Raw genomic sequence first — 57,671 nt, 5'->3', positions numbered from 1 at the left:
GCACTTGAAAAGGCGACCATGAACGCCGAACGTGCTAACGAAGCCAAAACGACCTTCTTAGCGACTATGAGTCATGAGATCAGAACACCGATGAATGGTGTTATTGGTACAATTGATTTATTACGCCAAACAGACTTAGATGGTGCACAACACCGCCTCAGTACCATCATTCGTGACTCAGCTTTCTCCTTGCTGGGTATTTTGGACGATATTCTGGACTTCTCTAAAATTGAAGCCGGCAAGCTACAAATAGATAACACAGCTTTCTCTGTTACCGATACCATTGAAGAAGTGGCACGCGTTTTATCTTCTGTGGCTAAAAAACGTAAACTCGATTTACAGCTGGCAATCGCCCCAGATATTCCTAAAAACCTAATTGGCGACAATATTCGTGTTCGTCAGGTTTTATATAACCTGTGTAGTAATGCCATAAAGTTCACAACCACAGACGAAAACCGACAAGGCTTTGTAAAAGTCGCAGTAGAAGTTGCACAAAATACCTCTGAGCATTACACATTACGGTTCTCTGTGACAGATAACGGTAAAGGCATGACGCAACTGCAGTTGCGTGAGATTTTTAATCCGTTTATTCAAGCTGAAAACTCGATCACCCGTGAATATGGTGGCACGGGCTTAGGCCTTTCAATTTGTAAGAGCCTAATTGAGCTCATGCTGGGTTCAATTAATGTCACCAGTGATCTGGGAATGGGCAGTGAATTCGTGGTCGAATTACCATTTAGTACCGACGGCAAAGTTGAATATGCTAACAAAGCCGTGCTAGCGCAAAAACCAGTTGTTGTGCTCACTGATAACCCAGCTCGTAAAGCAATTCTGTGTCGTTACCTTTCATTTATGGGTGCGAATACTTATGCCATTGACTCAATTGATGAAGCTGAAGAATTCCAGCACACACCAAATTTAATTTGGGTGCTTGATGGCTTAGATGGTATGGCACCAGTGAATGACCAGTTACGCTCTCTGCTTTATTCTCTAGAACAAAATAAACAGCAAGTTATTGTATTAAGCACCATGGACGAGTCTGCGCTTAATCACGCCAATATTTTCTATTTGAATGCGGCACCATTATGTAAGAGCAGCTTTATGACGTCTGTAATGGTTGCAGCTGGTTTACATAAACCGAAGCAATTAAAGAAAGCGACCTCTTTCAATAACTTCTTAAATGTCGATAAAGCACGCGCAGAGAATAAGCTTGTACTATTAGCTGAAGATAATGTGTTAAATCAACAAGTATTGACTGACCAACTTCACTTACTTGGCTATGGCGTTGAAGTCGCTGAAAATGGGGAAGAAGGGTTAGCAATGTGGAAGAAAAACCATTATCCGATCATTCTGACCGATCTACATATGCCTAAAATGTCAGGCTATGACATGGTTAAAGCAATACGCGAAGAGGCAGAGAAGTGCGATGATATCAAAGCTCAACCTTATATTATTGCGGTAACGGCCAACGCTTTGAAGGGTGAAAAAGAGCGTTGTATTGCAACAGGGATGAATGACTACATTACCAAGCCGATTGAATTAAATGTATTAGAGGCGACACTTGCAAAATGGCAGCCTGAAAAACATATTCAAATGTCAGTGTCGCAAGAAAGTCGCGATGATGACTCAACTTTATCTGTTGAGAATAAAGAAACATCAAGCGAACTTTCTACTTCTAGCACTCAACAAGCAAAGAATGAAACCACGCAAGTTGAAAACGTAGTTGATCATGAGCCAAAAGCTGAGATATCTAAAACAGATACACCTGATACAGGTACGGCCTTTGACTCTGATTTAAACTGGTCTGAAGAACAAACTAAACAATCACAGGCTGCAATAGAAGATGATGTGCATACTATAGATATTGATGCTTTAACCGAAACTGATAATGATCATTTGTCGTGGCAAGCGCCTGAGGTAGAAGAGACAAAATCTACAACTTCTTATGAAGATAGCTATGATCTTGATTTATCATTACAGTCTCACGAAGCCGATAATCTAGACTGGCAAGAAGAAACATCATCTACACACTCTCCATCTGAAGAGACTTTAGACCTGAGCCAATTTACTGAGACTGACAGTGATTTAGAGTGGAAAGGTGATGCCAGCAATGCACAAGCAGATGAGTTTGAGCATGAAATCAATATTGATAATATTGAAGTGGACAGCCAAGACAATATTGATTGGCAAAACCTCAATGATATTGATGAAACTGCTTCAATCTCTTCTGAAGATAAAACAGAAACTGCGATAACAGATACTTTAACTGAACAAGTTGAAGAAACTGAAGAATTTGGATCTGTAGCTCCTTCTCAGGCAAGCGCTTTAACCGGCTCTCTAAGTGCTATTTCTTTAGAATCTACTTGGGAAGCAACACCTGCAGCCCAGGCTTCAGATAATACTATTCCAACACCAAGCTTTGGTTTAGCACCGGAAGGGACTTCGCAAGATGCACTTAACCCAGCAAGCACTCAAGAAAATGTTACGCCTGAAATAAAAGTGCTAGTTGAAGACCCTATTGAAGTTGATACTCCTAATGAAGTAAAAGCTATAGAGCCAGAATCTAGCGAAGTTGAGACTATGATTGAGGTTACTACCGAAAGTGATTTACCTGCTGAAGAAAGTATTGAAGAGCCGCTAGTCGATATTTCAACACTCGCTGTAGTCGATATTGATATGTTTGATAAATACGTCAATCACGACGAAGCGAAAAAACTGCGTTTCTTCAGAATGTACCTAGAACAAAGTAGTGAGTTGATCCGTGATATTTTTGCCAATGTCATGACTCGCGAACAAGACAAGATCATCTCAGACTGCCACCAGCTCAAATCGATTTCAAAGACCGTCGGTGCAATGCAAGTGGCCGAAATCGCGATTCAATTCGAACAAGCATGTAAAGACCGCGAATTAACCAGTGATGAGCTAATTAATTTCAGAGACAAATTAGACGATTACTACACCGATGCGATGATGTTCATGCAAGACTTCATCAAGCAACGCTCAGAGTAAGTCGCCAGGTATAAAAAAGCCCGCTAGTTTTAAACTGCGGGCTTTTTTTGTGGCTGTTTTATTGTGATTAGCTTTAACTAAGCAAAGTTCAGGTTAACTTCCATGCCAAAGCATATAAATCAATTTGATCACCAAAGACACCATCACTAAAGGTAAAATATACTTACTATATTTTTGCATCTTGTGTAGCCCTAAGCTCTCCTGATAACGCTCTAACAGTGGGATCAAAATCAATAAGCTGATAACTAAACTGCCAATTATAATCAGTACATTCATAAAAACTCCTGTTTTACTAAGCCAGAAAGCTAGGCTATCTTCTTCTGCGTTGGCGTTGCCCAAGTACACGTTTTTTATCTCTGTCTTTACGTGCTTTATTGGTATTCTTACGGTTATCTTTGACCTCTCGGGTCAAGTCAGGTTCAAAACCACTTAGCCATTGCGGGGTTAATCGCTCATCTAATAACACTTCAAGTTCTTCAAGTAGCCACTGCTCATCTTGGCTGACTAAGCTAATAGCCTTACCCGAGCGCCCTGCTCGACCTGTACGACCAATTCGGTGAATATAATCTTCTGCCACATAAGGTAGCTGAGCGTTAATCACGTAATCTAATGTGCTGATGTCTATACCACGCGCTGCAACATCAGTGGCCACAAGCACACGTACCTTACCCTCTTTAAACTGAGTTAACCCTTTATCTCGAGCGCCTTGTGATTTATCGCCATGAATTGCACTGCTCGGCAAACCATCTTTAATTAGTTCTTTAACAAGGCTATCAGCTTGCGCTTTAGTGCGAGTAAACACCAACACTTGCTGCCAATTATTCTTACCAATTAAATAGGCAATGACAGCAGCTTTCTTCTCTTCATCAATGGCATAAAAAGTTTGCTCAATCGCCTCAACTGTGGTGTTTTGCTGCTCTATACCTACACGCTTAGGATCTGACAACCAACGGCTAGCCAGCTTCTCAACACTTTCATCTAAAGTTGCAGAAAAAAGCATGGTTTGTCTTGAGTCTGGCACATGACGCATAATGCGTTTTATCTCACCAATAAAGCCCATATCTAACATTCTATCGGCTTCATCAAAAACCAAATGCTCAAGTTGACTGAGTGACAAAGTACCTTTAATTAAGTGATCGAGTAAACGCCCAGGGGTTGCAATAACAATATCAACGCCAGCCTTCAATCGTTTCTCTTGAGGGCCAATATTTGCACCACCATACAGGCACACCACTTTTAAATCAGTATTGGCTGCATATTGCTGAGTATTCTCAGCGACTTGTTGCGCAAGCTCTCGCGTTGGCGCCAAAACCAGTGCCCTAACTTGACCAAGCTGTGTGTCATCGCGCAACAGATTGTTCAGTATCGGTAACATAAACGCCGCCGTTTTACCTGTACCAGTCTGTGCAGTCGCGATGATGTCTTTGCCTGTGAGAGCTAGTGGAATAGTCTGCGATTGAATATCAGTTGGGCTTTCGAATCCGAGTGTTTCAAGAGCAGAATAAATGGCCGGTGCCAAAGAAAAAGAAGAGAAAGACATAGAAACCACTGCGATAAATTAAATTGAACGCAGTATAACAAAAACGCGCCTGAGGCGCGCTTTGTGCTAATATTGTTTATTATATTATTACTTTAAAGCGTTGCTTTACGCTCATTGTAATAAGCAATCAAGTCATCAATTGCCTGTTGGTCATAAGCTTTAATGCCAGATACTAGCATGTGCTTTTCACCACGACCGACTTTTTTACCTTCACTGATGAAGTTAAATTTAAGAATGATTTTGCCACGCTTTCCTTCGTATTCGAACTCTGGCGTATCCGTTTCTAATTCAACTGACTTTACATTGATATCATCAAAATGGATCGCCATTGACTCGTAAATTACCATAGGGCGAGCAGGATTGATCATCACCTCTTTTTCACCCATCACAGGCACTATCATATGCGGGAAAGTTGTGCCTGAGAAAGCCACGTAATTTTTCGTTAAGCTTTCAATTAAAGTTGGGCATTGGCTTGTTTCACCATCTCGCTTTACTGATAACATCACTTTGCCGTTTGATGTTACTGCAAACTCATCTGCCACTTCAGGGAATTGAAGTTGTGACGTTTCGTCAACCATGCCTTCAAATTTGAAGTACATGTTCTCACTTACACCATAGCGCGATAATACCAATGAAAATAATAAATCACCTGGCACACAAAACTTCTTCGCATCAGCATCATGTAATGGGTTAAAGTCATCTGCTACTTTCTTAGCGAATTGGCTACCCTGCTCACGTGTGATCGTGACAAATTCAGCATCTTGTTGGTAGTAAGGCGTTAACATACATCTAGTTCCACAACTTTAAGGACGGGCTATAGTAGCAGAATAAAATGTTATAGAGGTCGTATCTGTTGTGAAATTGACAAAAAAGCACCAATAAAAAAGCCACTTTGAAACAAAGTGGCTTTTAAATAGCTTAAAATCAATATATTAGCCTACGCTTTTGGGTAGTCGCGATATGCTTTTTCTAACTTTTTAGCTTGCTTCTTAGACACACCAATGTGCTCAAGTGCCACACGTAAACGTGCACGAGACAGGTCTGAACCTAAGATCTCCATTGCATCTACAACTGACGTTGAAGACGTTTTACCTGTGATAGCAACAAAGATTGGCTCTAAGAAGTCTTTGATCTTTAATTCATGATGCGTTGCTACTGCTTTTGCAATCGCGAAGATCTCATCTTTTGTCCAGCTACGAAGCGTTTCTAATTCCCAAATAAAGAATTGAAGTGCCTGACGTACAACCTCTTCATCTGCTTTACCCGCAGTTAATAGCGCAGGGTCGTATTCTGGAATACCACCCACAAAGTGACCAGCTAGGTCAACTAAGTCTGACAGCTTGTTAATACGCGTTTTAGCTTGAGGTAAAATACGAGATAACGTCTCACCATTGAACTTCCAATCAACAAAGCGCTGAATCAGTTCTTCGTCAGATAAATTTTCGCGGATCCAAAGACCGTTTAACCAGTTTAGTTTGTCGATGTCGAAAATTGGACCACCAAGCGATACACGCTTCATGTCGAAGTGTTCGATCATTTCAGCAAGGGTGAACTTTTCACGTTCATCAGGCATTGACCAACCCATACGACCTAAATAATTAAGCAGTGCTTCTGGTAAGAAGCCCATTTCTTTGTAGTAGTTAATCGACGTCGGGTTCTTACGCTTAGACAGCTTAGATTTATCTGGGTTACGAAGCAGTGGTAGGTGACCAAGTACAGGCGCTTCCCAACCAAAATCTTCATACAGCTTTAATAGCTTAGGTGCTGAGTTGATCCACTCTTCGCCACGGAAAATGTGACTGATCTGCATGTGGTGATCATCAACAACGTTCGCTAAGAAATACGTTGGGAAACCATCTGCTTTTAAAAGCACTTGCATATCTACGTTTTCCCACGGGATCTCAATTTCACCACGTAGGTAATCATTAAACTTGAAGCTACCTTCAGTTGGGATCTTCATACGAATAACGTAAGGTTTACCCGCTTCAAGGTTTGCTTTGATTTCATCTTCGCTTAACAACAGACCACGACCGTCGTACTTAGGACGAAGACCTTCTGCCATTTGCTGTTCGCGCATTTCGTCTAGCTCTTCGGCTGTTGCGAAACAATAAAACGCTTTACCTTCGTCAACTAGCTGCTGCGCAAATTGCTTGTATAAATCGCTGCGCTCAGACTGGCGGTATGGACCGAACTCACCGCCCACATCAGGACCGTGATCCCAGTTAAGGCCTAACCAACGCAGGCTATCCATGATCGCTTGCTCTGATTCAGGCGTGCTACGCACTTGGTCTGTATCTTCAATACGAAGAACAAACTCACCGCCTTGTTGCTTAGCAAAACAGTAATTGAAAAGGGCAATATAAGCTGTGCCTAAGTGCGGATCACCTGTTGGTGATGGAGCTACACGAGTACGGATAGTCATGTGATTTCTCTTAATTGATCAGACAATAAAATAATGGCGGGTATGCTAGCACACCCGCCATTATTCGACAAAAAATTACCTAGTATTTTGAGTTTTTTAAGCGGCTTTATCTAAGCCTTGCAAAAACGCAACTATGTCACTTGATTCATACATCCAAGTCACCTTGCCTTGCTCTTCGATACGCAAACATGGCACTTTAACTTTACCACCCTGCTCAGCAAGCTCTTGGCGATAAGTTTCGTTATTTTTTGCATCGCGAGTTTCAACTTTTAAACCTTCGCGTTTAATGGCACGGCGTACTTTTACGCAGAATGGGCATGCCTCAAATTGATAAAGCTTAAAATTCTGTGTTTTTGCATCAAGCTGTTGCTGCGCCTGTGCTTCACGTTTTTTACTTCTAGGCGTGAAAATAAAGTTTAAAAGAAGAATGATACGGCCTAAAAACCAACGAACAAATTTCATAATAACTCCAACGCTTAAAAATCCCGCGGAGTGTATCACAAATTAAAATAATTCAATATCACTGCCCGACACGGCTTGCTGTACAATATTGAGTTGCTGGTAATCACTGACTTGATTACGGCCGTTATCTTTTGAATGATATAGCGCCATATCAGCCTTATTCACTAATTCAGCTAACTGATATTCGTCTCCAACTTGAATAAAACCAATACTCATAGTCACATTTGCTACTTGCGGGAAACGGGTGTTTGCAACTAACTCCCTCGCCCTATCTAAAACTTTCCATGCTTGATCAGCATTATCTGTCATAAATAAGATGGCAAACTCTTCACCGCCATAACGGAACAATAAGTCATCAAAACGAAAATGAGATTTCAAAAGTTGCGATACGAGTACTATCACTTCATCACCGATTACATGACCAAAGGTATCGTTGACTTGCTTAAAATGGTCAATATCAAGAATGGCCAAAAACCAATGCTGCTCTTGATCTATTTTTTTTTGCTGATAACGACCCTCACTATGCATTATTTCTGTAAGTTTTTGCTCAAAGCTCTGTCTATTCAAAAGTTGGGATAAGGGATCTATGGCGCTATTGTGCAGTAACTGCATCTGTAAGAAATAGACGTCAAGCAAATGTAGGATAAGCCCTTCTTCTTTGTCAGTCAGTAGTACTTTACCCTCTTTATGTGCTTTATTGGTGATGATTAAACCACCCAAAGGATGAATATCTGTTTTTGCAAAAAACAGTGTGCGAGTCGGCTGTTTTAATAACTTAATATGATCAGGTAAATCATGAATGGCATTTTTAAACAACTTTAAATACGCATCATACTCTTCTTGGTACATTACCCCTGAAGCATGTACAGTAAATTGAAACTCTATTTGCGCTTTTATGTGGCAGCATTTTTTACTGAAAAAATAAGCATCAAAGCGGTCGCTTAAAAGGTCTTGTAAAATTAGACTAAAGCACTGTTTAAGGTCATTCTCTTTTTTTTGAGAAACCAGCTGTTTAACTAACCCATAACCACAGTTTGATGTTTGCATAGATACATAGGCTAAATTGACTTTATTAAAGTGTAGATGGCATCACACTAAATGCCCAAACTTTCAAGATAGCTTAAAATGCACTTGTTGAAAAAGAGCTTGATAAGGAATTAACAAGCTCAACAAGCATATAAGACAGATTTGCTTTAATACCAGCTCTATTAATTAAGTCTGCTAAGTAGTGACTCAATAAAACACGCTAGCTTAAGAAGTGAGTAGCACTAAGTCATCTCGATGAATAACGACGTTAGAAAGCCCAAAGCCAAGCTGTTTAGCTATATCTTGACTGTGTAACCCTTTAATTTGCTCCAACTCTTGGTTATCAAAAGCACTTAAGCCTTTTGCAAACACCTTGCCTTCACTGTCACTTAACGTGACTAAATCACCACGAGTAAACACGCCATTCACCCCGACAATTCCTTTTGCTAATAAACTCGCACCTTGGCAAGTTAAAGCCTCTACCGCCCCTAGATCACAAATAATAGTACCTGTGGATTTTGGACCACTGAGTAGCCATTTTTTGCGACCTTCAAGTGGTGCATCAAACTTTAATACTCGCGTGCTGGGCGCTTCGCCATTTAACACATCGACTAAGATATTCGCTTCCGAGCCTTTTGCAATAATGGTCTCAATACCTGCACGCTGCGCAATTTGCGCAGCTTGTAATTTTGTCGCCATACCACCGGTACCTAGTGAGGTACCAGAATCACCCGCTAAAGATTTTACGCTATCGTCAATTTCACTGATTTGTGTGATCAACTCAGCGTCTGGGTTTGAGCGCGGATCGGCGGTAAACAACCCAACTTGGTCGGTGAGTAAAATAAGCTTTTCCGCATTGGCTAATATCGCCACCAGCGCTGATAGATTATCGTTATCGCCGACTTTAATTTCTGCCGTTGCCACCGCATCGTTCTCATTAAAAATAGGAACGACATCATGCTTTAAAATCTGCGTTAAAGTATCTTTTGCGGTCAGATATCGTTCTCTGTGTTCTACATCGGCGCGCGTCAACAGCATTTGTGCAACGGGCACATCATAAAGGGCAAACAGCGACTGCCACTGATGAATAAGTTGGCCTTGACCAATTGCAGCGAGCATTTGCTTTTCACTGACTGAGTTACCTATGGGTGTGGGAAGTTGGCTGCGCCCAGCGGCAACGGCACCGCTCGATACGATAACCACTTTATAGCCGTTTTCTCTTAGCTCAACACACTGACGCACAATATCAACCATTCTTGGCTTATTTAGGTGCAACTTGCCTGCTGTTAACACACTTGTTCCCAGCTTTACCACAACCAATTTTTTGTTCATAACTCCCCCAATGAATACCTCTTTGGTTATATCAGAGCCAGTTTTTTGCACAAGTTAAATTTATTCATTTCAGAGTCAATGCTAATATGCGCACAGCTTAAATACTGCGGGTAATTCCGCTTTTTATTTAACCTGAGCTTTGGTTAAGAGATTTACTAATGCATTGATATTTAAATGATAAGTGATTTTTTTCAAATCTGCAGCCGGAGACTTTTAGCGATAACACCGCTCACGCGTCCTGCTATCGCCAAGGTACCTACATCCATATAGGCAAGGCGAACTTACGCGTCAATAGCTGGTCTATTGCAAGTAAATTCAACGCAGTTAACGTTGAAAGTAGCCGCTGGAGATAGATTTATTATCCAAAGCTCAGGTTATTTAATCTTTATGTTTAAGATCAAAGCAACTTTTTTAAGTGCTTACACAATAGCCAAACAGCGCAAAGCAATAGAATTCAAATGAAAGAGTAGATATGAAGAAACATTCCAAGAAAAAAGAACTAATGATGCTGCCACTGCTTTTTATCAGCATTTTGCTTTGTGTTGGCGGTCATTTTATTTTGCAACCCAACTATCAAGATAGCCACCTCATTGAATACAGTTTAGCGGCACTGCCCTTTGTGATGTTTGCGGTTGTGCTCATAGCCATCAAAATGGCCTTTAAAGCTGAAGAAAAAGAGCAAGACGAATAAAGTAGAGTTTACTTGCTCTTCTTTCGTTATCTATAAAACATGAGCTATAAAACGTGATAGCCAAACCAATCAGGCACGAGCTGTTGCGTTTTCTCGCTTGGGATAAGATGAATATTGTAACCCGTATCGAATAAATCAACTGCAAAGCAATCATCAACATCGTACAAGTCATCTTTATGTCGGTGCGACATGCCCTGTAATAGTTTAGATTTCGCTTTTTGTTTTGCCTCTTCAGGACTTAATGCCACACACAACATAAACTCATGTTGCTCAGCTAAACTATCTGCTCGATAAGCGCCCATATTTACAAAGAAAAGCTTTTCCCTTTGTAATGAAGGCGTTTCACTGAGTGTAACTTCATAGCCATCGACATATTTTACTGCCACATAGCTGTCCATATGCACTTTGCTTTTGTCACCCACCCACTGTGATTTTAACTTATCAAAACACGCTTCTATATTTTCGCCTATCACAAAGCGTATATCGTGCATTTCAATATGACAGCCCACTATTCGGCCACCCAAATAAACCATAAATAGATGCATTGCATTCCTTAAAACTAGACTAAAGCAGCTTAAAAACTATGTATATATAGGTATAGTGACAAGAGAAACCGCTCACCGCAATAATGAGGCAAGACTTTAATACGCTTGATATAAAGAACACGATGGAATTAAATATTCTTCGCGATTACTCAAAAACTGAATCAACAGATAAGAAGAAAGATAATGATAAAACCTCTCACGCTCATCATAGGTATGTGCTTTAGTGCTGTCAGCACAGCACATACAACCTTAATTCATAACGTTAACGGCTACACACCGACACTTGATGGTAAAATTGAACGCTTTTCTACCCTCGTTTTTAAAGATGGCAAAGTCGTTAAATACAGTGACAAAGACACAATCAAGCAATTTCCTCAAGCTGAGAACATTGACGGAAAAGGCAAAACCTTATTACCAGGGTTGATTGATGCTCATGGCCATATAATAGGTCTAGGTAACAATCTTCAAAGGCTCGATTTACGGGGCGTTTCTTCTGCAGAAGCGGCAGGCAAAAAACTGCAAGCTTATGCTAAAATCAATCCAGATAAGTGGTTAGTTGGCCGAGGCTGGGATCAAACTTTATGGGAAAACAAAGCCTTTCCAACCGCTGCCGATTTAGACAAGTTCGTAAGCGATAGGCCCGTTGTGCTCACTCGCGTTGATGGCCATGCTATTTGGGTCAACAGTAAAGCCATGCAACTAGCAGGCATTACCCAAGCAACGCAATCACCAGATGGCGGTGAAATAATTCAAGTGGCAGGCAAGCCTTCAGGTATTTTCATCGATAAAGCAGAAAACTTAGTTTTAAAACATATCCCAAAACAATCGATTGAACAAAAGCAGCGCGCACTATTTGCAGCATCAAAGCATCTGCTTAGCTTAGGTATTACTTCAGCACACGATGCAGGCATTGACTACGATACCTGGCGCTTATATCAAGATTTAGCAGAGCAAAACAAACTGCCATTTCGCATTTATGCCATGCTTTCGGCAAGTAGCCCAAAACTTGATGACATGCTAGATGCGGGTGTCATCAAAAAACAAAATGACTTTTTAAGTATTCGCAGCGTAAAAATTTACGCGGATGGTGCTCTAGGTAGTCGCGGTGCTGCGCTCATCAAAGACTATAAAGACAGAAAAAACCACAAAGGCCTTATGCTTGAAAATAAACCTGCACTCGAAGCCTTAATGAGCAAAACCTTTAAACATGGTTATAGCGCGCACACCCATGCGATTGGGGACAGAGCAAACCGCATCGTTTTAGACAGCTATGAAAGTCAATTTAAAACTGTCGGTGGCAAATTGCTACGAAACCGTATTGAGCATGCCCAAATTGTACACCCGGATGATATACCCCGCTTTAAGCAACTCGATATTATTCCATCGATGCAACCGGTGCATGCCACCTCTGATATGCATATGGCAGAAAAGCGTCTGAGCGACGAGCAATTACAAGGTGCTTACGCGTGGCAAACTTTTCTAAAACAAGGTAGTAAAGTAGCGTCTGGTTCTGACTTCCCGGTTGAGCTTGCAAACCCGTTCGACGGGCTTTATTCAGCTGTAACTCGGATGTCGAAGCAACAAACACCTGAAAATGGCTGGCGCAATGATGAAAAACTATCACGAGAGCAAGCATTAACTTCGTTCACGCTGGATGCTGCTTATGCTGCATTTCAAGAATATAAGCTTGGCAGTTTAGAAAAAGGCAAATGGGCGGATTTTATTTTAATCGACAGAGATTATTTTACAGTGCCTGAAGATGAAATATTCAAGATTGGCGTAGAGCAGACTTGGATAGCAGGTGAAAAACGTTTTGAGAAAAAGTAATTAGCGCTGTATTTTTATAATCTTACCAATAGCCTTAGCATGCTTTGCTGACGCTAAGGCTACTTAGTATTGTAATAAGGGTTATTGCTTACGCCCTTTTACTAACTTAATTAAGTGATAAATATTCACTAACGCTAATAAAGCATTGGTAAACGCCACAGGCCACGCTTGGATCATCACGCCATAAATGGTGAAGCAAATACACCCAGTTAAATTTAACCAACGTAATTTAGTTACATTAGTCATCATTAAAGATAAGACTAAAAAAACCGACGCCAAATACCCTAAATATTCCCAACTCATCGTTCACTCCAACAAATTTCATTCTTAATCAAAAAGTGCCACATCAAATTTTATTGAAATGCCTCGGCTGCAAAAATTAAGGTAAAAACTCAATAACCACTTAGCATAAGGCATAAGTCATGCTATCTTCGCAACATGTGATTAACTAGGACAATTGTCCTAAGAGCCTTTTAGATGTTCCAATACCACTTTTCTGCCAATCTCGTTGAACAATTACTGCAATTTGCGGGTAATACTTTTGTACATACAAAGAAAGATGTACTGATTCACCAAGATGAACCATTAAGCAAATTAATTCTGGTCAGAAGCGGCACCGTCTCTTTTAGTTACGATGTAGGTAATGGTAGACGATTATTACTCGGTCAGCTTGACTGTAATAACACCTTAATTGGCGAAATTGAAGCGCTCAACAATCACCCTTGTACATATACAGTTACCTGTTTAAATGAAGTGCAGTACAACCTCATTGAGCTTAAGCATTGGCGACAACTATTGCTCGACCAGCCAGAGCTTAGCTTATATACCGCACAAACCATCGCGGCAAAGTTCATCGAAAACCAAAAAGTGAACTTAGATAAGCTATTATTGCCGCTTAGCTACAACATTGCTAAAGACTGTTTAATGCGCGCAGAAAACAGCAACCCAACCCTTCTAAGGGCGTATAGCACAGTAAACGCCGAAGCAGAACGATTCGCAACCACAGAGCGAGCTTATCGCCGAGTTGTTACCGAGTTAGTAGATAAGGGCTTAATTGTCAGAACCCCGGATGGCTTAAAGCCAGTAGACATTGATGCATTAGACGACTTTGTTGACAGTTTTGCCTGCTAAAGAACGCTTAAGAGCGTCAAATTCACTTAGTAAATTAATTGTTATATCGCTTTATGCTAGCCCTAAAAAAAGGGACTGATTTTAATAAAAAAATTAAGCTTCTAAATTTGTATATGAACTTTTAATAAAGTATCATTCAGCAGCTTGACGAATAAATAATGAGCTATTATTCTCTAGTTACTAATTTGCATTGCGGGGCAAGGTGATCTTATATCTGCAACATAATTAGTGCACTCTCAGTTTACTTGAAATTAAAGGAAAAGGTAAAAATCATGGGAAACAAAAAGTTTAATTTAACCAAACTTGCCCTAGCAATGGGTGTTACTCTAGGCCTAGCAGGCTGTTTCAGTGACAATGACAACAACATTGACATCAAGCCACCAGTACCAGAAGAGCCAGATACGGTTGTAGTTGGTGAACTTCCAGACGGCGCGGTTGCTCAAAAACAAGCTGCCGCTTTCACTGTATCAGTAGAAGATTTAAGCGGTGCTGCACTTGGTACGGCTGATGCCCCTGTAACAGTAAGAATCACCAAAGGTGCTGATAAAGTAGTATCTTTAGATGGTAGCGAGCTCGCTGCTGAAGAGCTAACACTTAATGCCGGTACTGGTATTTTTTCTGCAGCGGTAGCTGACGTTTCAGAAGAAGTTACAGTCACTGTTAATTTCACTGCGGATGGCTTCATAAACAACAGTACAACGTTCACACTTTCATCAGACAATACTGATGAATCTGCTACGGTTAGACTTGTTCCTAGAACTTCTTCTGCAGACACTCCAGTGAAAGTAGCAGCAGAATCAAAAGCAGTTGCAGAGCTGGTAAAAGAAGGTGAGACACTAGCATTTGATGAAGAGACTGGTGCAATCACAGTAACTGATGAAAACGGTGACCCTCAACCAATTACACTGGCAAAAGAAATCGAAGCTGCTACGGAAAAAGACGATAAAGGTGGCGTTGAAGTTGTAATTCCTAGCGGTCGTCAAATGCTTTACCGTGATTCAGAAGGTGAACTGAAGCCACTAACTAGTGCGCCTGAATTAACAGTTGCTTACTTTAACAATGAAGCAAGTACAGCAACAGAAGCAAACAACAATGGTGATGCAGCTTCTCAAGCTCGCGAAAGCTCAACGCTTGACGTTTTCCCAGGTGGTTTAGACCTAGAAGTACCAGTACCTGCTAGCGATGCAACTGACGCAGCTGAAGCGCCTCAAGCAGGTGCATTCACTACAGCAGGCTTCGTTGCTATCGAATTAACAGATGCTGAAGGTAATAAAGTAAAAGAATTTGGTGAAACTGACGGTAAGAAAAACAGCATTGAAGTAAAAATGACTGTAGACGCAAACACTGCGAATGCATGTCCAATGAACTATGGTACAACTGACCTTGACCAAGAGACAGTTGCAGCTTTTGCTACTGACTCAACCAAAGCAACTGACTCTGCATACTTCAGAAAAGGTGCTTGTGTAACTGTTGAAGGTGGTACTGTTGCTTCTCGTACAGTTAAAGAAGGCGACATTATCCCTGTTTGGAGTTATGATGCAGATGAAGCTCAGTGGAGCTTTGAAAGCTACGGTGTTGCACAAAAAGTTGAAGGAAATGACAGCATTTTCAACGTTGCAGTACAAGTAACTCACTTATCTTACTGGAACCTTGATTTCTTCAACTGGCGTGAGCCTAACCGTGGTCAATGTGGTACTAACGGCCGCGTTGAATTTGATATCGTATACGGTGGCGAAAATGAAGTACAAAACAGCACACCGTTCTCTCTACTAGTTGAGTCTCAAACTAACGGTTATCGTAAGCTAAAACGTGCTCGTGACTCGTTCTTTTTCGACAAATCAACAATTCTTAACCCACCTTCATTCCCTGTTTTCTTACAGTTCTTAGAAAGTGGTGAAAACATCATTGATGGTGTTAAGGGTGATGAAAATAACCCAGTTGACGGCACTGCGACACGCTTAAAACTTGATGATGTATGTGAGCTAGATGGCAAGACAGTTGTTCTTGTTAATGAAGAGCCTGTAGAAACATTTGCACAACCATTCAAAACTGAACTTGTTTGTAATGTGGAAGGCGCAGATCAACAAGGTCGCGCAGCATCTGCTACAACTGTTTATTTATTCCAAGACGGTTCTCGTGTAGGTTCAATTCGTACAGGTAATGACGGTACAGCTGTATACAATAACCTAGTTGCTGGCGATTACACTGCACGCGCTGCCAACACGACTGCCAACAACGCACTAACAGAAGCGGTTTCATTCACTGCAAGCGCAACTGAAGTTGCATTAGAGATCCCTGTAGCTAACTGTGTACCTACAGAGAAACCAGTAACAGGTACTGGCGGTTCTTAATTTATAAAGTAAACTGAACTTAAAGCCGTGCTTTGCACGGCTTTTTTATTTGGCAGTAAGCGAGTAAGCGAGTAAGCGAGTAAGCGAGTAAGCGAGTAAGCGAGTAAGCGAGTAAGCGAGTAAGCGAGTAAGCGAGTAAGCGAGTAAGCGAGTAAGCGAGTAAGCGAGTAAGCGAGTAAAAGCTTATAACTCCCTAAATATATTACAAGCTTTTAATAAACCTAATTGACTACTTTCTTGTACTAAAGCACTCCTACCCCTAAATCTGGTTTTACATGCTCAATCACCATATAAGTATGGTTTGTACCAACCCCTGGAATTTCAACAATTTGTCCTAGTACTTCACGATAAACTGTCATATCGGGTACACGGATTTTCACTAGATAATCAAAGCCACCTGCGACCATATCGCAACTTACTACATGAGGGATCCGAATAATATGCTGTTTGAAAGTTTCAAATACCGATTCTGTTGAGCTTTTTAGACGTATTTCTACGTGAGCCACTAGATGTTGCCCTAATTTTTCAGGGTTTAATCGAGCGCTGTACCCCTCTATATAACCTTCACTTTCGAGTTTTTTTACCCTGTCTAAACACGGGCTAGGGCTTAAATTTACTGCCTTGGCGAGGTTTACGTTCGAAATTCTGCCGTTTTTGTGTAAAGCGTCTAAAATAGCTAAATCAATACGATCAAGCACACGTGTTTTGATTGAAGTTGTCATACAGAATTTTATGCTGAATTATTTAAAATTTGAGCCGTAAATTATCGTAAAACGCCAAATTAAACCAGCATATTCTGCTGCGATTTGTATACAATGCACAAAAATTCTATCACCTAATTATTTTAGAGGGTTCACATTATGCTATTTAAAGGCGACTTAACGACCCAGTGTCCGATCCGTCAAAAGATCAGAGACTTTTATCGCATCGATGAAGAGCAAGTCATCGATCAGATTTTGCCTTTAGCAGAAGTTGGTGTTTCTGCTCGAAGCCGTGCTTGGGAGCGCGCGCGTCAAATGGTATTAAACATTCGCAAAGACCAAAAAGGTAAAGGCGGTGTTGATGCGCTTTTAGAAGAATATTCTTTATCTTCTGAAGAAGGCGTGGTGTTAATGTGTTTAGCAGAAGCGTTGCTTCGTGTGCCAGACAAAGAAACACAAGACGAACTAATTCGTGACAAGCTAAGTCAAGGTGACTGGAGCTCTCACTTAGGTAACAGTGACTCTCTATTTGTTAATGCATCAAGCTGGGGCTTATTGCTAACTGGCAAGATGGTTGACTATGCAGACAAATCAAAAGAAGAACAGTTTGGTCTGCTAAAACGTACTATGGGTCGCATTGGTGAGCCAGCTATCCGGAAATCTGTGCAATATGCCATGAAGATCATGGGTCAGCAGTTCGTAATGGGCACCACCATTGAAGCAGCCCTTGAACGCGCAAAAGAAAAAGAAGCACAAGGCTACGCCTATTCTTATGACATGCTAGGTGAAGGTGCACGCACCATGGCCGATGCTGAGCGTTACTTCAACAGCTACATGACTGCAATTCATGTCATTGGTAAAGCCGCAAATGGCCGTGGTCCAATCAAGAGCCCAGGTATTTCTGTAAAGCTTTCTGCAATCCACCCGCGTTATGAATTCACTCACCGTGAACGCGTAATGGAAGAACTAGTTCCGAAACTAAGAGAACTTGCACTAGCAGCTAAACAATATGACATCAACTTCACTGTGGATGCAGAAGAAGCTGACCGTTTAGACATTTCTCTAGATATCATCGAAGCAGTATTCTCTGATGAAGCATTAGGTGACTGGAACGGTTTTGGTCTGGCAATGCAAGCATACCAAAAACGCGCTATCTGGGTTGTTGACTGGTTAGAAGCCCTATGTCGTCGCGTTGGCCGTAAGATGATGGTTCGTCTTGTTAAAGGCGCTTACTGGGATACTGAAGTAAAACTAACTCAAGCTGATGGCCTTGAAGGCTTCCCGGTATTCACACGTAAAGCAAGCACTGACGTATCTTACAAAGCCTGTGCGATTAAACTAATGAATGCACGTGATGTGATCTTCCCTCAGTTCGCAACACACAACGCATACTCTGCAGCGACAATCCTCGAGCTAGCAAACGGCGAATACAACAACTTCGAATTCCAGTGTCTACATGGCATGGGTGACTCGCTATACAATCAAGTTGTAACCGAAGACAAAGTACAGTGTCGTGTATACGCGCCAGTTGGTCAGCACGAAGACCTTCTTGCTTACCTAGTTCGTCGTCTATTAGAAAACGGTGCAAACTCTTCATTCGTTAATGCGATTGTTGATGAGAGCAAGCCGGTTGAAAGCCTGTTAGAAGATCCAGTAGAAAAAATTCAGCGTTTACGCAACAAGCGCAATACGCAAATTACTATGCCTATCGACATGTTCGGTGCAGAGCGTAACAACTCTAAAGGTTTAGACTTAACCAACATTAACCACATCACGCCAATGCGTGAAAACTTAAATGCTTGGGTAGAGAAAAACCTAATTACGCACAACGATGTACCAGAAGGTCACGAAGCGGTAATTAACCCTGCAAACCACGATGAAGTGCTTGGTTCAATTCGTCACCAAGACGAAGCTGAAATGAAGCAGCTAGTTACGAACGCTGAACAAGCATTCGAAGCTTGGTCAAAAGTGCCAATCAACGAACGCGCTGACATTCTTCGTCGCACAGGTGATATCTTAGAAGATCACCGTGATGAGCTAATCGCACTGTGTATTAAAGAAGCAGGTAAAGTTGCCCAAGATGGTATCGACGAAGTACGTGAGGCGGTTGATTTCTGTCGTTATTACGCAGCAAAAGCAGAAGAGCTTTCTTTAGACGAGCGTTTCTCTCCGCGTGGTGTGATTTTATGTATCAGCCCTTGGAACTTCCCACTGGCGATTTTCTTAGGCCAAGTGGCAGCGGCAATTGTGACTGGTAACACGGTAATTGCAAAACCTGCTGAGCAGACATCACTGGTTGCACTTCGCACTATCGACTTAATGAAGCAAGTTGGTTTACCTGAAAACGTAGTTCAGCCTGTTATCGCACGCGGTAGCAAAGTTGGTCAGGTGATCGTACCTGATGAGCGTATTCAAGCCGTCATGTTCACAGGTTCAACTGAGACAGGTACACGCATTTCACAAACGCTTGCTGAGCGTGGTGGCGACCAAGTACCTCTGATTGCTGAAACCGGTGGTCAAAACTGTATGATCGTTGACTCAACGGCGCTACCAGAGCAAGTTGTTGACGATGTGATCTCTTCTGGCTTCCAGTCAGCAGGTCAACGTTGTTCTGCACTTCGTGTTCTTTTTGTTCAAGAAGAAATTGCAGATAAAGTGATCAGCATGATCAAAGGTGCAATGAAAGAACTACACGTTGGTGACCCTGCTTACCTTTCAACAGATGTTGGCCCGGTCATCGACCAAAAAGCCCACAGCGCACTTACTGAGCACGTAGAGTACTTAAAAGGCAATGCAACGCTGCATTTTGAGTGTCCATTACCTGATATGGGTGACACTGGTCACTTCTTCTTTGCTCCTCGTTTATATGAGATCAAAGACTTATCTGTGCTTAAGAAAGAAGTATTCGGCCCGTGTGTACACGTGATCCGCTTCAAAGGCACTGAAATCGATAAAGTAATCGACCAAGTAAACAGCACTGGCTTCGGTCTAACTATGGGTATTCACTCTCGTATTGAAGAGCGTGCAAACTACCTAGCTAAGCAATCTCGCGCAGGCAACATTTACATCAACCGTAATATGATCGGTGCGGTAGTAGGTGTTCAGCCGTTCGGTGGTCGTGGTCTTTCTGGTACTGGCCCTAAAGCAGGTGGTCCTAACTACCTGTTCCGTCTAGTTAAAGAAAACAAGACGCCTGATAACCGTCAAGTTACTAACGTTGCAGTTGATACCGAAGAACTTAAAGCTTTCCAAGGTGCACAAGAGCAAGTTAGTCAGCTAATGCAAAACTCAATGCGTGATGAAAAAGCTTGGCGTGCGATGCCGCTAAATAACCGCGTATCTGTGGTACGTCAGTTATTAGCAAAACTTGCCAATGTTGAGATTATGGATCAACTTGCTGATGACCTATCACATACTTTAGCTGATGCACGTGAGCAGATCATCCGTGTTGAAAAGCGCTTAAGCAAGGTTGTACAGTTGCCTGGTCCTACAGGTGAGTCAAATACGATTCGTTACGAGCCTCGTGGCTGTGTAGTGTGTTTTGCAGATAAAGACACTTCATTCAACTTCTGGGTAATGTCTATCATTACTTCACTCGCTGCTGGTAATACAGTGATCACTGTAGTGTCTGACTTATTCCACGAAGAAGCACTTGCCTTTAGAGACAAGTTAATTAGCTGCGGCGTAGCTGAAGGCGTTATGCAAGTTGCTAAGCTAAACCAGCTGCCTGCGGTATTGGCTCATGATCACCTAGCAGCAGCAGTTGTAGGTAGTGGCTGTGCACGTAAAGGTTACTTCAGCACGCAACTAGCGGCACGTAAGGGTGCTATCCTGCCAGTGATCAGTGCTGAGTACTACGACACGCTACTTAATCGTCTAGTGACAGAAAAGACCATTAGTATCGATACAACAGCGTCTGGTGGTAATACATCGTTAATGACATTGGTTGAAGACGACGAATAATAAATATTATTCGTTAGCTTTAAAAAGCCTGTACTTTTAATCGAGTACAGGCTTTTTTATTTTTTATGAATTATACCAATTGCATTAAATTGATGACCAATTATTGGTATAGATAAACGGTTACCGGAAATGGTCAAATAACGAGGAAAAAATTACGGTATATAGTTATTCTATATGAGAAATTTTTGAAGAAGTTAGTGGACTATTTAGCTAGCTAGAATGTTCAGTTAATTAATAAAATTGGTATTCCTCAACTGTTTTTTTAACTATCTTTTGCTAGGCTTAAATGACTGGCACTAAAAAAGAAAGTACTGTGAAGAGCATAAGCATCGAAGAGTTACAACCCGGCATGTTTGTTGTAAGCGTGTTAGAACAAACTGGCAGTGTGCAAGTCAAGACACAAGGCTGGGTTAAGACACAAACTAGTATCGACAAACTCGCTTCTGCGGGTATTTTAAGAGTTGAAGTTGATCCAGATAAAATGCTCGACTTGAGCAATAATAAACATGGTATTACTGCGCCAGACTCTGATATTCAAAATGCGCCTGAGCAAGAAAAAGACCCTTGGCATAAATCTACTGCTATTAGCGCTGAAATAAATCAGGCAATGAAACTCGTTGAAGAAGCCAAGTCACTTCAAGCCAAAGCCTTTGCAGATTTAAAAGCGGGTAACCCCATTGATGTTGACGCTTTTAAAGAGGTAGCAACGAGCTTTATAGATTCAATTTTCCGCAATCAAGATGCCCTATCTTGCATTGCCATGATCAAACAAAAAGACGCTTATCTACTCGAGCATTCTATTAATGTTGCCACACTCATTACTATTTTTGCCAAGCATTTACGTTTAGATAGAGAAATTATCGAAGAGCTCGCTACCGGCGCTTTACTCCATGATATTGGTAAAATAAAAGTCGATGATGCAGTCCTCAACAAGCCAGGTAAACTGAGTGACAGCGAATTCGATCAAATGAAACAACATGCCCAATTCAGTTATGAGATAGTCACTGAAGCTGGCTTATCTAAAATAAGCTGCGAAGTTGCAGGCTTTCACCATGAACGACTTGACGGTTCAGGCTACCCGCAAGGTTTAAGTAATGGTGAAATATCAGACTATGTCAGAATGGCCTCTATTGTTGATGTATTTGATGCATTAACGGCTGAACGGGTCTATAAAAAAGCGCTTACACCAATTCAAGCTTTTAAAATGCTAAGAGAAAGCAGCCCACATCACTTTGACGAAAAGCTCCTAAATGAATTCATAAACTGTATTGGGGTATACCCTGTTGGCTCTTTGGTAAAGTTGAAGTCTCAAAAAGTAGGCATGGTTGCAAGCTCAAATCCAGAACAACCCTTAAAGCCCATTGTTAAAGTATTTTACAGTGCTAAATCAATGTATCACATCGCTGTCGAAGACATAGATTTGGCAGAAAAACGCTGTACGGATGAATTAGAAGCTGCAATAAAACCTGAAGAGTTTGGCTTAGATCTAATTAAGTTTTTCAAGCACTCAGTTTTACCCTAAGGTGCTTTCAATAAATTCCCCTCAGCTCGTTCTAATAAGTGCAGCCATAAAAAAGCCTTAATAACATGATGTATTTAGGCTTTAATTTATATCAAAATGACGATCAAGGGTTATTAATAAGGCTGCCAATCTTGCATGGCTTTTACTGCAAAGTCATACCCTTGGAATCTAAAAATACTCGCCTCTGGCGCAATTTCCAGTAACCTCATACCATTAATTTTGTCACCCTCGTACAGTTCAACGCCATTGATTTTTATCCAACGCTTGTGCTCTGAGGTGGCATAAATATGAGCTTGATACGTCAACTTTCCTATTGCAGCTTGTGTTTTTGCCGGTAGAAATTCAATAGATAAGCGCTCTTTTTCTGGCGCAGTTTCAGCGGGCTCTGCCTCTGTGAAGTCTTTATCTGCCGTTTCTGCAACCGCAAGCTCAAATGCCGCTTTTAACCTTTCCGCTGATTCATCTGTTACTTCTTTAGCTGTGTTTTCTGGTGTTTGGTTTTCTGTATTGCTCTGAGCGAGGGAGTTATTTAACAACTCTGTTTGTATCTCAGGCTCGGACTCTAGTGGTTTTCCTAATACGCGATACTGGCTTAGATCTTCTTGCGATGGTGTCGTTTGTGAATTAGCACCTACTTGGCTATTCAACTGCGGATCATCCAGTGGTTTACCTAATACACGATACTGGCTTAAGTCTTCTTCCCGTTGTTTTGGTATAACGGTATTGCTCACAACAGAAGGCTCGGCTAGCTCAGTATTGACCTGAGCAACAGCCGACAGTGGTACCAATTGCTGTTTAAAAATAGGCGCCCCCTGCTCGTTTACCCCAACTTGCACTGACATCCATTGATATTGTTCACCGGATTGAACAGCCCCTTGATTATTTTGGTTTTCATCAGTCGGCTTCGCCTGAGTTGGCTGCGAGCGCGATACATTGTCTAGTTGCTTTATTTCTTGCTGCGCTACTGTTTCGGTTGTTCCTTCAGCTTGCTCTTGCTGATTTTGTAGGGTCGCAATTGATTGAGATTGACTCTGAAGGTATTGGCCGCTGTAAAAACCAGCCAATGCAAAAGTGACACTCAAACCAACACCCGCAAGACCAATCGATAGCTTTCTATAGAAAGCCAATTGTTTTGTTTGTTGATAGGCTAAGTGCGCGTGCTCAGTATTGTTTGCGGTTTGTGATTGTTTAAATGCGGCATCAATAATAGACATAATTGAACTTCTTAAAAAATATAAGCAGCAGCAAAGCCAACAATATAGCTTGCTACAATAAGAGACAAGACAGGCGCAAACTTCTTCAGCTTACTTTCAGAAGCTGGTTCACTATTTACGCTGACCATAGGTAGGGCTTCTTTTGCAGCCTGTTCAACCACAGCTTTATCTATGACTCTTTTCTGCGCAGAAAAAGCACCAAGCAAACATCGGTCTGCCAGCAGATTGATTAAGCGCGGTATCCCTTGAGTTCGTTTATAAATGTGAGCAACTGCCTCATGACTAAATAAAGCGGCATCACAGCCCGCGGTTTGCAGACGATGCTGAATATACGCAAACACTTGAGATTCTGTCAGTGCCAATAAATGATATCGAGAAGTAATACGCTGAGCTAATTGCCTAAGCTCATTGCGCTGTAATAGGGTTTGCAATTCAGGTTGACCAATCAGCGCTATTTGCACCAACTTTTTATCGTCTGTTTCAAGGTTGGTCAATAAACGCAGTTGTTCAAGCACACTCGGTGATAAATGCTGTGCTTCATCAATCACAAGTAAAGTGTGGCCGCCCGATTTATAATTCTCTGTGAATCGCGCTTTTAAGGCGTCGGTTAAGCTTTTAAGAGTCGCAGTTTCAGGATCATACGATATTGATAATTCATCACAGATACTTGCTAGTAGCTCTAGCTCAGAAAGCGCAGGGTTTAATACAAAAGCTACTTCGGTATTTTCAGGCAATGATTTCAGCATTGAACGCGTAATGGTGGTTTTACCTGTCCCAACTTCACCCGTCAGTAATACAAACCCACCTGTGTCACCCAGTCCATAATTTAAGTGTAACAGCGCCTCTTTGTGGCGCTCACTCATATATAAATACTCAGGATTAGGCGCAATTGAGAACGGCTTCTCTTTTAACCCAAAATAGCTTAAATACACGATAAAACTCTTTATTGTTATGATAGGCCCTATAATGGCAAAAAAGTGCGCAAGATAAAACCTTGAAACCAAGTGCACCCGTTGAAACATTGGAATACACATGAAAGTTTATTTAGTTGGAGGCGCTGTTCGTGACGCGCTTTTAAGTTACCCAGTTGTAGAACACGATTATGTCGTCGTCGGTAGCACCCCTGATGAAATGCAGTCTTTAGGCTACAAACAAGTTGGGAAAGACTTCCCTGTATTTTTACATCCGAAAAGTAAAGACGAATACGCCCTCGCTCGTAAAGAACGTAAAAACGGACAAGGTTATACCGGCTTTATATGTGACTTCGACCCAACAGTCACGTTAGAAGAAGACTTATATCGCCGTGATTTAACTATCAACGCTATTGCACAAGATGAAAATGGGCAGCTGATTGACCCTTATAACGGCAAAGCAGATATAAAAAGCCGCTTACTTAGGCATATCGGCCCTGCTTTTAGTGAAGACCCACTTCGCGTTTTACGCGTTGCCCGATTTGCAGCCCGTTATCAGCATTTAGACTTTACCATTGCGCCTGAAACGCTTTTGCTTATGAAAGATATGGTTGCCAGTGGTGAACTTAAAACATTAACCAAGGAGCGGATCTGGTTAGAGATAGAAAAATGTCTAAAAACCAACACTCTTCATTTATTCTTAGAGGTAATAAATGACATTAATGCTTTAGCTGATGTCCTTCCTATTTTACCAAGCTGGTCCAAATTAGAAACCCAAAAAATAACAAGAGCTAATCATTGTGTGACCACACAAGAAGTAGCAATTGAACCTGACACACTGCAAGTTTGTCACTTTTGTTTATGTCTAGAAGCTTGCACATCAGATGAGCTTAAACATATAGAACAAACGTTAAAGATCCCCAGCATCTTTGCAAACAGCTTGAGAGACTTTAAGTTATTAAATAACTTTTTAAATGAAAAAAATTTTAGCCCTGAAAATATTTTAGCGTTCTTTAACCTCATAGATCTTTGGCGTCGCCCTGAACGCTTTAACTTGTTACTAGAGATACTAAAATATGTACAGTGTCAGCAGGATATTACACAAACGCTACAAAGTTGTGCGATGGCATCTCAAGCGGTTACTGCACAACAGGTCATTGCATTGGGATATCAAGGTGCAGCGATTAAACTTGGATTACAAACAGCTCGAATTGCTGCAATAGAAAAAACACTCAGTTAACAGCTCGCTCTTTTTGCATACATTTAGAGGTGCATTTTTATTCGCCACCTCTAAAGTTCCCGCTATTTTTTATTTTTACTCTTAAGTGCTCATTATTGAAACAGCTCAATTAACATTAATAAGAACAACAAAGTTACATTTTCGAACACTAAAAAAGCAATAGCTTTAACGAAAGTTTGCACACACTAACAAAGAGTTAAAACACATATTAACAACCCCCCTCAACAAGAGCACCGTGTAAATTTAAGATTACAACAAAACCAGCCACAACCCCCTGTAATTGAAGAATAAAAACAATTAAAACCCAAAATAAAAACACAATTCACAAAAAGGGAACATTTAGCACAAACAAGGCAAGGAGTTAAGTAACAATTACTTATGCTAAAAACAGTACCTGACCTATGGCACATGCAACGCATGTGAGATTCAAAACAAATAGAGAAAGGTTATATGTTGAAGAAGTTAAACCTATTAACAGCAAGCATTCAGGCTGCTGTACTAGCAGGTACTGCAGCAGGTACTGTTGCGGTAGCAAATACAGATACTGAAGCGCAAAAAGTAGAGCGCATTCAGGTTACTGGTTCTAAAATTAAGCGTTTTAACCTAACGTCTCCAACTCCGGTTACTGTGATCGGCGGTGTTGAACTAGAAAACCAAGGTATTACTAATGTAAACGACCTACTTGAAGAAATGCCTCAAGCGACAGTTGGTCTTTCTCCTGAAACAACAACTAACTATATTTATGCTTCAGGCCTTAATACAACTGACCTTCGTGGTTTAGGTTCAGAGCGTACTTTAGTGCTTGTTAATGGTCGTCGTTTCGTACCAGGCTCTGTAGGTGACACTGCTGTTGACTTAAACAACATCCCTACGTCAATGATTGAGCGTATTGAAATTGCAACTGGTGGTGCTGCCGCTGTTTATGGTGCGGATGCTGTTGCTGGTGTTGTAAACATCATTACTAAAAAGTCTATGGACGGTATCGAAGTTGATGTTTCAACAGTTCGTCCTGAGCAAAGCGGTGGTGAGTCAAACTACTTCTCAATCACAGGTGGTATGGAAGCAGATAAGTTATCTTTCATCGCATCTGTAAACTACACAGAAAACGAAAGCTACTCAAAGCTTAGCCGTGATTTCTTCGCAAATCCAGTAAACTCATATGGCAACCCAGCAAACGCAAGCGGTGACGACAATGTTCCTGGTCGCGTTATTCTTGGTCAGCCAACTGCGCTTGCGTATTACTCTGAAGGTGGTGATTTCTTCACTAAAAACGCTTTCTCTACAGATGGTTACTTAAACCACCATTACACGTTTGATGAGAATGGTAACATCCGTGCATTCGACAATGGCCTAGGTATGATCCCAAATCCGGGTGTTGGCCGTGATGCAAACCGTTACTTCACTGATGCAAACAACATGGGTGATGGTATCTTTAGCGATGGTTATAAGTCTTACTTCCAAACGCCGCTTGAGCGTGTAATTGCATCAGCTTACGGTACTTACCAGCTAGATGACGAGCATGCATTAACGTTTGACTTCACTTACTCAAACACAGATGCAACAACTGAAAGCTCACCTGCTTTCTTCCGTCACACGATTCGTCGCGACAACGCATTCATCAAAGATGATATGGCGAAACTAATGGACGACAATGAGCTTACATCTGTAACGCTTCGTCAAGCAAACGAGCACCTTTGGGGTGACCGTATGTACAACCAAGAGCGTGAAGTATTCCGTACTTCTTTTGGCGCTGAAGGTTACTTAACTGATGACTGGGGTTACAGCACATACGTTCAATATGGACGTATCGAACAAGATACGCTTTGGACAGGTGAAGTATTAACACAAAACCTTGCAAACGCGATTGATGCTGTAGAGTATAACGGTCAAATCGTATGTGCTGATCGCGATGCCGAAGGCAATGTGGTTGGTGCAATTGAAGGTTGTACACCTTTCAATCCAATGGGCGCTACATCTGCAACAGCAGCTCAGCAAGATTACATCGCAACGACGGCAACTCGTTTTGCTAAGCACGACCAAGTAGTATTTGCATTAACTGTTGATGGTTCTTTATATGAACTACCGGCAGGTTATGTAGCTGCAGCATTCACAGCGGAACACCGTCGTGAATCAGCAACAACGGCTCCATCTGAAAACATGAAAAAAGGCTTAATCTTTGGTAACTCTAGCCTTCCTATGGACGGTGAAATTGAAGTTGACGAACTATCAGCTGAAATTTCAATCCCACTTCTTGAAGATGCTTTCCTAGCGACAGATCTAACACTAGAAACTGCATTCCGTTACATGGATTACTCTGTTACTGGTTCTGATAACGCGTGGAAGCTAGCGCTTAACTGGGGTGTTACAGACGACCTACGTGTTCGTTTAAACCGTTCTAAATCAGTACGTGCGCCAAACCTAGGTGATTTATTCACACCGAACTCAAAAACGTTTAGCTCAGGTCGTGCGGACGTATGTCGTGCTGACTCAATTGCAAGTTCTGGTAGCAAGTACAAAGACAATGTTATCAAGAACTGTCAAGCAGATGGCCTAGCTGCAGGTTGGATGCCAACTGATGAATGGATCGGTGGCGGTAGTCTACCTGGTTACATTCAGGGTAACCAAAACCTTGAGAATGAAGTGTCAAATGACTACACAGTTGGTGTGATTTACACGCCTTCATTCGTAGACGGTTTAGACTTCACTGTGGACTACTGGTCATTTGAAGTTGATGGCGCGATTGAATACTTCGGTCGTAACAGTGTTGCTCTATGTTATGAGTCATCTTCTTTAGATAACCCATTCTGTGGTAACTTTGAGCGTGACGAGAAGACGGGTAATATCACTCACTTCTACACACGTCCAATCAATGCAGCACAAATCACGAAGAAAGGCATGGACTTCGAGTCAGCTTACCGTACAGACGTATTCAATGGTAGCCTATCTCTTAAGCTAACAGCAACGTACCTAATTGATGACAACCAAAACTCAACTGGTCGTGAAGAAGACTTCCGTAACTACGTTGGTGAAACTGCATCTCCACGCTGGAAAGGTCGTTTAAGTGCTGTTTACTCGCAAGATGATTCATCTTACGTGTTAACGGCAAACTACCGTCATTCAACTGTAAATGACAACGACTGGACTGTAGAAGACAACAACTATAACGATATCCCGTCTTACACGACATTTGATTTCATGTACAAGACGTATCTAATGGATGAGTTACAGTTACGTGTAGGTATTAACAACCTATTAGACCGTGAACCACCACGTAACCCGTTCACTTATGATGATGGTGAATTCTTTGACGTAAAAGGTCGCCGTCTATCAATCGGTGCTAAATACACTTTCTAATCTAGTTAGAAGTTAGTATTTCAAAACGCCTCTTCGGAGGCGTTTTTTATTGCCTCAAACTGACTGACACTTGATCATGATAATTTTAAAGCCAGGCTATTATTACTTGAGCTAATGAAAATTGGGATTAGCCGTCTCTCGTCTCTCGTCTCTCGTCTCTCGTCTCTCGTCTCTCGTCTCTCGTCTCTCGTCTCTCGTCTCTCGTCTCTCGTCTCTCGTCTCTCGTCTCTCAAGAGATTATTTACTATTTTGTTTTAGACATAAAAAAACAGCGCCGAAGCGCTGTCATTATAGTCATGCTAAAAAACTTAAATAACGTTTACCACATTAAGAAAGCAAATAGCCCTAGACCTAAAAGCAAACGGTAAACGACAAACGGGAACATGCCCATTTTCTCAATCACTTTTAAGAAAAAGTAAATACACGCGTAAGCCGCAATAAACGATAACACCGCACCTAAAATAATCGCGTTCCAATCAATCAGTTCATCGCCTGTCGATAGCTTATAGATATAGTATGAACCCGCTGCAGCAATAACGGGAATAGACATCAAGAAAGAGAAACGTGCTGCACTTTGCTTATTCAAGCCAAGTAATAGACCCGTTGTCATTGTTATACCTGAGCGCGATGTGCCCGGGAATAACATAGCAACCACTTGCGACAAACCAATCAATAGCGCCATTACCCAGTTAATTTGATAAATGGTTTTGATTTGTTTCGCTTTTGCATCGGCATACCAAAGTAATAAGCCAAATACGATGGTCGTTGTGGCTATGATCCACGCATTACGAGAATATACTTCTACGAAATCTTTTAATAAGTAACCAATAATCAATGACGGTAAGGTTGCCAAAATGATCCACCAGCCAAGCTGGCTGTCATCCGTTTTTTTGCCTTGTGCACCAAATGAGTTAAACCAAGCAGTTAAAATATCAACAACTTCTTTTCTAAAATAGATAATCACCGCTAATAATGTACCAACGTGAACAGCGACATCAAAGGCCGTGCCTTGATCTTGCCAGCCCAATACTTGTGACGGCAGAATTAAATGTGCTGAACTCGAAATAGGCAAAAACTCTGTCAGACCTTGTACTAGGGCCAACACAATAATTTCAATAATGCTCATGGTTTAGAACTCCACTTTCCATAGCTTTTGGTTTAGGTTGTTATAATTTTGCCAAAGTTCACCTATGGTTTGCTTGGCTACTGGGTGATAAAAATGCGGTGCTAATTCAGCCAATGGCTGTAATACAAACGCATTCTTGGTAATTTCATCACGAGGCAATTGTGCAGGTGAGTCGCAAATTACATCATCATAAAACAGTAGGTCGAGATCGAGCGTACGTGGGCTAAACTTTTTATCTGACGGTGTTCGGCCATTATCTCTTTCGATCTGCTTGAGCAAAGCACACACCTGCTCAAGCGGCATATCTGTTTGTGCTACAAAGACTGAATTAAAAAAGTTATTGCCATTAAAACCAACTGCTTCACTTTCAAAAACACTAGAATGCTGATACTCAGGAAATTGCGAAATTAGGGCATTTAGGCCCGCACGTAGATGTTTTTCTCTGTCTACGTTGGAGCCTAAGCTAATAAAAATCTGCGCCATATTAGATGTCTTTAACTCGAGTGATCTCAACACCAACGGTTTGCGCTGCAGGCACTGCTGCGGGCTTACTCACCTTAATCGTCACTTGTGTGACCTTGTATTTCTCTAAAATCAATGCTGCGAGTTGCTCAACTAAGGTTTCAAGTAATTCAACTGGTTTGGCTGTGGTATGCGAAATTATATCTTCGCTAACTTTTGCATAATCGACTGCTAAGTTAATGTCATCACTGTGCGCTGCAGCTCGAATATCAGTCAGCATTTCCACATCAAAGTACAAACTTTGTTTACTTTCTTTCTCAAAATCGTACACGCCAATAATGGTTTCAACATGTAGCTGAGAAATATAGACCTTATCCATTCACGCCCCACTTTGGTATTTTGTCTGTGACAAATAGATTAGTAACTTATATAGTTACATTCGAATCGGGAAATGATAGCCGAAATACGCTGAAGACAAAATAAGGAAACCTGTGTTAATTACGTTAATCTGCATATGTGCCTATTTAATTGGCTCTGTATCGTCTGCAGTGCTCGTGTGTCAGCTATTCAAGTTACCCGACCCTCGTTTCTCTGGCTCAAATAACCCAGGTGCAACCAATGTGCTGCGTTTAGGCGGAAAACTTCCTGCTGCTTTAGTTCTTACCTTCGACATCTTGAAAGGCACAATACCGGTTTGGGGCGCATACTTTTTAGGTGTAGAGCCAAACTGGTTAGGCGCGATAGCTGTCGCAGCTTGCCTTGGTCACATCTATCCGGTTTTCTTTCATTTTAATGGGGGAAAAGCCGTTGCTACTGCATTTGGCGCTTTATTACCTATTGGGCTAAGTTTAGGAGGACTGTTGATTGCAACGTGGGCCATTGTGGTTTGGCTTACTCGATATTCATCGCTAGGCGCGATTGTTACCGTTGCTTTAGCTCCGCTTTATACGTGGTTAATTAAACCGCTTTATACTGTGCCGGTCAGCTTTTTAACTGTGCTGATTATTTTTCGCCATCGCGCCAATATAAAAAGGCTCCTTCAAGGGAAAGAGCCTAAAATAGGTAAAAAGAAGACTTAGATATAAAGTCTACAACGGTGGTAAACTTTCAATCGGCCAACGCGGCTGAGTTTTCATGTCTAACGTTGCGTATTGCTTAGCTTTTAATCTCTGCATACCTGCAAAAGCAATCATCGCGCCATTATCAGTACAGAACTCAGTACGAGGATAAAACACTTGCCCTTTCATACCTTGCATCATGCGCTCAAGCTTTTGGCGCAGTTCAGTGTTTGCACTCACACCACCGGCAATGACTAAACGTTTAATGCCCGTCTCTTTCAGGGCACGTTTACACTTAATCGCTAGTGTATCGATTACAGCAGTTTGGAATGCATGGGCAATATCAGCTTTGGTTTGTTCGTCATCACCTTCGCTACGAATGGTGTTGGCTGCTGCCGTTTTTAAACCACTAAAACTAAAATCTAAGCCTGGTTTATCCGTCATCGGTCTCGGAAAAGTAAAACGTCCGGGCGCCCCCTGCTCGGCCATTTTTGCCAGTAGCGGGCCGCCAGGATAGTCTAAACCTAATAATTTAGCAGTTTTATCAAATGCTTCACCTGCGGCATCATCAACTGACTCACCTAGCACTTCATATTCACCTATGCCTGCCACTTTCACCATCATGGTATGGCCGCCAGAGACAAGTAGAGCAACAAATGGAAACTCTGGTTGCTCGTCTTCAAGCATAGGCGCTAATAAATGGCCTTCCATATGATGCACCGCTACAGCAGGCTTATCCCATGCAAATGCCAAAGAGCGACCAATTGAAGTACCTACCAATAAAGCACCAACCAAGCCTGGACCCGCAGTATAAGCAACACCATCGATGTCTTCTGGGCCACAACCGGCTTCTTTAAAAGCTTCATCTATCAGTGGAATGGTTTTGCGGACATGATCTCGAGAAGCCAGCTCTGGCACAACACCACCGTAGTCAGCATGCACTTTTACTTGGCTGTAAAGCTTATGAGCTAGTAAACCCTGTTCATCATCGTAAATTGCAATTCCCGTCTCGTCACAAGATGATTCAATGCCTAAAATGCGCATCAATAATTCTCCAGTTTTTAATCTTTACGCTAAATTGCAATGCCGATATTAGTTTGCCCATCAGCAACAGCCTGTTGTTTAAGCGCTTTCACACTGTCACTGCTGATACGACCCATGTTCTCTACGAATTCAATTAGCTCACTTAACACGTCAATTTCATACTGCATGTAAGGGTGCTCACGAACCAGTTTGTTTTCAGGTTCTAGCCCTTCGCTTTCGATCAATAGCTCGACATAACGCGCAACCGTTGCTTGCGAAATTTTCGCAACGCTCACAAACTCATGCTCATCTTTGGCCATAAGACCATGAATTAAGCCAAGTAATGCCGTCGCAGCATCAATCGCTGGATACGTACCAAACATCGGATAATCGTTTAACTCTGGTACATTCGGTTCAATTTTCTCAACTTGTTTCTCTAAGCTGATCTTACTTTTTGGTAATAGGATTTTTTCCCAACACACATTTAACGCACTGCGCAACGTACTGGCGTCACCAAATTCTGTGGCCTCGCAAAATAATTCGTAATTAGGCAGCATACGTTCTAGCACTGCTGCAGCCAGCACGGCCTTTTGTAAATAATTTAACTCTCTAATTCGCTGAAAGTTATTCGCTTTACTCATAGTCTTTTCCACATTGCCAGCATGCTTGAAACGCTGGCCCGTTAAATTCGTCACACTGTAGACATTGCCATTCAGTGTCTTTTTCTTGATGTTGGTAGTTTACCAATAATTCCTGCGCTTGGCGCAATTTTATCTTGTAAACCCACACAGAAACTTTTGCCTGATCAAGCGGGATTTCTCCAAGTGCCCCTTGTAAGGCCTCCCCTTTTAGTAATACATCTATATTTGCTTGCTCTAATAACCCTTTCACCAAATGGGCTTCAATCACATTATCTGAGGTAAAAACTTCACACCACTGCCAAGAATTATCTGTCATAATAAACTTTGAAAAGACCTAAAACATTAAGAATGCAATGACACTTACAACACCTGCACTGTTATTTCCTGCCATCTCGTTATTACTATTAGCTTATACCAATCGGTTTTTAGTGCTAGCGCAATTAATTAGAGAGCTCAACGCGCGAGAAGGAAAGACCAATCGACCTGTCGTTTTGGCACAAATAGATAATTTAAAAAAGCGCATAAAGTTAATTCGTGCTATGCAGGTTTGGGGCGTTTTCTCTTTTTTACTCTGTACACTCTCTATGTTTAGTTTGTTTATTGAGCAACAATTACCTGGCATTATCTTATTCGGTGTGAGTTTGTGTTGTTTGACTTTATCTTTGATTATTTCACTCTATGAAATACATATTTCTTGTGATGCCATTGAAATAGAATTGCAAAATATAGAAAAAAAGCCCACCGATTAAGCAAGCTCGACTTTTCCTGTCTATACTCACACTGAGCGAGTATAGCTAGGGTAAAGTGTGAATAATTTCCTATTTTCAGACGAAAATTTAAATCAAGAACACGAAGCAACCAGTAATAATGAAGATTATTGGGACATACTTGTTGTTGATGATGAAGAAGATATTCATCAAGTAACTAAGCTAGTGTTATCAGGCTTTGAGTTTGAAGATAAAGCACTGAGGTTTCATCACGCCTATTCTGCAAAAGAAGCGATGGATTTATTAAACCAACAAGAAAATATATCCGTTGGCTTGATTGATGTTGTTATGGAAAGCAATCATGCAGGTTTAGACCTGATAAAATACATCCGCCAAGATATCGGTAATCATGACATCCGCCTCATATTAAGAACTGGTCAACCAGGAGAAGCACCTGAAGAAGCAGTGATCCGTGATTACGATATCAATGATTACAAAAACAAAACCGAGTTAACCGCGGTTAAGCTAAAGACCCTGCTTTACTCTGCACTTCGTTCCCACCGCGACATTCAAACAATCGGTAAGCATAAGGCAGGACTTGAGCGAATTATTGATGCTTCGGGATCATTTTTAAGGTGCAATAGCGTCCGAGAGTTCGCCTCAACAATTCTTTCCCATGTTTCAGACGTTATGGGGATCTCTTCAAGTGATATCTACTGTGCTGCGGCTGTAAACAGCCAAGATGCACAAGCTGAACATTTCAGGTTGCTCGCCGCATCGGGCGAAGGAGTTGAACCAAATACAGAGGCGATCCCACACAATGTGAAACAGCTGTTTATGGAAACCCATAACAAAAAGCACTCGCATCAAACAGAGTTTGAATACATTGGTTATTTTCCTTCACAAGAAGGCAGCGAGACCATGCTATATGTCAGCAAAGATTCAGCATTGCAACAGACTGACAGACAATTACTGGCCTTTTTTGCCAATAATATTGCGATGGCCTATGACAATATTCGATTGAGAGAAACTGTCAGAGAATCTCAAAAAGAGCTGTCTTATATTCTTGGTGAAGCGGTAGAGAAACGCTCTAAAGAAACAGGTTCACACGTCAAGCGCGTTGCCAATTACAGTCACCTACTTGCCAAGCTATATGGTTTAAATGAATACCAATCTGAAATCATTAAGCTAGCATCACCCTTACATGACATCGGAAAAATAAGTATTCCCGACAGTATTTTAAATAAACCCGGGAAACTCGATGACAAAGAATGGGAGATTATGCAGACACATGCAAAAGTAGGGTACGAGATCCTCCATAATTCAAGTAATGAAATTCTCAAATGCGGTGCAATAATTGCCTACCATCATCATGAAAAATGGGATGGCAGTGGTTACCCACAAGGCTTGGAAGGTGAGCAAATAGACATTGTCGGCCGCATTACTGCACTGGCTGATGTATTTGATGCTTTAGGCAGCGATCGATGCTATAAACCAGCTTGGCCTTTAGAAAAAGTTATTTCACTGATACAATCGGAAAAAGGTAAACATTTTGACCCCAAACTCGTTGATTTATTTATAAATAACCTAAATGAGTTTATTTTTATTAGAGATAGCTACCCTGACTAGCTGTTTGTAATTTTAATGTAAAAAAGTATTTCACCCTTATTGCATTTTGTATTACTATTGGGTAAATACACAGTTCTAAAAGAACCGTTGAAATTAAAAGGAATTTCAAATGAGATTTGAACAACTTGAGCAATTTGTTGCTCTAGGCAATTTAAGACATTTTCGCCAAGCCGCTGAACAGACGAATATAAGTACTTCAGCCCTCACCCGTAGCATCCAAACTCTTGAAGATGAGATTGGTTGTGAGTTAGTAAAACGTTCTACACGCTCCGTTCGTCTTACTGAACAAGGTGAGCTTTTCCTCACGTACTGCAAAGCAACACTAAACGAGCTTGAAAATGCCAAAAAGAACATAAAACAGAGTTTATTTGGAAATGATCAAGATAAACTGGTTATTGGCTATACACAACAAATGAGCAGTGTTGTGCCCGTTGTTTGTGGGCAATTTTTAGCACACCATCCAAGCGTTAAAGTTGAAATGCAAATGCTCGACGAAACCGAGCTAACGAACAAGCTTCAGCTTGGAGAAATCGATATCAGTGTATGTATGCACTCCTCTGAATTAGCAAGCTCAGATATCTATATTCCTGATCAACTCATCATGTTTGTTGCGAGAAACCACCCTCTGCTTCAAAAAGACTCAGTCACTAGACAAGACCTAATGAGTTACCCTATGTTTGGCTGCCTTTCTCAGTCAAGACAAGTACAGCACATGGTCAACGAAACAGCTGATAGCTTTAATAAAGTGACGTCGATGCGAGTTGGCAACATCAATGAAGTGCTTAGCAATATAAAAAATAGCGATTTATTTGCCATTGCTGGTATTGAACATTCTAAGCTAGTTGCTCAAGACCCTGAGGTTGTTTTGATCAAAACAAATAAAGATCTTCCGACCGAGCAAGTTTTAGTTAGAACAAACCACACACTCAGTGAAGACGCTAACATTAAAGAGCTAGTTAGTTTGATTGAGAAGTTTGAACAAAGACAGACTATGAATGTTTAAGCTGTATTCAGAAAGAAAAACCTGCGTTAAGCAGGTTTTTTTATGTCTAGAGTTTTGCTCTACCAAAAAGAAAGCGCCAAACCCAAAAATATCAACAACCCAACATAGTGATTATTTAAAAACGCTTTAAAGCAGTTTTCTCTGTTTCTACCGTGGATCAGTTTTTGTTGATAAGCAAGCAAACAAGCAGCAAATGCGAGACCCAAATAAGCCCATAGCGTCGGTTCAATGGCTTGGTAGATGAAGAACATTATTACTAAAAATATGATGTTCAATACCGCAATGATATGTCTGTCAAACTGACCAAATAACACAGCCGTCGACTTCACACCTAGCTTTAAGTCATCGTCCCTATCGACCATGGCATACATAGTGTCATACGCCACAGTCCAAATTAAATTTGCTGCAAATAGCCACCATGCAATTATTGGAACTTGTTGCTGCGAGGCCATAAATGCCATTGGGATCGCCCAACTAAAAGCGGCGCCAAGCACAACTTGAGGTAAATTTGTATAACGCTTCATAAACGGATAGCAAGCAGCCAGTGCAAGTGCTCCAAACGACAACGCGATAGTTTGCCAATTCAACGCCAATACCAAAGAAAACGCAACAACGATCAATAATGCAAACAGACTTAACGCTTCTCCCGCTAAAACTTTTCCTGTAGCAAGCGGACGGTTAGCTGTACGCTTTACCGAACCATCAATCTTTCTATCTGCAAAGTCATTAATGACGCACCCAGCGCTGCGCATCAAAAACACACCCAGCGAAAACACAAGTAAAAGATCCCAGCTCGGCAGCCCATCATTTGCTAACCATAACGCCCAGTAAGTAGGCCACAACAACAATAAGGTGCCAATTGGTTTATCGGTGCGCATTAATTGCTTATAGGCATTAAAATTTTGCCATTTTAGGGCTTCAAGCTGCATCTAATACCTCAGGTAAAAATACTTCACACACCATCACATGGGCCTCAGATTGTGAAAAGATACGTCTTCTGGCAAAAATTGGCATACGGGTAATTTCGTTCCTATTCAACAATTGAGCTAGCTCTTCACGAGACTCTACTTCAGCCATCTCTAATTCGGAACGCTGCCAGCGCTCATTTTGAAACAATACCTCGCCTAACGGGGTTTCTCCTAGCTGTTCTACACCTTTTTCACAGGCAGGAATGGAGATCCAGCTCTGAGCATAAACTTGAACAACCTCATCGCAATATAATAAAACTTCACGACAAATATAATCATGGACTGTATCTCCCCATAATTTTGCTGAAATTGGCTGTTCGTTCAAAACAACCACTTTGAAATCAGCACTTTTTTGCTTTAAACGTGCAGTGAGAGAGCCTGTGTCACTTAACACAGGCTTTAAAGCAGCGGGTACAGAAAGCTCAGAGAGTGAACTTTGCCATGAAAAATCGATAGAAAGAGGATGCTTTAACAAAATAATATCTAACCCAGATTACAACCTAGACATCATAACATTGCTCAGTTCGCCAACAAAGTTCAGTCTTTGCTTTTTATTACTTGGTGGAAAAAGAGTAACCCTTAGCTAAAATAATCGGCAAATTTTTAGTCACTTTCTATACTTGTAACACACTCAACAGAGTATAATTTTTTTTAAAATACAGTTACAATCGCTTTCAAAGACAGTTATATAACAGGAACTTCACCCACTATGAAAATGCTCTCAAGCCTATTTGCATTATTACTACTGACATTTAGTAGTACATCAGTTCGAGCAGAAGCAAATGTGGGTTACTTTGGTTTTGAACCTGATATCATCACCAACTACATTGGCCAATCTAATAAAAAGCTCGGTTATATTCGCGTCACCGTAGATTTAATGCTCAATGATGTGAAGAATATTGCTATTGTAGAGCACCATACGCCACTGCTTCGTGATGCAATAGTGCAAATCTTAAGTAAAGAGCCTGAAGAAACTATAAAGTCATTAACGGGTCGAGAAGAGATACGTCAGCGTTGTGCTGAGAAGTTAAAGAAACTACTTAAAGATGAAACCGGTGAAGAGATTATTCGCGAAGTATTATTTACTAAGTACCTTTACCACTAACCTCTTTTTGATTTTGGCAGTTGTAATGCAGCAATTGCCACTCCACTTAATAAGCCAAATAAGTGCGCCCAGTTCGCCATACTAATAAATAATACATCAGCGAACCCTAACACCATCCACACCAGCATAAAACCGACGACAGGTTTAGTAATTAGCTGCTTTTCTTCTGGCAATTTTGAGCTGTAGATCCACGCAAAACCAAGTAAGGCGTATACCACCCCACTTAATCCACCAAAGCGATTATCGACTAATAAATACTGCGCCCAATTACTCACTAATGCAGAAATAAAAAACAACAGGAATAAGCTCGAACTACCCGCTTGCTTAACTATTTTATTGCCTAAATACAACCACCAGCTCAGGTTAAAAATAAGATGTAATGCACCAAAATGAATAATAGCAGGGGTCAGCCATGATAATGGCTCACTGGGACTAAACAGTAATGTATTTAACCATGATTGCGGGTTTTGTACCAAGAAGAAGCTGGCAAAAACCGAGATACAAACAATAAACGTAAGCTTTAAAAACCAGTGAAGCCCGACAAAACGCTGCGCCAAATTTAAATCTTTACCTATGTAGTTAAACTTTACTTGGGTATCACCTGTTTGCCATGACGCCGCTAAATAGCGTTCATGATAGGGGTTAGTTAGAAATTCTTGCCACAGCAGCGCTGCACGCTCTGCATCATGCTCTGACACCCACACTTGTGCAGTGCGGTTGTCTAAATAGGTCAACTTAACCTTGATACCCTGACTTTTAAAATAGTCAGCTGCGCCTTGCAAGGCTCTAGGCTCTGAGTGTTGACCTAATAAAATCATTGGCTCACAGACTCTGGTTGCTCAAGCGCCCACTGCGTAAAACCACCGTCCATGCTATACACGTCTTCAAAGCCTTGTTCAATAAGATAATTAGCAGCACCTTGTGAACTCACTCCATGGTAACAAACCACCACGATTGGCTGCTCATAGTCTTTTTCAACCATAAATTGGCCGATGTTTGCATTTGATAAATGAATGGCGCCAGGTATGTGGCCAGCAGCAAATGCATTTGGATCACGAATATCGGCAATAACGACATCATCGCTTTGCATAAGCGCTTTTGTTTGCGCAACTGAAATATGTTTAAACGGCATAAATTACTTCTCAAAAAAAACAAAAAGGCGACATTTGCCGCCTTTGAAACAAATGTTATTTCATTAGTCCCAGTTTAAGATCACTTTACCTGATTGACCAGAGATCATGGTATCGAAACCAGTTTGGAACTCATCAATATGGAACTGGTGTGTGATGATAGGGTCAAGATTTAAACCAGACTGGATAAGGCTTGCCATCTTATACCAAGTTTCAAACATCTCACGACCATAAATACCTTTGATCACTAAACCTTTGAAAATAACTTGGTTCCAATCAACCGCCATATCTGATGGTGGAATACCCAACATGGCAATCTTACCACCGTGATTCATGTTGTTTAACATAGAGTTAAACGCCACTGGCACACCTGACATTTCAAGACCTATGTCAAAGCCTTCTGTCATGCCAAGCTCAGCCATCACATCTTCAAGCTTTTCTTCTGCCACGTTAACAGCACGTGTCGCGCCCATCTTACGCGCAAGCTCTAGACGGTATTCGTTCACATCAGTAATTACCACATGGCGTGCACCTACGTGCTTCGCCACAGCTGCAGCCATAATCCCAATTGGGCCAGCACCTGTGATCAATACATCTTCACCTACTAGATCGAATGACAGAGCTGTGTGTACTGCATTACCGAATGGGTCAAAGATTGAAGCTAGCTCATCAGAAATGTTATCAGGGATCTTAAATGCGTTATAAGCTGGAATAACTAGGTACTCAGCAAATGAGCCTTCTCGGTTTACCCCCACACCAATGGTGTTACGACATAAATGAACGCGACCTGCACGGCAGTTACGACAATGACCACAAGTAATGTGGCCTTCACCAGATACGCGATCGCCAAGCTCGAAGCCTCGAACTTCTTGACCCATGCCAACCACTTCACCTACGTATTCATGACCCACAACCATAGGGGTAGGAATGGTGTTTTGTGCCCACTCATCCCACTTATAGATATGAACGTCTGTACCACAAATCGCGGTTTTACGAATTTTGATTAATAAGTCATTGTGCCCAACCTCTGGTTTTGGTGCATCTGTCATCCAAATCCCAGGTTCAGCTTTTAATTTCGATAATGCTTTCATTGTTACGTCCCAAGCAAAAAACAATTCGCCAGATCATACTTATGATTTGGCGAATTTAAGTATTAATAAGCGTATTGCTATTTAATAAATTTAGATGATACCTAGCTCTTTACCAATACGGGTAAAGGCATCAATTGCTTTATCTAGCTGCGCTTTCGTATGCGCCGCTGAAATTTGCGTACGAATACGTGCTTGACCTTTTGGTACAACAGGGAATGAGAAACCTGTTACGTATATACCTTCAGCTAATAACTTGTCAGCCATAGCCGCAGCAACTTTCGCATCACCAAGCATTACAGGGATAATTGCGTGATCTTTACCTGCACAAGTGAAACCTGCAGCTTCCATGTTTTCACGGAAGTAAGCTGCATTTTCCCAAAGTTGATCACGTAGTGCTTTACCATCTTTAAGCATATCAAGTACAGCGATTGATGCTGTTACGATTGAAGGCGCTAAAGAGTTTGAGAATAAATAAGGACGAGAGCGCTGACGTAGCCAATCAATCACTTCTTTCTTACCAGACGTGTAACCACCTGACGCACCACCTAGTGCTTTACCTAAAGTACCTGTGATGATATCAACGCGGTCAATCACGTTGCAGTATTCGTGTGTACCACGGCCGTTTTCACCCACAAAGCCAACAGCATGAGAGTCATCAACCATCACAAGTGCATCGTACTTATCAGCTAAATCACATACAGCTTCTAAGTTACAGATAACGCCATCCATTGAGAACACGCCATCAGTCGCGATTAGTTTTGTTTTCGCACCCGCTTCAGTTGCGGCAATAAGTTGTTCTTCAAGTGCTGCCATGTCGTTGTTTGCGTAGCGGAAACGCTTCGCTTTACATAAACGCACACCATCAATGATTGACGCGTGGTTTAAGGCATCAGAGATGATTGCATCTTCTGGACCTAAAATTGTTTCGAATAAACCCGCATTTGCGTCAAAACAAGAAGAGTAAAGAATAGTATCTTCAGTTTGTAAGAACTCACTGACTTTTGCTTCTAGTGTTTTATGGATGTCTTGTGTACCACAAATAAAACGTACTGACGCTACACCAAAGCCATGGGCATCTAAGCCTGACTTAGCGGCTTCAATTAAGCTTGGGTGATTCGCTAAACCTAGGTAGTTGTTTGCACAGAAGTTAATTACTGAGTCACCACTTGCTACTGCAATTTCAGCCTGCTGAGAAGACGTGATAATACGCTCGCTTTTGTATAAGCCTTCTGCTTTTACCTGCTCAAGCTGCTCTTGTAGTTGACTATAAAATGCCGATGCTCTCATGTAGAGTCTCCAATAAATTGCACGGTGTGCCTGTTTTCACACAGTTTTTGTTGTCTGTTCATTGCGCCTAACTATCGCAATAATTTTAAACAGGCGTATTGTAAGGGCTACGCACTATAAATGCACGGAGCCATTGTTCAAAAATTGAGGCGAATGTAAACGTTTATGAGACAAATGCAACCGTTTCTTTAATAGAAACACAGACTTGATCTGCTTCTGCTGCATCTTGTTCTGAAAAAGCTTGTCCTGAATTGACTAAAATAGCCGTTTTCACGCCAGCTGCACGCGCGGCCTGAATATCTGATACTTTATCGCCGATCATGACGCTTTGTGACACATCAATATCAAATGTATCAATGCCCTGCTGCAACATGCCTGGGTTTGGCTTACGACAGTCGCAGTCTTGCAAATATTCAGGTAGCGCCTTTTTAGGATGGTGCGGACAAAAATACACCGCAGATATTGGGCATTGCTGCTCAGTAAATTGTGCTTTCATCCACTCAGTCAGCCGATTAAACTGCGCTTCATCGTAATAACCTCGGCCAATGCCCGATTGATTGGTCACCACAATTAAAATGTAGCCCTTAGCGATAAAATCACGACAAGCGTCGAATACCCCATCGATAAATTCAAAATCTTCAATTTTATGCACATAGGCATGATCGTGATTTATCACCCCATCTCTATCGAGGAAAACGGCTTTCTGTTTCGTTGTCATGATAATTACTTATTCGTTTAGTTTTAAGAATAAAAGGCTGTTAAATAAGGTGTTGCTCTTTGCAAACTCGGTCGAACATAGCTTGTACGTCTGCCACGCTAATTTGCGACATCAAGGTCTTGCCTTTAACACGCGTTCCCCAAGGTAATTGTTCGGCACTTTTCTTAAACTGAGCTTGAAGGTTTTTATGATATACCTCAACCACATAGTCTTGATAAAGATATGGGCCTGTGCGTGCAGGATTTGAATGAGCATATAAACCAATCACAGGCGTGCCCATGGTAACCGCCATGTGCGCAGGACCAGTATCAGGAGCAATGACCAATTTAGCTTGCTCTAATACACATACAAGTTGTTTCAAAGTGGTTTTGCCAACCAGGTTTAATACTTCAAAATCTAAGTAAGAGATAATGTCTTCCGCCAGTTGGCGCTCCATATCTGTAGGACCACCGGTGATCACCACATTAAAACCTTTTTGTTTTGCATATTTGGCAGTTTCGGCATAGCGCTCTGGCAACCAATTACGCTCCGCTTTACTCGCTGCAGGGGAGATAACTAAAACATTTTCAAGCCCAGATAGTAACTCTGCAGCAACGTTCTTATCGCTATCACTTACTGGCATTTGCCAAGTTGGCTCATAATGTGGCACACCAATGGCTTTAGCAAACCCTCTAAAACCCTCGAGTACGTGCGCTGATTTTTCTGCTGCAATGCGTTTATTGGTAAATAAGAAGTGCCCTTCTTTGGCACGGTGCCAATCAAAACCTACTTTTACCTTGGCAGGAATGCAACGAGCCGCAAGGTTGGCGCGAAGTGCCACTTGCATGTGCAGTAGCACATCAAACTGACGCCCTTTAAAGGTCTCTTTTAACTGTTTAAATGCCGCTTTGCCTTGTTTTTTATCGAAAATAACAAACTCAACTCCTGGCATATCTTGTAATAACATGGCTTCGATTTTGCCTACAACCCAAGTGATTTTCGCCTCAGGGTAATGACGCTGAATAGCCTGTACGGCCGACAAGGCATGACACACATCACCAATCGCCGACAAACGTAAAATACAAATATCTTTAGGAGTTGAAGATAAAACCACAACAGTCTCTTATGCTTGTAAAAATAGTTGGCAGCAGTTTAACTTAATTTATTATCTAGCCCAACTTGTTAAAGCAAACACCCACACATCTCGAATCCCGATCCCTTTTAAGTATATACTTAGCAAAAAACTGATTCAGAACTTTATGCGCGTCATTCATTCCTCTGCCAATACACATATTCTATTGCCCGATAACTCACCATTACCCGTTGAAGAAAACTGGTTCGAGCCTAGCTACTGGCAACAGCAAAACAAAGTCGTGGGTGAAAAAAAAGGCCGCGCTAAAACTTACTTTTTAAACTTAGGTGAGCAAATCGGTGTGTTGCGCCACTATTGGCGTGGCGGCTTAGTGGGTAAGGTTTTATCTGATCAATATCTATTTAGCCGATTAGAAAACACACGTACTTATCAAGAGTTTCAACTTCTGACACAACTAGAAGAATTAAGCTTGCCGGTATCCAAACCGATTGCTGCAAAAGTGCAGCGCAGTGGGCTTATTTACCGTGGAGATCTGATCACCGAAGCCATTACTGGCGCGCAAAGTGTACTCGACAAACTAAAACAGGCCCCTCTGACTGAGAGTGAGTGGCAAGCAACCGCAGAAACCTTAGCGCGCTTTCACAACGCGGGCGTGTTTCACGCTGACTTAAATATCAATAACATCCTGTTTGACGAGCATGGCAAGGTTTTTCTAATCGACTTTGATAGGGGTGAAATTCGCAAGCCCTCTCGACAAACGGTTGAAAATAATATGGCGCGTCTAAAACGTTCTTTTATAAAAGAGTTAAATCGAAATACTGAGTTTTATTGGCAAGAAAACGAGTGGGATGAGTTTTACGCGCTATATCGTTCATTTCTTACAATATAGTTAAATTTCCTGAAGCAAAAAAGAAAAACCCAAGCACTAGCTTGGGTTTTTAATAAAAACTGTTCGTAGATTAATTACTTTGAATTTTCTTAATCACATTCGAAGTTGAGCAGCCATTTACAAATTCAAGCACTTCAACAGTGCCGCCATTTGCAAGAACAAAATCAGCACCGGCGATTTCCTCAACCTTGTAATCTCCACCTTTAACTAATACGTCAGGTTTGACTTGCTCGATAAGCTTAGCTGGTGTGTCGTTTTCTTCTACCGCACCGAATGGGATCACCCAATCAACTGACGCAAGTGCACCTATTACGGTCGCACGTTCATCTAATGGATTTATTGGGCGCTCAGGGCCTTTCAAACGACTGATTGAAGCATCGTTATTTAAACCGACAACCAACTTGTCGCCTCGCGCTTTAGCCTGCGCCAAATAACGTACATGGCCCGCGTGTAAAATATCAAAACAGCCGTTAGTGAAGACTATTTTCTCGCCGCGCTGACGAGCAAGCTCAATATGATGCAAGATTTCTTGCGTTGGTGCTTGGTATTGCTCACCGGTTTCACGTAGGTATTGCGTCAGTTTTGCTGATAACTCTTCAGGTGACACTGTCGCAGCACCCAATTTCGCAACCACTAACCCCGCCGCCACATTGGCAATTTCAACCGCTTGTTTGGCTGGCATACCAGTACCAAGCATCACTGCAAGCGTTGCAATAACTGTATCACCTGCACCGGTTACATCAGAGACTTCTAATACTTGCGCCGCAAAATCATGCTTTTCACTTGGTGTGATCAAAGACATGCCCTGCTCAGAGCGAGTCAGTAACATAGCGCCAATGCCACATTCAGAAATAATCTTACGCGCACAATCAGCAAGTACTTGCTCATCTCCTTTAATGCCACCCGCTGCTGTGTATTCATTAAGATTCGGAGTAATAAAATCTGCACCACGATAATCGGCAAGCTGTTTAGATTTAGGGTCAACTAAAACGGTTTTGCCAGCCGCTTTTGCCACTTTAATCATTTCGCCGATTTTAGCTAATGATCCCTTGTTGTAGTCTGAGAATAGCACCACATCGAAGTCATCAACAATCTCAGTGAGCTTTTGCAACAATAACTCTGAATGTGCCTCAAGGAAGGTTTCTTCTAAATCAAGACGCACAACTTGCTGATGACGGCTAATCACACGCATTTTAGCAATAGTTGGCGCATCATCTTGGGTAATAAGCTGAGAGTTAATTTTCTCGTTTTTTAGTAACGTTTGCAGTGAGCTGCCGTTATCATCATTACCAATAATGCCTAATAGGCTAACTTGACCATCAAGGTAAGCAATATTTTTAGCAACGTTTGCTGCACCACCGGCTTTATCTTCAAGCTTGCTGACTTTAACAACGGGCACTGGCGCTTCTGGTGAAATACGGCCAGTGTCACCATGCCAGTATCTGTCGAGCATCACATCGCCAACAACCAGAATTTTAGCTTGTGATAGCTTTTGAAAATAACTTAAATCCATTATTCGCCTTTCTCAATCGCTAAATCAATGGCTTCACATAACCAGTGACCGATAAACATATGTGCTTCTTGAATGCGCGCCGTTTCATCATTGGCAATGATAATTGGTAGGTTAGCAATATCTTTTACTAAACCACCTTCACGGCCTGTTAGCGCTACCGTGTATGCGCCAATCTCATTTGCAGCTTGAAGTGCTAAATTAATGTTTGGACTCGTGCCCGAAGTCGTCAAACCAATCACCACATCTTCAGGTTTACATAAAGCTTGGATCTGGCGTTCAAAAACTGTGTCGAAGTGATAGTCGTTTGAGTGCGCGGTTAAAATAGAGGTATCTGTTGTTAACGCAATCGACGCCAAAGGACCACGCTCTAATTTATAACGTACAACAAATTCAGCCGCTAAATGCTGTGCATCAGCCGCGCTACCGCCATTACCACACCAAATTACTTTACCACCAGACTTTAGCGCTTTTTGACAAGCGACTAAAAGCTGCATCGCTTCACTTTGGTATTTATCTACTGTTGCAAACAGCGCTCTGTGGCGCTCAAGGCTTGCTAAAAAACTGTTTTCAAGCATGTTGTCTTTTTTAATATCTTGCGACATGTGCGTTCCTACTTTTCCCGCTGTTGTCAAAAATCGATTGTCTTACTACTGGTCTACCAGTATACATTCACCGCTAACCAAGTATAGTTTTCACCAAATACGTCTTTACCTAAAGTGAGTGTGGTTTCAAGGCGCTTGTCGTCATAGGCGCGGTTATTGATAATTTGTAGCTCATGCGAGGTTTCATACTTACCGCCAAGTTCACCTAACTCATTTAAATATTCACTAGTATTATCTATCATAGAGTACTTTAAAGACCATAGTTCTGATGAGCTTGAAAAATAAGTGGTTTCAAATGTATGAACTTGAGAAGGTGCACCATCATCAAAATTGCTTCTATCCGATGCAAAATGGCCAACTACAGCACCATTGATGGTATTTCCTTTGGTTTCGTAAATTTCGTTTACGTACCATAAACTATGCATATTGGTATATTCATAGCGAAAGGTTGCATTTTCTAACAGCGAAGGAACAAATACACCAAAACTGGCAGCTGTATTACCTACCTGGTAGTTCTTATGATTTTTAGTATCTTCACCACCATATTCAAAAGACCATTCAATCGGTGTAAGCCAATTACTTCTGTAGGTACTGGTTAATGTAGCCCATTGATCGCCTAACTCGGTATCTCGGCTGCCTGTTAAGCCAGAGTTGTCATTCCCCGCGGGATCAAAATACGCCTTGAACACATCTTTCATTGATACTTTTCTAGGTCCACCGCCGAATTGCATCATGCGGTTCACGCCAATTTTCCAACCCTCAATAGGCTCAATCGATAAATGCGTACCTGCTAGCTTTGGTGTACCGCTGTGCAAAGTACCTTGATACAAAATGCCATTTTCAACATGCTCTAATTTTGAATAAAAAAGCTCAAAATCAAAGTTCCACCAATTTTTTAATGGCGCGTTTAACCCCAGAGAAACGGATAAAGGGGCTTGAGCATTGTTAGAGTAAACTTGCCCAAATGTTTTAAACGGCGAGAACCAATGCTCTTTGTAACCTAAATTCAGCTGTAAATTATCACCACCTAACGCATAGAAGCTGTTATAAGCAACTAACTTACCTTGCTCAACACGATACTCAGCGCCTAGTTGCATTAAACTATGTTCACCACCGCGCCAAATACCATCAAAAGACACTTCAGCATACTCACTAGAGCTGTTACTGCGGTCGTTAGCCAGCTTTACTTCAGCGCCAGAATCTGCTCTGAGTTTAACCCCCATGCGCGTGACTGCATCACGACTCATATAAGGTTTAATACCTGATAAAATCTGCGCGTGAAGGTCTGGATTTGATTGTTTAATTTGTCTAAGGGCAATTTGCACATCATAAATGCGATACGGCTTCGCCATTGGCGTGCCTGTTGAGATGGCAAACATTCTGTCGATTTGATGCTCGAGTACTGGGTGCTTACCTAATGGTAAATACGCGGTCGGCGCAGCCATCGCTTGACCTGCGATACCCAAAGCTGCAGCAAATAAGGTTGAAAATAGCTTTAACTTCATAATTCAATTCTTCTCTAATGAACTTGCCATAGTAACAAATTCAATAAACAGGAGCACGACCCTAAACTGTTTAAATTTGTTAATTCGTTTTCATAAGCAGTTGAGCGGGTTAAAATGGCGGTTGTTTACTTACTTCAATAATAACGGTTGGTTATGGCGCGCTTTTTATATTCGTTGTTTTTATACGCATTCAGCCCTCTCATTGTGTTTTACCTTTATGTAATTCGTGGCAAAAAAAATGCGGGCTACCGTAATTTTTTTACTGAGCGATTTGCGTTTGGTTTAAAAAAATTGCCTAAGAAAGCGGTTGTGTTTCACTGCGCTTCTGTTGGAGAAGTGTTGGCTGCAACACCGCTTATAAAAGCGTTCAAAGCTGAAAACCCAAACCAAGCTATTATTGTTACCTGCAATACTCCTACAGGTCGCGCGCAAATTAAAAATACCCTGCCCAATACACCCCATTGCTATTTGCCAATCGACTTTTGGGGCGCCAGTAAACGCTTTATAAAAACATTGACACCCGTGCAACTTGTAGTACTCGAAACTGAGCTTTGGCCAAATTTATTTGCCGCGGCCCATGCGAAAAATATTGCAGTCAATGTTGTCAATGCTCGCCTGTCAGAAAAATCACTACAGGGCTATCAAAAAGTACTCCCCCTTGCTAATGACATCATGAACCACATAACTACGTTAGCGAGTCACAACGAAGAAGATGCTAAACGCTTCTTACAGCTGGGGCTTAATAAAGAAAAAGTCACAGTAACAGGCTCAATTAAATTCGATATTAACGTCGATGAGGAAGCCAAAGCGACTGTCGCTGAATTCAAAGAATGCTTCAATCGCAGCAAAATCTGGGTTGCTGGTTCAACCCACCCTGGCGAACATGAACAAGTCCTAGCGGCCCATCAACAAGTGCTTGCAACCCACCCTAATGCGCTGCTGATTATTGCACCTCGACACCCTGAGCAATTTGCCAAAGTTGCAGAGCTTCTCAAAGACTCGAACTTGTCGTTTTCTAAGCGCTCAGGTGAGTTTAACCCGAACAGCCAAGCTCTATTGGCTGATACTTTAGGTGAACTAAAATACTTGTTTGGCAGCGCAAACATTGCCTACATCGGTGGCAGTTTAATTGAACGCGGTGGTCACAACCCATTAGAGGCCGCAGCATTTTCAGTAGGCGCTTTGACTGGCCCCTATATCTATAACTTTGCCCATATTTACCCTGATTTAGCGGCGCACCAAGGCTGTATAACCGTTCATTCTAGTAACGAATTAGCGGAGCAAATAAATAGACTTTTCAGCAACCCAAGTGATTGCGCAGAACTCGGTGCAAATGCCTTTGCCTGCTTGCAAAAAAATCAGGGGGCGATAGCCAAAACTGTTAAATTAATCAGCACACATCTTTCTTAATAAATCGAGCAATCTTTTATGACAACTGAACACACCTTAATTACCCAAGCCATGCAAAACTGGGTTAAAAGCGTCATTGTAAAATTTAACTTTTGTCCGTTTGCTCGCAAAGAAGTCGAAGCAAATACCATCGCTTATATTGTCTCAGAGGATGAAAAACACGAAGATGCAGTGATGACCATGCTTGAGCAACTGGCACATTTAGACGCACACCCAGAAGTAGAAACCACCCTGCTTATTTTTGCTGAAGGATTTAAAGATTTTGATAGCTACTTAGACTTAGTCGACCTTGCTAACGCACTACTTGCTGCACAAGGCTATGAAGGTAAATATCAAATCGCCCACTTTCATCCAGATTATGAATTTGCCGACAGCGAGCCCGACGATGCTGCCAATTACACCAACCGTGCACCTTACCCAACACTGCATCTTATTCGTGAGGAAAGCATGGCCGAAGCACTGGCTAATTACGACGACCCAGAAAGCATTCCTGAAAACAATATCCGTTTAGCTCGACGCAAAGGCGAAGCATTCTGGCAACAACTTTTAGCTAACTGCCATAAGTCTTAAACTAAATATGTATTAGCTTCAAAATATTACTTTTGATTGGCTTTTAACAAAGGCATAAAAGTCAATCAAGCTCAGTAAAACTCAATACCATAGTATTTTTATATTGCTGTTCTGGCTGAACTAGAATGCTGTCGAACTGCTCATGATTTAATGCATCAGGGAAATTATGAGGCTCTAAACACATGCCTGAGTACGGCGCAAATGGGGCTGATAGAAATCCCCCCGTATAGCATTGCAGTCCATTTTGATCGCTAAAAACACTCAGTCGCACGCCATTATTTTTTGATACCAGTTGTGCCACTAATCTCATATCTAAAGGCGCTTTGTGAAACACAAAATAATGATCTAAAACGGTAGCCTGCTGCAACGATTTCGGCTCGCGAAAATCAAATTTTGAGGCCACTAATTCGCTTTTATCGACTTTAAGCAATTTTCCGGTTGGAATATTGCCCGCATCTTTTTCAAGCACAGACTCTGCATCAATACATAGCTCAAGCGCTAAAGCTGAGCGCTCTGCCAAATTAAAATAAGCATGATTGGTTAAATTAAGCGGCGTGGTTTTATCGGTATTCGCACAAATCTCAATTTTGAGTTTGTTATCTTTAGAAAGGCGATAGGTGACTTGAATACCTACATTGCCTGCAAAGCCATTATCGCCATCAGGTGATGCAAGTTTAAGCGTCACTGATGATGACGACTTTTCAGCAATCTTCCAAAATCGTTTATCAATGCTCTGCTCTCCGCCATGCAGACAATGCTCACCATCATTCTGAGAGTATTGATAGATTTGCCCATCATAACTAAAGCAACCTCGACCAATTCGGTTTGCAACTCGCCCGCAAATAGCGCCGACATAATATGGGTCGTCTAATAACTGAGTTTCATCTTGATAGCGCATGAGCATTTCTTGGGGCCCATGGCAGGTCGAGAAAATAATAGAGCACAAGCGCGCACCAAAGTCAGATACCACAACCTGCATACCATTGTTGTTTTTGAGGGTAATTAAAGTTTGTTTCATGAGTTAATGCATATAAAAAAACAGCAGGTTACTTACTTAAAAGTGAGTTCCCTGCTGTTTAAAAGAGAAATGACGGTTACCACCAAGTTGCATAGAGTGCGATTAAGATCACCACCACACCCAAAGCAGCCACATTGAAACCCGTATTAGTTGCGAAGCTGACATCACTGAGCTGCACGCATTCAGACGTACTTTGAAGGTCACCTTCATGTGATTTAAATAGTTTTGAGACCACAAAACACAGCAGTAAACATAGTACAAACACTAATCCAACACGGTCCATGAAAGGTAAGCTTGGCATAGCAAATTTCAAACTTAATGAGAACAGCGCAGAGCCAAACGCCGCAGCCAGTGCACCATTGGCGGTAGTGCCTTTGTAGAACATGCCCATCACAAAGATCACCACAATACCTGGGGTAAAGAACCCTGTGAATTCTTGAATGTACTGGAAAGCCTGCTCAAATTGACCCAACAGTGGCTTTGCAACTAACAGTGCCACTATTAAAGCCAACAAAGCCGTGACGCGCCCAACATTCACATAATGAGATTGGCTCTTATCAGCATGGAGTTTTTTATAAATATCCATAGTGAAAATAGTCGAAATACTGTTGGTCATCGAGGCTAAAGACGACACGATCGCCGCCACGAGTGCTGCAAATACCAACCCTTTTATTCCCACAGGCATAAGCGACATCATTGACGGATAAGCTTTATCTGGTGCGGTTAAATCAGGATATAACACCACAGCAGCAATGCCCGGTAGTACTACAATCAATGGCATCAATAATTTTAAATACGCCGCAAAGGCAATGCCTTTTTGTGCTTCGTTTAAATCTTTCGCAGCCAGTGCTCTTTGAATAATGTATTGATTAAAACCCCAATAACTAAAGTTCATGACCCACATGCCGCCAATTAATACCGACAGTCCAGGTAAGCTCATATAATGTGCGTTATCAGGTGATAGGATCATGTCAAAGTGCGTAGGCACTTGCTCAGTTAGCACACCAAAACCCGCTAACACGCCTTGCCCGTCTGATACGGCATCGAGCGCCAAGTAACTTAAGAATAAGCCACCAAATACCAGCAGGGTGACTTGCAAAATATCGGTAAAGGCCACGGCTTTTAAGCCGCCATAAAGCGAATACGCCACCGAAAACACCACTAAAAACATCATGCCATACAAGGCATCAACACCTGCAACCGTTTCAATCGCAAGCCCTCCAAGCCAAAGCACCGCGGTTAAATTCACAAACACGTAAACGGCCAACCAAAACACCGCCATGGTGGTTTTTACGCGGTCATCGTAACGCTGAGCTAAATACTGCGGCATAGTATAAATTTGCTGCTTTAAAAATATCGGCAACATGTATTTACCCACTAAAATCAGGGTGATCGCCGCCATCCATTCGTACGATGCAATCGCCAACCCCATGGCATACCCAGAGCCCGACATACCTATGATCTGCTCGGCCGAAATATTCGACGCAATCAGTGACGCACCTATCGCCCACCAAGGTAATGCCTTTGAAGCTAAAAAGTAATCTTCGGTATTGGCACCTTCTTTTTTCTCACTTCGGGAGATCCATAGTGCAATCGCCAATAAGCCGAGCACATAGACACTAAAAACAGCAATATCTGTGCTGTGTAAACTGATATTCATGATGTTCCTCGTTATTCTTTTTCTAATTACTAGAGTTGTATTTATTTAGCTCTAAAAGCCCCTTGCACGGCTTCGCACACATACACGTTGGCTTTTAATCCTGTGTGTTTTTGGTACTCGGCTTTAACTTTTTGAGTTACTGCTTCAACTAAGTTTTTTGGCATCACAGCCACCACGCAACCACCAAAGCCGCCGCCTGTCATTCGTGCACCACCTTGCTCAGCAATTTGCGATTGTATGAGCGAGACTAAACAGTCCATTTCGGCTGTACTGGTTGCAAAATCATTTTTTAATGAGCTATGTGATGCATTCATTAAGCGACCTAATTGGCTGACATCATTTGCTTTAAGTGCCTCTAATGCGTCTAAGGTTCGCTGACTTTCTGTGATCACATGCCTTGCTCTTTTATAGTCCAACTCACTCAAGTTTGCCTGCTCTGACTCTAATTCGGCCAAAGTTACCGCTCTTAATGCTGGAGCATTAAAGTGCTTAGCCACTCGCTCGCATTGCTCGCGTCTTTGGTTATACTCACTATCGACGAGGCCGCGTTTAACGTTTGAATTGATAATCACAATGGCTAGGTTTTCTGGAATGGGGGCGTCTTGAAAGGTTAAATCTTGGCAATCGAGTAACATGGCATGATTGCTCGCGCCCATTGCCGAAATGCTCTGATCCATAATCCCGCAGTTGCAGCCAACAAATTCATTTTCGGCCTGTTGCGCGAGCTTGGCCGCTGTAAAGCCATCAATCTGCAGCTCAAATAAATCCGAAAACGCTTTGATCAAAGCGACTTGCAAACTGGCCGACGAGCTTAACCCCGCCCCTTGCGGCACGTTACCTGAAATAAAGATGTCAGTACCTTGTAGTGCAAAGCCCGCTTTTTGCAGGACATACACAACCCCAGCAACATAATTTACCCACATTAAATCGGGATTAAATGAAAGCGCTGTTAGCTCAAACTCGCATATTTGATTATCAAGATCATGCGCTAACACTCGTATTGTGTTGTCATCACGCTTTGCAATGGCCACATCAGTGCCAAAGTTAATTGCTGCGGGCAGCACAAACCCCAAATTGTAATCGGTATGATCGCCAATTAAATTCACTCGCCCTGGCGCGTGACTTATTTGCACGGCTTGATAGCCAAACTGCTGAGCAAAAACATTTTTAATCATTTCAGTACGGTACATTGTTATTTCTCGCTGTAATGCGTTAAAGACTGAGCGCGTAATCGTTCAGCGGCTTGCTCTGGGGTTAAGTCGCGCTGTGGCTCTGCTAACATTTCATAGCCCACCATAAACTTACGAACACTGGCAGAGCGAAGCAAAGGCGGAAAAAAACTCGCATGTAGTGTCCACTCAGGATGCTCTTGCCCATCAAATGGCGCGCCATGCCAGCCCATTGAATAAGCGAACGCGCATTCAAACAAGTTGTCATATTTAATGGTCAACTCAGACAAAATAGCCGCTAGACTCAGTCCTTGCGACTTGGTTAGTTGCGTCATACGCTGCACTGAAAAACGCGGTAATAATAGGGTTTCAAACGGCCATGCCGCCCAAAACGGCACCACCACCAGCCAATCATCATTAATAGCGACAATGCGCGTTTGTTGCTGAACTTCTCTGGCCACATAATCTGCAAGTAAATTACAGCCTCGCTCTGTAAAATACTGAGCTTGCGCTAGCTGCTTTTTTTCAACCAAGGTCGGTAAAGACTGCTGCGCCCAAACTTGTCCGTGAGGGTGCGGGTTTGAGCATCCCATCATCGCGCCTTTGTTTTCAAACACCTGTACCCACTGATAGGTGCCACCGAGCTCGGCATATTGCGCCTGCCAGGTTTGCACCACTTGATTAATTTGCTCAACCGAAAGCTGCGCCAATGTTTTGCTATGATCAGGTGAAAAACAAATAACACGACTTTCACCTTGTTCAGACTGCATGGTAAATAATGGGTCGTCGCAGTGATAAGCTGGCAGCTTACTTTGTAGTGCCGCGAAGTCATTGTTAAATACAAAGGTATTGCTGTAATTAGGGTTTTGCTCACCATTAATACGTGTATTGCCAGCACACAAATAACAACTTTCATCATACGACGCAGTTGCTAATACTTGCTGTTTTTCTGTTTGCCCCTGCCATGGTCTTTTGGCTCTATGAGGCGATACCAACACCCACTCATTGGTGAGCGGATTTAACCGCCTATGGGGGTGCTCTGTTGCATCAAATGTCATGCTTAAATCATAAAAGGATAATGTATACAAAAAATGTAAACGGTTACATTTTTTTTAGCAAGTAAATTTACTTAAAAAAATCACTCTGCTACCATCGCTCAGAATTAAGCCTTTTTTAAGCGAAAAAACATGGCCACCATTAAAGACGTTGCTCGAGAAGCCAAGGTATCTATTGCCACCGTGTCTCGCGTGATAAACCAAGATGACAAAGTAAGAGACAAAACCCGCGAGCATGTACTCGCGGTGATGAAAGCCTTAGGTTATCAGGTAAACGTCAATGCGCGCGCACTCTCAACACAAAAGACATCCACACTAGGATTAGTGGTTCCCGACATCAGCGATCCATTTTTTGCCTGCTTAGCAAAAGGCGTCGACAGCATAGCCCGTCAGCATCAAAGCCAAGTACTGCTGTGCACAGCTCAAAACAGTAGTGACTCAGAACAACAAGCCATTGACTCATTATTACAACGCCGTTGCGATGGCATTATTTTGTACTGTACACATTTAGCTGATAGCGCATTAATCGATATCGTACAGCGCTATTCAAACGTGGTTGTGGTAGCGCGAAATATTCCAGAAATAGCCGAGAACTGTATTTACCTAGATGATGAACTTGGTGGCCAATTGGCCGCTGAGAACTTACTCACATTAGGCCACAGACGTTTTGCAAGCATTATGAGTGAGTTGCCAATTCAAGATCCCAAACACAGGCTGTCAGGGTTCAAAGCGGTTTTAGATAAGCAAGCACTTACATTAAATGCAGAGCAAGTTACTTACGGCGCGCCTGATCAACTCGGTGGCGAGCAGGCAGTCAATACCTTACTCAAAAATCAGCAAGTATTTACGGCACTTTTCGCCTACAACGATGCCATGGCAATTGGTGCAATTTCAGCCCTAGAAGAAGCGGGCTTTAAAGTGCCAAACGATATTTCGGTGATTGGCTTTGATGATATTTACCTTGCTCATTACAGCAGACCTAAGCTCACCACCTTGCATTATCCTGTCGAAGCCATCGCCAAACATGCCGCGATGCTAGCCATTAATAAGCACTCTCAGTTAGATAAAACCGCACATTCGCATCGCTATCAACCAACATTAGTCGAGCGACAATCAACTGCATGTGCGCCAACAACGGCTGCAAAACAGAGCCTAAATGAAAACCAAGTTGAACGACAAAATTAACGTTTAATCTAAAGGCTAGCTAGTAAAAACAGATCAATATAAAGCCTTAGGAAAAGAACTACACAAAATAATTGTATATTGTATTTAAAGCAAAATTTTAAAATTAAACAACACAGCTAAGATGACAACAATGAAAAACAAACCTTTTGTAATATTTAGCCTGAGCATGCTCACCACGCTGTTATGTCAGAGCGTTTTCGCCAAAGCACCATGGCAAGACCATCAAGTGTTTGCCATCAATAAACAAGCACCCCGTGCCTCTGGGTTTAGCTACCAAAGCTTAGCGGGTGCGATGCAAGATGATCCAGCTCAAAGCGAAAACTATTTGCTACTTAATGGCATGTGGCAATTTCACTGGCAACGCTCTGCGATTAATCCACCAAAAGGGTTTGAACAGCCGAGTTTTGATGATTCTAGCTGGGGGCAAATCCCCGTACCGGGCAACTGGGAAGTTGAGGGTTATGGCTACCCAATTTACTTAGATGAGCGCTTTCCGTTCACCACCAAATGGCCCGATGTCCCGCTTGAGTACAACCCAACAGGCTCTTATCGAAAGCCTTTCACCTTGCCTGAGTCGTGGCAAAATAAACAAGTGTTTTTACATATCGGTGCTGCAAAATCATCACTCGATGTTTGGCTAAATGGAGAAAAGGTCGGCTTTAGCCAAGGCGCTAAAACCCCAGCTGAGTTTGATATTACCGAGTTTGTGCAACAAGGCAGCAACTTACTCGCGCTTAGGTTACGCCGTTGGAGTGACGCCAGTTATCTAGAGAGCCAAGATATGCTGAGAATTTCGGGTATTGAGCGCGACGTCTATTTGTACGCCACACCAAA

Annotated in this window: 52 protein-coding genes and 1 pseudogene (2 of these 53 running past the window's edge); 20 read left to right on the top strand and 33 right to left on the bottom strand. The window is 41.9% G+C overall.

Features of this window, described 5'->3' with window-relative positions; translation table 11 throughout:
- A pseudogene (locus tag AAEU28_RS08750) lies at positions 1 to 1,584 on the top strand (ATP-binding protein); its annotated part reaches 765 nt to the left of the window's first position; the annotation flags it as partial.
- A gap of 9 nt (positions 1,585 to 1,593) precedes the next feature.
- The gene (locus AAEU28_RS08745) at positions 1,594 to 3,009 is read left to right on the top strand and encodes an Hpt domain-containing protein (protein ID WP_421963865.1); all 1,416 of its coding nucleotides are present in this window, start codon (positions 1,594 to 1,596) and stop codon (positions 3,007 to 3,009) included.
- A gap of 93 nt (positions 3,010 to 3,102) precedes the next feature.
- On the opposite strand, the gene AAEU28_RS08740 is transcribed toward AAEU28_RS08745, so the two are convergent.
- The 7 genes from AAEU28_RS08740 to proB form a co-directional block, all read right to left on the bottom strand.
- Complete coding sequence (locus AAEU28_RS08740) at positions 3,103 to 3,285, bottom strand: hypothetical protein (protein ID WP_421963762.1); 183 nt, start codon at positions 3,283 to 3,285, stop codon at positions 3,103 to 3,105.
- A 34-nt stretch (positions 3,286 to 3,319) separates the two neighbouring features.
- Positions 3,320 to 4,549: a DEAD/DEAH box helicase gene (locus tag AAEU28_RS08735; protein WP_421963761.1), complete on the bottom strand. Its 1,230-nt coding sequence runs from the start codon at positions 4,547 to 4,549 to the stop codon at positions 3,320 to 3,322.
- 92 nt (positions 4,550 to 4,641) lie between these two features.
- On the bottom strand, positions 4,642 to 5,334 hold the full coding sequence (locus tag AAEU28_RS08730) for a DUF3581 family protein (RefSeq protein WP_421963760.1): 693 nt from the start codon (positions 5,332 to 5,334) through the stop codon (positions 4,642 to 4,644).
- A 152-nt stretch (positions 5,335 to 5,486) separates the two neighbouring features.
- A complete protein-coding gene (gene gltX / locus AAEU28_RS08725) occupies positions 5,487 to 6,971 on the bottom strand; it encodes a glutamate--tRNA ligase (protein WP_421963759.1) in 1,485 nt (494 codons plus the stop codon).
- A 96-nt stretch (positions 6,972 to 7,067) separates the two neighbouring features.
- A complete protein-coding gene (locus tag AAEU28_RS08720) occupies positions 7,068 to 7,433 on the bottom strand; it encodes a glutaredoxin family protein (protein WP_421963758.1) in 366 nt (121 codons plus the stop codon).
- A gap of 42 nt (positions 7,434 to 7,475) precedes the next feature.
- Entirely contained in the window at positions 7,476 to 8,480 is a 1,005-nt protein-coding gene (locus AAEU28_RS08715) for a GGDEF domain-containing protein (protein WP_421963757.1), read from the bottom strand.
- Between the two features lie 204 nt (positions 8,481 to 8,684).
- Positions 8,685 to 9,791, bottom strand: a complete 1,107-nt coding sequence (gene proB, locus AAEU28_RS08710) for a glutamate 5-kinase (protein WP_421963756.1) — start codon at positions 9,789 to 9,791, stop codon at positions 8,685 to 8,687.
- Positions 9,792 to 10,263: 472 nt separating this feature from the next.
- Between proB and AAEU28_RS08705 the strand changes: the two genes are divergently transcribed.
- Positions 10,264 to 10,482 (top strand): hypothetical protein, encoded by a 219-nt coding sequence (locus tag AAEU28_RS08705; protein WP_421963755.1) that lies wholly within the window; start codon positions 10,264 to 10,266, stop codon positions 10,480 to 10,482.
- Positions 10,483 to 10,526: 44 nt separating this feature from the next.
- Here the strand turns inward: AAEU28_RS08705 and AAEU28_RS08700 are convergent, their stop codons facing one another.
- Positions 10,527 to 11,027 carry a DUF1543 domain-containing protein gene (locus AAEU28_RS08700; protein ID WP_421963754.1) on the bottom strand — a complete coding sequence of 167 codons (501 nt, stop codon included), beginning with the start codon at positions 11,025 to 11,027 and terminating at the stop codon, positions 10,527 to 10,529.
- A 183-nt stretch (positions 11,028 to 11,210) separates the two neighbouring features.
- On the opposite strand from AAEU28_RS08700, the gene AAEU28_RS08695 reads away from it, so the two are divergent.
- Complete coding sequence (locus tag AAEU28_RS08695; RefSeq protein ID WP_421963753.1) at positions 11,211 to 12,854, top strand: amidohydrolase; 1,644 nt, start codon at positions 11,211 to 11,213, stop codon at positions 12,852 to 12,854.
- 81 nt (positions 12,855 to 12,935) lie between these two features.
- On the opposite strand, the gene AAEU28_RS08690 is transcribed toward AAEU28_RS08695, so the two are convergent.
- The gene (locus AAEU28_RS08690; protein ID WP_421963752.1) at positions 12,936 to 13,157 is read right to left on the bottom strand and encodes a YgjV family protein; all 222 of its coding nucleotides are present in this window, start codon (positions 13,155 to 13,157) and stop codon (positions 12,936 to 12,938) included.
- Between the two features lie 174 nt (positions 13,158 to 13,331).
- On the opposite strand from AAEU28_RS08690, the gene AAEU28_RS08685 reads away from it, so the two are divergent.
- Complete coding sequence (locus AAEU28_RS08685; protein ID WP_404391134.1) at positions 13,332 to 13,985, top strand: Crp/Fnr family transcriptional regulator; 654 nt, start codon at positions 13,332 to 13,334, stop codon at positions 13,983 to 13,985.
- A 272-nt stretch (positions 13,986 to 14,257) separates the two neighbouring features.
- Positions 14,258 to 16,336, top strand: coding sequence for a hypothetical protein (locus AAEU28_RS08680; protein WP_421963751.1), 2,079 nt, complete (start codon positions 14,258 to 14,260; stop codon positions 16,334 to 16,336).
- Positions 16,337 to 16,578: 242 nt separating this feature from the next.
- Here AAEU28_RS08680 and AAEU28_RS08675 read toward each other — a convergent pair whose 3' ends face one another.
- Entirely contained in the window at positions 16,579 to 17,058 is a 480-nt protein-coding gene (locus AAEU28_RS08675; protein ID WP_058029014.1) for a winged helix-turn-helix transcriptional regulator, read from the bottom strand.
- 138 nt (positions 17,059 to 17,196) lie between these two features.
- On the opposite strand from AAEU28_RS08675, the gene putA reads away from it, so the two are divergent.
- Both putA and AAEU28_RS08665 read left to right on the top strand, forming a co-directional pair.
- Complete coding sequence (gene putA, locus AAEU28_RS08670) at positions 17,197 to 21,000, top strand: bifunctional proline dehydrogenase/L-glutamate gamma-semialdehyde dehydrogenase PutA (protein ID WP_421963750.1); 3,804 nt, start codon at positions 17,197 to 17,199, stop codon at positions 20,998 to 21,000.
- A 313-nt stretch (positions 21,001 to 21,313) separates the two neighbouring features.
- Positions 21,314 to 22,522, top strand: a complete 1,209-nt coding sequence (locus AAEU28_RS08665; RefSeq protein WP_421963749.1) for an HD-GYP domain-containing protein — start codon at positions 21,314 to 21,316, stop codon at positions 22,520 to 22,522.
- Between the two features lie 113 nt (positions 22,523 to 22,635).
- Here AAEU28_RS08665 and AAEU28_RS08660 read toward each other — a convergent pair whose 3' ends face one another.
- Both AAEU28_RS08660 and AAEU28_RS08655 read right to left on the bottom strand, forming a co-directional pair.
- Entirely contained in the window at positions 22,636 to 23,736 is a 1,101-nt protein-coding gene (locus AAEU28_RS08660; protein WP_421963748.1) for a general secretion pathway protein GspB, read from the bottom strand.
- 11 nt (positions 23,737 to 23,747) lie between these two features.
- Positions 23,748 to 24,668, bottom strand: coding sequence for an ExeA family protein (locus tag AAEU28_RS08655; RefSeq protein WP_421963747.1), 921 nt, complete (start codon positions 24,666 to 24,668; stop codon positions 23,748 to 23,750).
- A gap of 100 nt (positions 24,669 to 24,768) precedes the next feature.
- On the opposite strand from AAEU28_RS08655, the gene AAEU28_RS08650 reads away from it, so the two are divergent.
- Both AAEU28_RS08650 and AAEU28_RS08645 read left to right on the top strand, forming a co-directional pair.
- Positions 24,769 to 25,887 carry a tRNA nucleotidyltransferase gene (locus AAEU28_RS08650; protein ID WP_421963746.1) on the top strand — a complete coding sequence of 373 codons (1,119 nt, stop codon included), beginning with the start codon at positions 24,769 to 24,771 and terminating at the stop codon, positions 25,885 to 25,887.
- A gap of 450 nt (positions 25,888 to 26,337) precedes the next feature.
- Positions 26,338 to 29,241 (top strand): TonB-dependent receptor plug domain-containing protein, encoded by a 2,904-nt coding sequence (locus AAEU28_RS08645; RefSeq protein WP_421963745.1) that lies wholly within the window; start codon positions 26,338 to 26,340, stop codon positions 29,239 to 29,241.
- Between the two features lie 319 nt (positions 29,242 to 29,560).
- Here the strand turns inward: AAEU28_RS08645 and AAEU28_RS08640 are convergent, their stop codons facing one another.
- Genes AAEU28_RS08640 through folB form a run of 3 tightly spaced genes read right to left on the bottom strand, consistent with a single transcriptional unit; the run spans position 29,561 to position 31,208 of the window.
- Positions 29,561 to 30,367, bottom strand: coding sequence for an undecaprenyl-diphosphate phosphatase (locus AAEU28_RS08640; RefSeq protein WP_138559467.1), 807 nt, complete (start codon positions 30,365 to 30,367; stop codon positions 29,561 to 29,563).
- A 3-nt stretch (positions 30,368 to 30,370) separates the two neighbouring features.
- Positions 30,371 to 30,850, bottom strand: coding sequence for a 2-amino-4-hydroxy-6-hydroxymethyldihydropteridine diphosphokinase (gene folK / locus AAEU28_RS08635; RefSeq protein WP_421963744.1), 480 nt, complete (start codon positions 30,848 to 30,850; stop codon positions 30,371 to 30,373).
- 1 nt (position 30,851) lies between these two features.
- Positions 30,852 to 31,208 carry a dihydroneopterin aldolase gene (gene folB, locus AAEU28_RS08630; protein ID WP_421963743.1) on the bottom strand — a complete coding sequence of 119 codons (357 nt, stop codon included), beginning with the start codon at positions 31,206 to 31,208 and terminating at the stop codon, positions 30,852 to 30,854.
- Positions 31,209 to 31,320: 112 nt separating this feature from the next.
- Here folB and plsY point away from each other — a divergent pair, with 112 nt between their 5' ends.
- Positions 31,321 to 31,908 (top strand): glycerol-3-phosphate 1-O-acyltransferase PlsY, encoded by a 588-nt coding sequence (gene plsY / locus AAEU28_RS08625; RefSeq protein ID WP_421963742.1) that lies wholly within the window; start codon positions 31,321 to 31,323, stop codon positions 31,906 to 31,908.
- Between the two features lie 9 nt (positions 31,909 to 31,917).
- Here the strand turns inward: plsY and tsaD are convergent, their stop codons facing one another.
- From tsaD to AAEU28_RS08610, 3 genes are read right to left on the bottom strand one after another with little or no spacing between them, the layout of a single operon-like run.
- A complete protein-coding gene (gene tsaD, locus AAEU28_RS08620) occupies positions 31,918 to 32,931 on the bottom strand; it encodes a tRNA (adenosine(37)-N6)-threonylcarbamoyltransferase complex transferase subunit TsaD (RefSeq protein WP_421963864.1) in 1,014 nt (337 codons plus the stop codon).
- A 29-nt stretch (positions 32,932 to 32,960) separates the two neighbouring features.
- Positions 32,961 to 33,551: a YjaG family protein gene (locus tag AAEU28_RS08615; protein WP_421963741.1), complete on the bottom strand. Its 591-nt coding sequence runs from the start codon at positions 33,549 to 33,551 to the stop codon at positions 32,961 to 32,963.
- On the bottom strand, positions 33,544 to 33,867 hold the full coding sequence (locus tag AAEU28_RS08610; protein ID WP_421963740.1) for a DUF2007 domain-containing protein: 324 nt from the start codon (positions 33,865 to 33,867) through the stop codon (positions 33,544 to 33,546). Before AAEU28_RS08610 ends, AAEU28_RS08615 begins: the two co-directional genes overlap by 8 nt.
- Positions 33,868 to 33,904: 37 nt before the next feature.
- Here AAEU28_RS08610 and AAEU28_RS08605 point away from each other — a divergent pair, with 37 nt between their 5' ends.
- The 3 genes from AAEU28_RS08605 to AAEU28_RS08595 all read left to right on the top strand — a co-directional run bounded on the left by AAEU28_RS08605 (position 33,905) and on the right by AAEU28_RS08595 (position 36,890).
- Complete coding sequence (locus AAEU28_RS08605; RefSeq protein ID WP_138484149.1) at positions 33,905 to 34,300, top strand: DUF2721 domain-containing protein; 396 nt, start codon at positions 33,905 to 33,907, stop codon at positions 34,298 to 34,300.
- Between the two features lie 57 nt (positions 34,301 to 34,357).
- Positions 34,358 to 35,887 (top strand): DUF3369 domain-containing protein, encoded by a 1,530-nt coding sequence (locus tag AAEU28_RS08600; protein ID WP_421963739.1) that lies wholly within the window; start codon positions 34,358 to 34,360, stop codon positions 35,885 to 35,887.
- A 109-nt stretch (positions 35,888 to 35,996) separates the two neighbouring features.
- Positions 35,997 to 36,890, top strand: coding sequence for a LysR family transcriptional regulator (locus AAEU28_RS08595; protein WP_421963738.1), 894 nt, complete (start codon positions 35,997 to 35,999; stop codon positions 36,888 to 36,890).
- A gap of 59 nt (positions 36,891 to 36,949) precedes the next feature.
- Here the strand turns inward: AAEU28_RS08595 and ubiA are convergent, their stop codons facing one another.
- Positions 36,950 to 37,819 carry a 4-hydroxybenzoate octaprenyltransferase gene (gene ubiA, locus AAEU28_RS08590; protein ID WP_421963737.1) on the bottom strand — a complete coding sequence of 290 codons (870 nt, stop codon included), beginning with the start codon at positions 37,817 to 37,819 and terminating at the stop codon, positions 36,950 to 36,952.
- Positions 37,809 to 38,333 (bottom strand): chorismate--pyruvate lyase family protein, encoded by a 525-nt coding sequence (locus AAEU28_RS08585; protein ID WP_421963736.1) that lies wholly within the window; start codon positions 38,331 to 38,333, stop codon positions 37,809 to 37,811. The genes ubiA and AAEU28_RS08585 overlap by 11 nt, the downstream gene beginning before the upstream one ends.
- A gap of 240 nt (positions 38,334 to 38,573) precedes the next feature.
- Here AAEU28_RS08585 and AAEU28_RS08580 point away from each other — a divergent pair, with 240 nt between their 5' ends.
- Positions 38,574 to 38,963 carry a flagellar basal body-associated protein FliL gene (locus AAEU28_RS08580; protein ID WP_405127328.1) on the top strand — a complete coding sequence of 130 codons (390 nt, stop codon included), beginning with the start codon at positions 38,574 to 38,576 and terminating at the stop codon, positions 38,961 to 38,963.
- Here AAEU28_RS08580 and glpG read toward each other — a convergent pair.
- The 6 genes from glpG to AAEU28_RS08550 all read right to left on the bottom strand — a co-directional run bounded on the left by glpG (position 38,960) and on the right by AAEU28_RS08550 (position 44,282).
- Positions 38,960 to 39,781, bottom strand: coding sequence for a rhomboid family intramembrane serine protease GlpG (glpG, locus tag AAEU28_RS08575; protein WP_421963735.1), 822 nt, complete (start codon positions 39,779 to 39,781; stop codon positions 38,960 to 38,962). The genes AAEU28_RS08580 and glpG overlap by 4 nt on opposite strands.
- A complete protein-coding gene (gene glpE / locus AAEU28_RS08570; RefSeq protein WP_138484160.1) occupies positions 39,778 to 40,095 on the bottom strand; it encodes a thiosulfate sulfurtransferase GlpE in 318 nt (105 codons plus the stop codon). The genes glpG and glpE overlap by 4 nt, the downstream gene beginning before the upstream one ends.
- Before the next feature lie 63 nt (positions 40,096 to 40,158).
- On the bottom strand, positions 40,159 to 41,184 hold the full coding sequence (gene tdh / locus AAEU28_RS08565; RefSeq protein WP_058028994.1) for an L-threonine 3-dehydrogenase: 1,026 nt from the start codon (positions 41,182 to 41,184) through the stop codon (positions 40,159 to 40,161).
- A gap of 90 nt (positions 41,185 to 41,274) precedes the next feature.
- Positions 41,275 to 42,471 carry a glycine C-acetyltransferase gene (locus AAEU28_RS08560; protein ID WP_058028993.1) on the bottom strand — a complete coding sequence of 399 codons (1,197 nt, stop codon included), beginning with the start codon at positions 42,469 to 42,471 and terminating at the stop codon, positions 41,275 to 41,277.
- Positions 42,472 to 42,634: 163 nt separating this feature from the next.
- Entirely contained in the window at positions 42,635 to 43,189 is a 555-nt protein-coding gene (gmhB, locus tag AAEU28_RS08555; protein ID WP_421963734.1) for a D-glycero-beta-D-manno-heptose 1,7-bisphosphate 7-phosphatase, read from the bottom strand.
- 40 nt (positions 43,190 to 43,229) lie between these two features.
- Positions 43,230 to 44,282, bottom strand: a complete 1,053-nt coding sequence (locus tag AAEU28_RS08550; RefSeq protein WP_421963733.1) for a glycosyltransferase family 9 protein — start codon at positions 44,280 to 44,282, stop codon at positions 43,230 to 43,232.
- Positions 44,283 to 44,427: 145 nt separating this feature from the next.
- On the opposite strand from AAEU28_RS08550, the gene AAEU28_RS08545 reads away from it, so the two are divergent.
- Positions 44,428 to 45,150, top strand: coding sequence for a 3-deoxy-D-manno-octulosonic acid kinase (locus tag AAEU28_RS08545; protein ID WP_421963732.1), 723 nt, complete (start codon positions 44,428 to 44,430; stop codon positions 45,148 to 45,150).
- Positions 45,151 to 45,220: 70 nt separating this feature from the next.
- Here the strand turns inward: AAEU28_RS08545 and hldE are convergent, their stop codons facing one another.
- From hldE to AAEU28_RS08530, 3 genes are read right to left on the bottom strand one after another with little or no spacing between them, the layout of a single operon-like run.
- Entirely contained in the window at positions 45,221 to 46,663 is a 1,443-nt protein-coding gene (gene hldE, locus AAEU28_RS08540) for a bifunctional D-glycero-beta-D-manno-heptose-7-phosphate kinase/D-glycero-beta-D-manno-heptose 1-phosphate adenylyltransferase HldE (protein WP_421963731.1), read from the bottom strand.
- Positions 46,663 to 47,265, bottom strand: coding sequence for a D-sedoheptulose-7-phosphate isomerase (locus tag AAEU28_RS08535; protein WP_404391190.1), 603 nt, complete (start codon positions 47,263 to 47,265; stop codon positions 46,663 to 46,665). Before AAEU28_RS08535 ends, hldE begins: the two co-directional genes overlap by 1 nt.
- 53 nt (positions 47,266 to 47,318) lie before the next feature.
- Positions 47,319 to 48,770 (bottom strand): capsule assembly Wzi family protein, encoded by a 1,452-nt coding sequence (locus AAEU28_RS08530; protein ID WP_421963730.1) that lies wholly within the window; start codon positions 48,768 to 48,770, stop codon positions 47,319 to 47,321.
- Between the two features lie 153 nt (positions 48,771 to 48,923).
- Between AAEU28_RS08530 and waaA the strand changes: the two genes are divergently transcribed.
- Both waaA and AAEU28_RS08520 read left to right on the top strand, forming a co-directional pair.
- Positions 48,924 to 50,180 carry a lipid IV(A) 3-deoxy-D-manno-octulosonic acid transferase gene (gene waaA / locus AAEU28_RS08525; protein WP_421963729.1) on the top strand — a complete coding sequence of 419 codons (1,257 nt, stop codon included), beginning with the start codon at positions 48,924 to 48,926 and terminating at the stop codon, positions 50,178 to 50,180.
- A gap of 18 nt (positions 50,181 to 50,198) precedes the next feature.
- On the top strand, positions 50,199 to 50,750 hold the full coding sequence (locus AAEU28_RS08520) for a DUF1415 domain-containing protein (protein WP_421963728.1): 552 nt from the start codon (positions 50,199 to 50,201) through the stop codon (positions 50,748 to 50,750).
- 61 nt (positions 50,751 to 50,811) lie between these two features.
- On the opposite strand, the gene AAEU28_RS08515 is transcribed toward AAEU28_RS08520, so the two are convergent.
- The 4 genes from AAEU28_RS08515 to AAEU28_RS08500 form a co-directional block, all read right to left on the bottom strand.
- Positions 50,812 to 51,768 (bottom strand): aldose epimerase family protein, encoded by a 957-nt coding sequence (locus tag AAEU28_RS08515; protein ID WP_421963727.1) that lies wholly within the window; start codon positions 51,766 to 51,768, stop codon positions 50,812 to 50,814.
- Between the two features lie 76 nt (positions 51,769 to 51,844).
- A complete protein-coding gene (locus AAEU28_RS08510) occupies positions 51,845 to 53,428 on the bottom strand; it encodes a sodium/sugar symporter (protein WP_421963726.1) in 1,584 nt (527 codons plus the stop codon).
- Between the two features lie 41 nt (positions 53,429 to 53,469).
- Entirely contained in the window at positions 53,470 to 54,618 is a 1,149-nt protein-coding gene (gene galK, locus AAEU28_RS08505; RefSeq protein ID WP_421963725.1) for a galactokinase, read from the bottom strand.
- Positions 54,619 to 54,620: 2 nt separating this feature from the next.
- The gene (locus AAEU28_RS08500) at positions 54,621 to 55,655 is read right to left on the bottom strand and encodes a UDP-glucose--hexose-1-phosphate uridylyltransferase (RefSeq protein ID WP_421963724.1); all 1,035 of its coding nucleotides are present in this window, start codon (positions 55,653 to 55,655) and stop codon (positions 54,621 to 54,623) included.
- A 129-nt stretch (positions 55,656 to 55,784) separates the two neighbouring features.
- On the opposite strand from AAEU28_RS08500, the gene AAEU28_RS08495 reads away from it, so the two are divergent.
- Both AAEU28_RS08495 and AAEU28_RS08490 read left to right on the top strand, forming a co-directional pair.
- On the top strand, positions 55,785 to 56,837 hold the full coding sequence (locus AAEU28_RS08495) for a LacI family DNA-binding transcriptional regulator (RefSeq protein WP_421963723.1): 1,053 nt from the start codon (positions 55,785 to 55,787) through the stop codon (positions 56,835 to 56,837).
- Between the two features lie 130 nt (positions 56,838 to 56,967).
- Positions 56,968 to 57,671, top strand: the 5' portion of a protein-coding gene (locus AAEU28_RS08490; protein ID WP_421963722.1) for a glycoside hydrolase family 2 TIM barrel-domain containing protein. 2,491 nt of this gene lie beyond the right edge of the window; the window shows 704 of its 3,195 coding nt (coding positions 1-704); the start codon lies at positions 56,968 to 56,970; its stop codon lies off the right edge, out of view.

Source organism: Pseudoalteromonas sp. SS15 (genome assembly GCF_049257195.1).
Taxonomy (GTDB): Bacteria; Pseudomonadota; Gammaproteobacteria; order Enterobacterales; family Alteromonadaceae; genus Pseudoalteromonas.
Note: the sequence above shows the minus strand (reverse complement) of the source record. Positions and strands in the feature narration are given on the sequence as shown.

Excerpts from the sequence above, each read along its gene's own strand:
- tdh (WP_058028994.1), bottom strand. The coding sequence starts at position 41,184 with ATGAAAGCATTATCGAAATTAAAAGCTGAACCTGGGATTTGGATGACA.
- AAEU28_RS08730 (WP_421963760.1), bottom strand. The coding sequence starts at position 5,334 with ATGTTAACGCCTTACTACCAACAAGATGCTGAATTTGTCACGATCACA.
- putA (WP_421963750.1), top strand. The coding sequence starts at position 17,197 with ATGCTATTTAAAGGCGACTTAACGACCCAGTGTCCGATCCGTCAAAAG.
- AAEU28_RS08580 (WP_405127328.1), top strand. The coding sequence starts at position 38,574 with ATGCTCTCAAGCCTATTTGCATTATTACTACTGACATTTAGTAGTACA.
- galK (WP_421963725.1), bottom strand. The coding sequence starts at position 54,618 with ATGTACCGTACTGAAATGATTAAAAATGTTTTTGCTCAGCAGTTTGGC.
- AAEU28_RS08560 (WP_058028993.1), bottom strand. The coding sequence starts at position 42,471 with ATGAGAGCATCGGCATTTTATAGTCAACTACAAGAGCAGCTTGAGCAG.
- AAEU28_RS08675 (WP_058029014.1), bottom strand. The coding sequence starts at position 17,058 with ATGACAACTTCAATCAAAACACGTGTGCTTGATCGTATTGATTTAGCT.
- AAEU28_RS08720 (WP_421963758.1), bottom strand. The coding sequence starts at position 7,433 with ATGAAATTTGTTCGTTGGTTTTTAGGCCGTATCATTCTTCTTTTAAAC.
- AAEU28_RS08685 (WP_404391134.1), top strand. The coding sequence starts at position 13,332 with ATGTTCCAATACCACTTTTCTGCCAATCTCGTTGAACAATTACTGCAA.
- AAEU28_RS08640 (WP_138559467.1), bottom strand. The coding sequence starts at position 30,367 with ATGAGCATTATTGAAATTATTGTGTTGGCCCTAGTACAAGGTCTGACA.
- AAEU28_RS08535 (WP_404391190.1), bottom strand. The coding sequence starts at position 47,265 with ATGTCGCAAGATATTAAAAAAGACAACATGCTTGAAAACAGTTTTTTA.
- AAEU28_RS08510 (WP_421963726.1), bottom strand. The coding sequence starts at position 53,428 with ATGAATATCAGTTTACACAGCACAGATATTGCTGTTTTTAGTGTCTAT.
- proB (WP_421963756.1), bottom strand. The coding sequence starts at position 9,791 with ATGAACAAAAAATTGGTTGTGGTAAAGCTGGGAACAAGTGTGTTAACA.
- glpG (WP_421963735.1), bottom strand. The coding sequence starts at position 39,781 with ATGATTTTATTAGGTCAACACTCAGAGCCTAGAGCCTTGCAAGGCGCA.
- AAEU28_RS08610 (WP_421963740.1), bottom strand. The coding sequence starts at position 33,867 with ATGACAGATAATTCTTGGCAGTGGTGTGAAGTTTTTACCTCAGATAAT.
- AAEU28_RS08735 (WP_421963761.1), bottom strand. The coding sequence starts at position 4,549 with ATGTCTTTCTCTTCTTTTTCTTTGGCACCGGCCATTTATTCTGCTCTT.
- ubiA (WP_421963737.1), bottom strand. The coding sequence starts at position 37,819 with ATGCAGCTTGAAGCCCTAAAATGGCAAAATTTTAATGCCTATAAGCAA.
- gmhB (WP_421963734.1), bottom strand. The coding sequence starts at position 43,189 with ATGACAACGAAACAGAAAGCCGTTTTCCTCGATAGAGATGGGGTGATA.
- gltX (WP_421963759.1), bottom strand. The coding sequence starts at position 6,971 with ATGACTATCCGTACTCGTGTAGCTCCATCACCAACAGGTGATCCGCAC.
- AAEU28_RS08740 (WP_421963762.1), bottom strand. The coding sequence starts at position 3,285 with ATGAATGTACTGATTATAATTGGCAGTTTAGTTATCAGCTTATTGATT.
- AAEU28_RS08495 (WP_421963723.1), top strand. The coding sequence starts at position 55,785 with ATGGCCACCATTAAAGACGTTGCTCGAGAAGCCAAGGTATCTATTGCC.
- hldE (WP_421963731.1), bottom strand. The coding sequence starts at position 46,663 with ATGGATTTAAGTTATTTTCAAAAGCTATCACAAGCTAAAATTCTGGTT.
- AAEU28_RS08545 (WP_421963732.1), top strand. The coding sequence starts at position 44,428 with ATGCGCGTCATTCATTCCTCTGCCAATACACATATTCTATTGCCCGAT.
- AAEU28_RS08690 (WP_421963752.1), bottom strand. The coding sequence starts at position 13,157 with ATGAGTTGGGAATATTTAGGGTATTTGGCGTCGGTTTTTTTAGTCTTA.
- AAEU28_RS08650 (WP_421963746.1), top strand. The coding sequence starts at position 24,769 with ATGAAAGTTTATTTAGTTGGAGGCGCTGTTCGTGACGCGCTTTTAAGT.
- AAEU28_RS08530 (WP_421963730.1), bottom strand. The coding sequence starts at position 48,770 with ATGAAGTTAAAGCTATTTTCAACCTTATTTGCTGCAGCTTTGGGTATC.
- AAEU28_RS08520 (WP_421963728.1), top strand. The coding sequence starts at position 50,199 with ATGACAACTGAACACACCTTAATTACCCAAGCCATGCAAAACTGGGTT.
- AAEU28_RS08695 (WP_421963753.1), top strand. The coding sequence starts at position 11,211 with ATGATAAAACCTCTCACGCTCATCATAGGTATGTGCTTTAGTGCTGTC.
- waaA (WP_421963729.1), top strand. The coding sequence starts at position 48,924 with ATGGCGCGCTTTTTATATTCGTTGTTTTTATACGCATTCAGCCCTCTC.
- AAEU28_RS08680 (WP_421963751.1), top strand. The coding sequence starts at position 14,258 with ATGGGAAACAAAAAGTTTAATTTAACCAAACTTGCCCTAGCAATGGGT.
- folK (WP_421963744.1), bottom strand. The coding sequence starts at position 30,850 with ATGGCGCAGATTTTTATTAGCTTAGGCTCCAACGTAGACAGAGAAAAA.
- AAEU28_RS08595 (WP_421963738.1), top strand. The coding sequence starts at position 35,997 with ATGAGATTTGAACAACTTGAGCAATTTGTTGCTCTAGGCAATTTAAGA.
- AAEU28_RS08645 (WP_421963745.1), top strand. The coding sequence starts at position 26,338 with ATGTTGAAGAAGTTAAACCTATTAACAGCAAGCATTCAGGCTGCTGTA.
- tsaD (WP_421963864.1), bottom strand. The coding sequence starts at position 32,931 with ATGCGCATTTTAGGCATTGAATCATCTTGTGACGAGACGGGAATTGCA.
- AAEU28_RS08660 (WP_421963748.1), bottom strand. The coding sequence starts at position 23,736 with ATGTCTATTATTGATGCCGCATTTAAACAATCACAAACCGCAAACAAT.
- AAEU28_RS08615 (WP_421963741.1), bottom strand. The coding sequence starts at position 33,551 with ATGAGTAAAGCGAATAACTTTCAGCGAATTAGAGAGTTAAATTATTTA.
- AAEU28_RS08715 (WP_421963757.1), bottom strand. The coding sequence starts at position 8,480 with ATGCAAACATCAAACTGTGGTTATGGGTTAGTTAAACAGCTGGTTTCT.
- AAEU28_RS08500 (WP_421963724.1), bottom strand. The coding sequence starts at position 55,655 with ATGACATTTGATGCAACAGAGCACCCCCATAGGCGGTTAAATCCGCTC.
- AAEU28_RS08515 (WP_421963727.1), bottom strand. The coding sequence starts at position 51,768 with ATGAAACAAACTTTAATTACCCTCAAAAACAACAATGGTATGCAGGTT.
- AAEU28_RS08605 (WP_138484149.1), top strand. The coding sequence starts at position 33,905 with ATGACACTTACAACACCTGCACTGTTATTTCCTGCCATCTCGTTATTA.
- glpE (WP_138484160.1), bottom strand. The coding sequence starts at position 40,095 with ATGCCGTTTAAACATATTTCAGTTGCGCAAACAAAAGCGCTTATGCAA.
- folB (WP_421963743.1), bottom strand. The coding sequence starts at position 31,208 with ATGGATAAGGTCTATATTTCTCAGCTACATGTTGAAACCATTATTGGC.
- AAEU28_RS08700 (WP_421963754.1), bottom strand. The coding sequence starts at position 11,027 with ATGCATCTATTTATGGTTTATTTGGGTGGCCGAATAGTGGGCTGTCAT.
- AAEU28_RS08745 (WP_421963865.1), top strand. The coding sequence starts at position 1,594 with ATGTCAGTGTCGCAAGAAAGTCGCGATGATGACTCAACTTTATCTGTT.
- AAEU28_RS08705 (WP_421963755.1), top strand. The coding sequence starts at position 10,264 with ATGAAGAAACATTCCAAGAAAAAAGAACTAATGATGCTGCCACTGCTT.